Raw genomic sequence first — 56,782 nt, 5'->3', positions numbered from 1 at the left:
GCGCAGGTCGCGCGTCCCCTCGTAGAGCCGGCGCAACGCCTTCTTGTCGAGATCCGCTAACTCCCGGGAGACCGCGCCGCTGGCCGCGAAGGCCGCGACCGGCAGACCCAGCGCCGGGGTATCGGGGTCGCTCAGGATGCGTTTCAGGTCGCCGACGTTCTGCGGCGTGATCCGGCGTGGCGCGCTCATGTCGCGGTCTCCAGACAACGGGGTCAATCTGGAGATGGCGGCGGCGGGTGCGGGCGCAACGCGAGCCGCGCGCCCGGCGGCGGCAGAGCCGTTCAGGTGCCGGGCTGCGTCCGGGCGAGGGCCGCGCCAACCAGCTGAAGGGCGGCCTGTTCGGCCGCCTCTCGGCTGGCAAGCCCGTCGCCGGCGAGGCGGATCAGCCGCGGCAGGCCAGGCGCTGTCCGACGCAGGAGCAGGTCGGCGTGATGCCGGCCGCGCGGGTCCTGGTAGAAATAGAGCGCCTGCAGGTTGTCACGCCGCAGGCAACTGAGCACGTGGCCGGCGATCGGGGTGCGGGCCTTTGGTGCCAGTTCCGATGCTTTGGGGACGCGCTCGATAAGGCCGGCCAGGGCCTGCTGGGCGGCGGCGAAACGCTCGGGCTCGCTGTAGTCGGGCTTCAAGCTGAGCCCCCGGCATGCAGCGCGTGCGCGTTGATCCGGTCGATCAGCTCCACGCTCGGATGGCGGGCCTGCAAGTCGGCCACGACGGTCGCCGGCAACCGCGCGGCGTTGATGCCCGCGGCCCGCTGGCGGAGCGCGAACGAGCCGCCGATCTCGGGGAGGTCTTCGGGGGTGAGCCAGGTCCGGAGCGCGCCCGGGTCCGTGATCTCGGTGACGATCCAGGCATGCAGTTCCGGGCGATGTGTGGCCGTGCCGACCTGCAGCAGGGCAGTCTCGGGCAGCCGGGCGCGGGCAATCGTCGGGTAGCGCGCGACATGCCGGCCGGCCGCATGGATCAGGCGATCCTCGAAGGTGTCGCCGCGGCCCTCGAAGTCGACGCAGATGCCATCGACCCCGGGCGTGCCGGCGACCGCCGAACCCCGATGGATCTGCACCAGCGCGCCCGGGCGCGGAACGTAGAGCGCCACCTCGGACATCGTCACCTCGCATCCCGTGAGCCCGGATGCGGTTCCGAAGGAGCTTCGCGGCATCCGGCCAACCGGAGTGTGCCAAGAACCGGCCGGTGAGTGAAGCGCGCGAGGTCGGCGCGGGACCTAGGCCGCTTCGCTTTGAACCTGGATGCGGGCTGCGGGCAGGTGGAGTTTCACCGTGGTGCCGGCGTCCGCGACGCTGTCGATCGCGAGCGCGCCGTCGTGCAGGTCCATGATCGCCTTGGCTAGGGGCAGTCCGATGCCGCATCCCCCGGCGCTGCGTGCGTGGGCGGACTCGACCTGCCCGAACGGGGCGAGCGCGAGGTCGATGTTCTCCTGGTCGATCCCGATACCGGTGTCGGCGATCTCGATCTCGAGCGCGCCGTCGATGATCCGGCTGACGAAGCGGATCCGCCCGTCAGGGCGCGTGAACTTGCAGGCGTTCGACAGCAGGTTGTTCATGGCCTGCTCGAGCAGCTTGCGGTCGGCGATTATGAGCGTGCCGCGGGCGCCATGGTCGACGTCGAGGTGGAGGCCCTGGGACTCAGCGTGCGGGCGCCAGCGCGCGGCGACGGCCTCGAACAGCCGGTCGACCTGGACCTCATCCTCCTTGATCTGGAGCCGTCCGGCCTGCGCGCGGGACATCTCCAAGATGTCGTTGATGATCTGGAGCAGGGCCTCGCCGCTCTCGTTGATGTGCTCGGCGTAGCCGCGGTTCTGCTCGCCCAACTCGCCGAAGACGCCGTCGCGCAGGATCTGCGAGAAGCCGATCACGGCATTGAGCGGCGTGCGCAGCTCGTGGCTCATCGTGGCGAGGAACTCGCTCTTGGCCTTGCTGGCGGATTCCGCGAGATCGCGCAGGGTCTCGGCGCGCTCCTTCTCCATCTCCAGCTTGATCTCGCCACGGAAGCGGCTACGCAGGGCGTGTTCGATGGCGTAGTTCGCGAACGCGCCGAAACCGATGCCGGTCATCAGGAAGAAGCCGTTGATGACGAGCGTATCCCACGGGATCGGATTGATTAGCGTCGCGACCAGGAGATAGCAGGCCACCGTGGTCAGGGAGGACATCAGGGCGTAGACGTGGTGCAGGCGGATCACGCTCGACCCGAACATGGCAAGCGTGATCAGGCCGGCGTAGTACTTCTCCGCAAGCGCGCCGTCGACGACCGCGCACATCATTACCACGGCGAGGCCGGCGGTCAGGGTGGCGGCGCTGAGAATCAGCTGGGAGCGCTGCCGGAAGATGGGCAGGAAGGTCAGGCCGGCCGCCGCCAGGATCGCCGGGAAGGCAACGCCCAGGCGCAGGGCCAGTACGCTGTCCAGGTTGTTTTCCACCGCGTGCAGGTCGAGCAGCAGGAAGCTCGCGTAGAGGAACGCCGCGGCGACCAGGCAGGCCCGGATGGTCACGACTCCCCGGTCGATCTGCTCGCGCCAGTAACGGGCTTCGAGATCCGGATCGGCGAAGCGCAGCGTCAGCGGATGGAGGCGGTCACGGTTCGCGTCGGTCATGCTCATGCGTGTCGGGCTCGTGCGATGCGGGGCGTCCTGCGCGTTAAATGGGACCGGTTTCGGGATCTGGGGTGTCGGTCGTTTATGCTCCTTTTACCGGACCGAGGCTATCGAATACGCCAGTTCGTCGATCCGATCCCAGTTCCCCGGTACGACGCCACCCAGCCACAGGACGTGACATGCGCCAGACCCTTCGTACCGGCGGCCTTCTGCTCGCCACAGTAAGTCTCTTCACGATTAACATTCCGTCAGCGGACGCCTCCGGCTACCGGCTGCGCAACTACGGCGGCCAGCAGGCCGGGACGGCCCTCGCCGGCAAGAGCGCGCCTGATGGCATCAGCGGCGCGGTCCACAACCCGGCGGCCCTGGGCCAAGCGACGGACGTCGACGGCGTGCTCAGCCTGGGCTACCTGGGTATCCAGTCCGACGCGATTGATGCACATGCGACCACGGCGGCCGGGACGCCGGCCGGCGGCGGCGACAGCCGGGACGCGGCACCCGTCGCGGTGATCCCGGGCCTGGTGATCGCCGGCGAGCTGGACGACGACGTGGTCCTCGGGATCTCGGTCAGCACGCCGTGGGGTCTGCGCACCGAGCACGGCCGGGACTGGGCCGGCCGGTATCACGCCGACGAGACCGAGCTGGTCTCGCTCAACGTGCAGCCGCAGGTGACCTGGCGCGCCAGCGAGCAACTGCATTTCGGGGCCGGACTGCAGGTCCAGCAGGTTGACGGCACCTTCTCCAACGCGATCGACGTCGGCAGCGTCGGTGCGGCTTTAGGCATCCCCGGCGCGAGGCCCGGCATGCAGGACGCGCACGCCCATCTGCAGGGCGACGACTGGGGCGTCGGCTTTACGCTGGGCGCGGCGTACCGGCCGTTCAAGGGCACGACGCTCGGACTGTCCTACCGCTCCAAGATCGATCACGAGCTCTCCGGGACGGCGGACTTCACGGCCGACGGCTCCGGGCTGACGACGGCGATCCGGGGCGCGACCGGCCAGCTGCAGGATACGGGGTTCACCGCAGACCTGACCACGCCCGAGGTCATTGGTTTCGGTCTTCGCCAGGAGATCGGGTCCGGTGTTACGCTGCTGGGCGAGGCGGAGTGGACGCGCTGGAGCCGGCTCGACGAGCTGCGCGCGGACTTCGCCAATCCCCTGCAGGGCGATGACGTCACGTCGAAGAACTGGGAGGACACCTGGTTCGTCGCGGCCGGTGCCGAATGGGCGGTCGACCCAGAGTGGACGCTGCGCGCCGGCGTCGCCTACGACCAGTCGCCGGTTCCGGCCAAGACGCGCAACCCGCGGATCCCGGATACCGACCGGACCTGGCTCGGCCTCGGCGCGGGATGGCAGCCGGTGGGCTGGATCGATCTCGATATCGCCTACGCGCACGTCTGGATGGCGGATGGGAGGATCTCGCTCGACGCCAGCCAGCCGGGCAACGCCCAGCGCGGCAGCCTCGACGCGGACGTCGAGAACAGCTTCGACATCGTCTCCGTCACGCTGCGCATCGCGTTCTAGCCCGCGAGTCTCTGGTCGCCCTGGACGCGAGTCCGCCGCTCCGGGGTGGCCGGGACGCTCTCGCTCAGGCTGGCTTATCGGCGATCAGGAAGACGATTTGGCCGGTCTCGTCGACGGCCGTCCGCCGGCACGCCTCCGGGATATCCCGTCCGATCGCGGTCATGTCGTCCTCGTTCCGCCACACCAGCCGCCAGTCGACCAGGAACTCGGTCGGCCAGTAGGTGGAGTCCGGGCCGCGCCGCAGGTTGGCCACCAGCAGCCGGCCGCCCGGTGCGAGCAGGCCGTAGAGGGAGTTGACCAGAGCGCGGCAGCGCGCCTCGGTCAAGTAGTCGATCAGGCCCAGCGAATACACCATGTCCTGCGGCGGCAGCTTGCCGACCAGCTCGCCCGACCGCAGCAGCTGCCGGAACGAGGCGTGGATCAGGTCGACCTGTGCCGGCTTGTCCTCGCGCAGGGTGCTCGGGAGCGTGTCGCGGTGGACGAACTCGAGGGCGTCGCGGTCCTGATCGAGGAGCGAGAAGGCGAGCTGCCGCGGCAGCGTCTCCTGGACGAGATTGCGAACCTCGCGCGCGCTCCCGCAGCCGATGTTGGTGACCCGTAACGGCGCCGTCGCGCCCGGGCGCCCGGCCATCTCGCGGATCATCTCCTCGGCGAACGCGCGCCGGGTGTCGACGCAGCGCATCAGCGCGAGGCCAAGCCGGTGGCACAGCCGACCGTAGAGCGTGGTGCCCGCATCCGTGCCGGCGTAGCTGTACTCCATGGCAACCCGGTCGCCCGGATAGCCGAGCGGCTTGTGGTATGTGCGCGCCCACAGCGGGCCGTCGAGCAACTCCGGGGTCACGATCGTCTCGGTGAAGGCCTTCATGGCCGCCAGGTTTCGGGGATCGTCGACCCCGGGCGCCACGAGCGCGTTGGCGCGGGAGACAAGAGGCCGCCAGGCGTCGACGACCTGGGGCGTGATCTCGTCGAGCAGCGCGCGGGCGTCCGCCGGCGCCAGCTCGGCGTTGTCGATCTGCGAGAGCGTCGACCGCCAGGCGCGCATCAGATGCACGGCCTCGGCGCACAGCTCCCGGTAAGTCGGCGGCACATCGGAGATCCGGGCCTGCGCGGCACGCATCATTCCGGCGATCGCCATCCGCTCCTGCGCCCGACCCAGGGTCTCGAGGTCGAGATAGCCGCGGGAGAGCGTGAACTCGATGACCGCGCCCTGCGTCTGCGCATCCGCGATATCACTGACGTAGGAGTCGGCCGCCTGCAGAACCCGGCCGTCGATCATCAGCTCCAGATGAACCGTCTGGCCCTGGCGCAACGGCCGCTCGGCGTCCTGGCGAAGCCGTCCGCTCACGCCGCGCCGCCAGATCTCGTGCAATCCGGCCAGCTGACCGTTCACGAAAAGGTCGGGGATCTTCCGGTCGAACACCGCCCGGGCCGGCCGCCGCTCCTCGACATAGAACATCCGTTGCCCGGTTTCACCCGGGAGGTCCTCGTACTCGCGCACCTGATCTCTCCTTGACCGAGTGCCGGCGCCTTGCTCGCCGGCCTCGGAAGGGGAGGTATAGGCTGGGGGTCGGGTCGCTACGCGGATGTCTGGATTTGAGCGGAAATAAACCGGACATTCCTGGACTTGTCTGCACGGACGATTGCCCCGTCTTGGCGGGCCCCGTCCCGGCGCCGCTCCCGGTCCCGGCGTCCGCCGGTGTATGCGCGGATGTCCGACTGGGCGCGGCCAATACGGTCGAGCGATACCCATTTACGGTCCATGACCAGATGAATGGACCCAACCAGATGGACCAGTACCTGCTCGGCGACTGCGTCGCCCGGATGCGCGAGCTGCCCGAGGCAAGCGTCGACCTCGTGTTCGCGGATCCGCCGTACAACCTTCAGCTGGGCGCGGGCCTGAAGCGTCCGGGCGGGGGGTCGGTCGCGGGCGTCGACGCCGACTGGGACCGGTTCGATAGCCACGCGGCCTATGACGATTTCACCCGCGCGTGGCTCTCCGCCGCGCGCCGTGTCCTGCGCCCGGACGGAACTCTGTGGGTGATCGGCAGCTTCCACAACATCTACCAGGTCGGCTATCAGCTGCAGGCCCTCGGGTTCTGGCTGCTCGGTGACGTCCACTGGGCGAAGACCAACCCGATGCCGAACTTCCGGGGCAAGCGCTTCCAGAACGCCACCGAGACGATGATTTGGGCGCAGCCGAACAAGGGCCGCCCCTACACCTTCAACTACCATGCGCTGAAGTCGCTCAACGACGACCGCCAGATGCGCAACTGGTGGGAGCTACCGATCGTGCAGGGCACGGATCGCCTGAAGGATGGCGAGGGCAACAAGCTGCACCCCACTCAGAAGCCCGAAGCCCTGCTCTATCGTGTTCTGCTCGCGAGCTCCAATCCCGGCGACACGGTCTTGGATCCCTTCTTCGGCACCGGCACGACGGGTGCGGTTGCCCACCGGCTCGGGCGGCGCTTCGTCGGCATCGAGCGCGATCCGGGCTACCTGACGGCCGCCCGCAAGCGGATCGAGGCGATCGCCCCGGGCGAGCTGCCCGACAGTCTCGTTCAGGTGCGGCCGCCCCGGGCGGACCGCCGGATCGCGATGGCGACGCTGGTCGAGGAGGGCTGGATCGCCCCGGGCCAGGAGGTGCGCTCGCGCTGCGGGCGCTTCGTCGCGCAGGTGCGGGCCGATGGCAAGCTGGTCAGCGCGGGCTCGGCCGGGAGCATCCACGCCCTGGGCGCCCAACTGCAGGGCCGTGAAAGCTGCAACGGCTGGGACTTCTGGCGGGTCGAGCGGGATGGCTCATGGGCGCCGCTCGACACACTCCGTGCGATGCGCGCCTCCGCGGCGGAAAGCACGATGACGGAAGAAATGTCCCGACACGAAACCCCAGATTAACATAACCGGTCCCAATTACCCTATAGCGACATCCCCTGACCCTGGAGAAGGATACGAGAGATGGCCGACACCCAAGGCATCACCGGCGACCAGCTGAAGTCCTACATCGAGCGGATCGAGAAGCTGGAGGAGGAGAAGGCCAACCTGCAGGCCGACATCCGCGAGGTGTACTCCGAGGCCAAGGCCAACGGCTTCGACACCAAGGTGATGCGTCAGCTGATCGCGCTGCGCAAGAAGGACGAGCAGGACCGGTCCGAGCAGGAAGAGCTCCTGCATGTCTACAAGACGGCGATCGGGATGGAGTAGACGCGCAACGCGCCCGAGAGCGGATGCCCGCCATGACGGAGATATCTCAGCGCACCGGTCGGCTGATCGTAGGTCTGATCGCGATCCTGGTCAGTCTCCAGGTCCTGGTCATGGCGGCCGGGGTTGGTGGAATCGGCCTGATGGACACCGTCCGCGGCTACGTCGACGGCGAGGGCGAGTACACCAAGGCGCAGCAGCGGGCGGCGAGCGCGCTCCGGCGCTACGTGCGCACTGGCGAGGAACTGGCGCTCGCACAGTACCGCAGCCAGATCGCGATCCCGAAGAACATCGCCCTGGCCCACATCATTCTCCGAGCGCCCGAGATCCCGGGCCATCTCGCCCGCGATCTGCTGACAGATGCGCGCGTCCACCCGGCCGACGCCGGCCTGATGATCGCCTTCTACCCGGTGGTCGCGAGCCGCGACACCTTCGCCGATGCGGTCACCGCTTGGCGCAGGGCGGACAACCTGATCGCGGAGATGCAGGCGCTGGCGGCAGAGATCGTAGCCTTCCGGCCAGACGTCGGTGATGGCGCAGGTGCCCGGGCGAGCGCGTGGCTTGACCGGATCGATGCCCTGGACGCGCAGCTGACACGGGAGCAGGACCGCTTCTCCGTGGCGATGGGCGAAGCGGCCCGCATGATCCGGCGCTGGCTGATTGTGGGAATCGTCTCGGGCACCGCCGTACTCGCGGGTCTCGGGGTCTGGCTCGGGCGCCGCACCCTCGCGCAAGCCGCGGCGAGCGAGCAGACCCTCATCGAGCGCCAGCGGCGCTTCCAAGACCTGGCCGAATGCGCGGCCGACTGGTTCTGGGAGACCGATACCGAGCATTGCTTCACCTACATCTCCGAGCGCTTCGAGGTCGTGACCGGCGTTCCGGTCGAGCAGATGCTCGGGATGACGCGCCAGCAGGGGGCCTGGGTGGATCCCGGAACCGGGCGCACCCAAGGCGCGCTGCGACAGCTCGATGCGAAGATGGCGCGGCGCGAGGTGTTCCGTGACGTGGAATACGAGATCCCGCTCGCAGATGCGGTCCGCACCGTGCGGGTTAGCGGCAAGCCGGTGTTCGACCGGTCCGGGGCCTTCCTGGGATATCGCGGCGCCGGAAACGACGTGACCGCTGAGCGCGAGGCGCAGCGGGAACTCAAGCGATCCAAGGAAAAGGCGGTCGAGGCGAACAAGTCGAAGAGCGAGTTCCTGGCCAACATGAGCCACGAACTGCGCACGCCCCTGAACGCGATCATCGGCTTCTCGGACATGATGAAGGGTGAGATCTGGGGCCCGTTGGACCCGCGGTACGCAGAGTACGCCCGCGACATCTCAGCCAGCGGCTCTCACCTCCTCAAGGTGATCAACGACATCCTCGACCTGTCCAAGGTCGAGGCCGGACGCATCGAGCTCGCCATCGAGGAGGTCGATCTCACGGCGGAGGTGCGCAGCTGCTTCCGGTTCATGGAGGCCGCGGCGAACCGCCAGGAAATCCAGCTGGTGAACGCCGTCCCTGCCGACTTCCCGACTGTCCTGGCGGACCCTCAGCGGCTGCGGCAGATCGTGCTCAACCTGGTGGGCAACGCCGTCAAGTTCTCCGATCCGGGTGGCCGGGTCCGGGTGGAGACTGCGCTCGACGGTGACCTGCTCGACCTCAGCGTGTGCGACGAGGGGATCGGGATCGCGGCAAACCAGATCGAGAAGGTCCTGAAGCCATTCGGCCAGGCCGACGGATCGCTCGCCCGTAAGCATGACGGCGTGGGCCTCGGGCTTTCGCTGGTCGATCGCTTCGCGCAGCTGCACGGGGGCGAGGTCCGGATCGAGAGCACCCTCGGTCAGGGCACGCGGGTCCGGGTGCTCCTTCCGGGGCAGGCCGGCGCCGAGCCCACGGCCGCCCCGCCACACCTGAAGCTCGTGGGTTAGGCCAGCGCGTCCGCGGCCAGATGGTCGTCGTCCTGAAGCGGCCGCGGTTCGGCGAGACCGGCGTCCCGGGCCGCGGCTTCCAGCATGCGACGTGCGAGCTGGGAGCCGTAGCGCTCGGCGAGGACGTGGCGGGCGGGTTTCATGCGGTGCGACTGAGAGCTGGTGTGCATCTCGCGGTCTCCAGGTCGGGTTGAGAGCCTGAAGGTCGCACGGTCCGGGGCGGGACGAAGTGACGAGAGTCACGGGGCCGTCGATTTTCCCGACAGCCCGGAGCCGCGATACCGATCCCGACCAATTCGGTCGAAGCGCTCCCATTTTCCTGTCGTTACGGTTATGCAGGAGCACTTAAGTGACGTTCCCGATTCTCGCGGCACTCGCGGCCGGCGCTGCCCTCACGATGGCCGCGCCGGACCTTCCGCGCCCCCTGATCGACGAGTTCGACAGGCTGAGTGTGGCCTCCGCCAACAACGCGGCCCTGACCACGGCCGAGCGCCTGGCGGACGAGGCACGCCCCCAGCAGGACACCCAAGCGCTACGACAGCTCCGAAGGTGGTCAGATGCCGGCAATCTCTGGGCGCGGATCGCGCTCGCGCGCCTGATCGAGGAAGCCCGTGTCGGGGAGCGTAAGGCTGGCGAGTTCCTTCGACTGGTGGAAGGCTTGCCGGTTCCGATGCCGCCGGGAACAGACGAGGTAACCCGCAGCGTCGTCGCCGGTCTGCAAGCGCGTGCCGCGGCGTACCGGGCCTTTGCACGAAAGGGTATGCTTCCCGAGGTCCCCAGTATGACCGGGATCCTTCCGGCAAGCGTGGAGCGCCGGATCGTCAGCCCGTCAGAGCGCCGCGGCGCCCTAGCCGAAATTCCCCAAAGGCCGGTCGACCTCGACAACCCGGGGGCGGCGCCGTCCGCGTCGGTTGGTGCGACGCCGCTCGCGCAACCGGGCGGGGAGGGCCGCTCGCTGATCATCGGTTTTGCCACGACCACGGCCGATCTACTGCGGGCCTTTGCGGCGGCGAGCGGGCGGTCGGGTGCCGCCATGACGCACGTGATCCCCGAGATCCATCCGATCGAGCACCCCAAGGCCGGCCCAGGGTTTTTTCTGGCCCTGACTGGCATAGAGAGCGTGGGGCAGGCTCGAACGATTTGCGCCCTGATGCGCGTGCGCGATTGCGAGGCATCGCTCGCTGCGGGCGCACGCCTGCAGGAGAAGGAGAGCAGGCGCGCCGCGGCGCGTGCGCCGTCACCGGCGGAGGAGAGGGTGATCGCGGGTGAGCCGGTCCCAGCGGATGTCCCGCCGGAGGAGTGGGTCGATGGCACGATTCAAAGCCCTCAGGAGGATGGGCCGGTACAGTCGGGGGAAACGCTGGCCGTGCCCTTGCCGCCGCCGCCGAAGCCCGTTGCGCAGATCGGGCGGGTGGAGCTGCCGGAAGGCATGGTTGTCTGGCGGGTTGTTCCGGCCTGGCAGGAGGTGATCCGGGCCGGGCGCGGCGTCGAGGCCGCGTTGAGCCAGATCGAGGGGCCTTCTCCCCAGGACGACTATGAGCGCACGCTCGCCATCCTGTCTGAGATTGGTATCGAGAGCCGCGGGCTGGAGCGGGTTGAGCCCGCCACAGCCGAGGTGACGCAGACCGCTTCCGCTGGTCAAGAAGCGGCCAGCAGTGCGATCGGGACGGCCGCGTCCAGCGACAAGACGGAGCCTGCGGTGAAGCCAATCCCGGAAAGCACCGTGGCATCCGTGCTCGGTGCGGCAGCCAGCAGAGACCAGCAGTTCGACTTCATCAAGAGCATGCAGATTGTGGGGGAACTCGGCGTCAACGCCTACATTCCCACACAAGCAACGGACCCAGGCGACGGCCTGGCGGCCGACCCCGCGCCAGGCGAAGGGTCGCCCGCGGACGCCCCGCTTGATCCCCCTTCGAGCCTCGGCGTTGAGACAGATGACATGGACACGCGCCAGGGCACGGAACCCCCGGAGCTGGGCGATGCGTGGGTGCCAGAGCCCGCGATCGAGGTTGGGCCCGCGCCGGAACCGCAGCCGCTGATCGTGCACCCATCGACCGACGGCCGGGCGATCGCGCGCTTGGATGCTGAGATGGTCGTTGAGCCCGAGCAGGCGCACGACGTCGAGCCCTTGTTCGGGCCAGCTGAGGCCGGTAGCGAGCCAACCGCCAAGGGGCTAAGACGTTCGGATGCGGTCAGCAAGACTGCGGAAGCGGCGCGTGATGGGGGCTCTGCTGCGCCGGCGGTCAGCGTCAGCGATCCGATCGCACTCACGGCGATCGATCCAGCCCTTGGGTCGTTTACGGCCGCTCCGGAGTCTCCGGCGCCGTCCGAGATCGCGAATGACGCCGACGACCGGGTGATAGCGCGGGTGAGTCGTCATGCGCTCAAGTCGGCCGAACTGGCGCGGTTGCGGGCGGTCGAGCGCGAAGTCCTGGCCGGGCTGGATCAGATGCTGGATACCGAGCGCGGGGAGGGTATCGCCTCTGGCGCACCGGCGGGCGTCTTCGTGCAGCTGGCGTCGTTCCGGGACAGCGCGCCGGCGCAGCTCGAGCGGGATCGCCTGTCCAGCGTGCTGCGGGAGTGGATGGCCGATCGGCCGCTCCTGGAGGTGCGCCGATTGTCCGGCTCGGCCACCTATTTCGCGGTGATCCTGCCCGGGTTCGAGGGGCGAATTGACGCCGAGAACTTCTGTGCCGCCATCCCGTCTCGATTGACGGACTGCTGGGTGCGCGGGAACTAGCTGGCCGCGCGCAGCGGTTGCCCGGTTTCGCCGTCCGAGTCACTCGGAAGTTCGATGCTGAAGTGCAGCGTTCGCGTGCTTCGCTCGAAACCTGCCTGATACCGGCCTCCCTGGAGTTCGACGAGTGCGCGGGCCTGGAACAGGGCTATCGCCTCGGTCTCGCGCCCGGCGAGCTCGCTCGCGTTCGCGCCCACGATCTTCTCCAGCCGGTCGGGCAGGTCGGACATGTCGTCCCGAGCGGGAGAGACCGCGATCGCCAGGGTGCCGGTTCCATCGACTGCCGCACGGGCCGTGATGATCAGGGCCGCGCTTTCTTCCGCCGCGCCGAGCGCGCAGAAGATTGTGTGGAACAGGGCTTCCTCGAGTTTTTCGGCATCGGCGTGAACCGGCTCGGCGCGATCGAGATCGAGCTTAGCGCTCACATCACGCTGCTGCATGTGGTACTGGCAGCGATCGATAACCTCGTTGACTAGCGGGCGTGGAGAGACCGCTTCAGTCTCGACCCGCTGGGCGTCGGTCCGGCCTAGGCGCGCCAGCGTGCCGATCTGCGGGACCCGCTCGAGCAGGTCCCGCGCATTGCGCTGGATCATCTCCAGGTAGGTTCGCTGGGTTGCGTTCTCGATCGGACCGAAGAGGTCCGCGAGCAGGGCTTCCGTGTAGCCGATGATGCCCGTCAGCGGCGTGCGCAGCTGGGACTCGGCGCGCTCGATGAAAGCATCCTCGGATTCTTTCAGATCGCGGATCTGCTGTCGGGCTTCCTCGATCTGAGCATTGTAGGGCGAGGTGATCCGACGCACCTCGCGCAGCCGTGTCTCGATTGTGGCGTAGAAGTGCTCGTAGTTGATTGGCTTGGTGATGTAATCATCGGCGCCGGACTTCTTGCCCGTGATGATCTCCTGGCTGGTGGCGTAGGAGCTCAGGAACACGAACGGCACACTCGAAAGGTGGGGGTGATCCTCGCGTATGCGGCGCTGCAACTCGTAGCCATCCATCTTCGGCATCTTGATGTCCGAGATGATGATGTCCGGATGCTGCTCGTCGAGGAACGCCAGCGCCTGCTCGCCGTCCTCGGACGCGAGGACACGATAGCCCTGATCCTCCATGTCCTCGACCATCTCGTCGAGGAGCTGCCGCTCGTCCTCGACAACAAGGGCGGTCACGGCGCCTGGGGAGGTCGCGTCGGAGGAGTCGGGCTGGGTCATCGTTCAAAACCGATTTGGCGGATGGTCTCCCGTATCGTTTCGCGAAGACAACCGTTTATGTCAAGCCATTTAACGCGCCGAGCAGTCTAAATACAGTAGATCGTCATCAATCTTGAATGGGGATGGCAGAACGGTTCAGGTTCTGTTCCAGCTCGGTCGCCAGAAGCACCGTCCGCCGGGCCTGCTGCTCGAGTGATTCCGTGATATCGACGATCAGACCGCAATCGGCGAGGTTCTCGTTGCGCAGGGCGCGGATCTCGAAGCGGAGTTCTTTCATCTGGCGGTTCGCGGAGCCGAAGGACTCGCGAAGCGGTTCGGCCATCTCTTCCGCCGCGCGCAGGCGCGCGGGGTCGTCGATCCCGGCGATCAGCGGATCGAGCGAGCGCGAGGCACGGGCGATGCGCAGCAGGGCCGCCTCCGCCCGATCGAGCCAGACCAGCGGGGCGCGTTCCACGCGCTCCAGCTTGTCCAGCCGCGTGAGCAGGCGGTCCAGACCCTCGCGTGCGGCCCTGATCGCCGCGCGCTGGTCCTTGGTATCTGCCTCGACAGCGCGCTCGACCAGGGCCTGAGCCCGCGCGTCGAGCGCGGTCAGGCGACCAGTCTCACTGGGCGGGATGCACCGCTTGGCAAGCGGACCGAGCAGGACCTCGTGCAGGAGCGGGGTCGCTTCGGCACTCTCGGCTTTTAGCGCCTCGGCCCTGGCCTGCAGGTCCTGCGCCGTGCGTTCGGCTTCGTCCGGGCCGCAGCCGCTCAGCAAAGCGCCGGAGAAAAGGAGAGCCGGGATCCAGCGTGCGATCATGACGCCTTCCGGTCGGTGAGCAGCGACTGCACCGGCAGCAGGTCGTTCCAGTCCACCAGCGCGTCCCAGTCCTGGCGGGTCATGGCCGAGTTGCAGCGCGTGACGTCGGGACGTGCGCAGACGACCGGGGAAACGTTGCGCCGGCCGGACCAAAAGAGCAGCTGATCGCAACCGACCTTGACGATCCCAAGCGGCTCCTCCTCGGTGAAGTCGTCCGGCTCCGACCAGGGCGTGAAGCTCACCTGGGGCCGGCCGCCCGCGAGCTCGACCATCAGCTCGCAGCCGTGCCCCTTGGGATGCTCCAGAAACAGCAGGTAGCTCTCGCTCATGCGGGTTATCGAGACACCCCAGACCTGCGGCGTCTCAACGTCGGAAGCGGGGCTGGAATCGAGCTGACCCGCGAACACGCCGGCGGGGTAGGTCGGGGCGGCGCAGGCCGGGCATTTGCCGCTCGGCATCCGCTCGCCCGGCTGCAGCGCGAGCGCGACCTGGGCGCGCTCGTCAGCCGCGAAGCTGTCGGGGTCGGAGCCCTGCCAGCGGCAGGTTTCGCAGTAGTGAGTGGACTCGCACATGGTGTACCTTGCTGCGGGTGGCGCACGGCGGCGCTTGACACTACCCGGGAACTGGGATCGGTCGAGCCACCTTGTACGGTCGCCAGAGGCACTTTTTCGCTTGCCGTCGGTTTCTAAAAGGATAAGCCCTTGGGACCGGCCGCCGGCTCGCTCAGATGGTCGGGATCGAGGCGGCCGATCGCCTCGTCCGAGGGCGTGATCCCGAGGTGGGCGATCATCCAGACGATCCGCCGGATCTCTTCCAGGACCTCTGAGGGCAGGTCGTTTCGTTCGCCCTGGCGGATGCCGCGGGCCATCACGATCGCGAGGGCACGCCGCAGCACGGCGGGATCCATCTCGGTCTCGACGGTGCGGTTCGTCAGGTCGGTCGGATCGTGAGAATCGAGCATCAACGGGGCCGTGTTTTGGGACGCTGGGGACGGGGCTGCATGCTTGATATGCGGCTCCGGCTCCAGCTGTAGTGTGATCTTTAGCACACTCAGGCTCCTGGCTCGGCAAGACAGTCGCCTTCCCGCCCCCGCGGCTCCTGGCGCTGGGTGGCCCGATTAAGGAGGTCGAGCGCCTTGGTGTTGACGTAGACGGATTTACCCAGGATGTGTCGCTGCTTGATCGCGCCCGCACGCTCCATGCCAATCAGACCAGCGCGCACGCGCTCGACCTCCACGCCGCTCTGCCGGGTCAGGATCCCGGGCAGGCTGACCGGCATGCCGCAGAAGGCGATGGCGACCAGCCTCCTATCTCGGTCCTCCAGGCGCGTGTGCTTGGCCATCGCGGTCTCCAAGTCGCCCATCACGGTCTTGAGGTCCCGCACGCCGGTGCGCACGTCACGGATGGCCTGGGTCGCGCGGTCGAACAGGAAGCGGGCGAAGGGTGCGTGGTCTCCGGTCTTGATCGTATCGGTCAGGGCGGCGTGATAGGCCGGGTGCTGCCGCTCGATCGCGGCTGAGATCGGCAGCGCCGGCATTCCGTCCTCGGCCAGCATCGAATCGATCAGTAGGCGGCCGACCCGGCCGTTGCCGTCCCGGTAGGGGTGGATCTGCTCGAAACTCGCATGGGCGGCGGCGGCCCGTAGAACCGGGTGGCGGCTTACCCAGGCCTTAGCATCGTAGGCCTGCGACCACTGCTGCATCCACGGCCCGATCTCCTCGGGCAGGGCGACGCGGTTGGCCGGCCGGCCGATCCGGTGGTCGTTGACCTGGGCGGGATGGCTCCGGTAGCGCCCCAGGTCGTCGGCCGGCAGGAGGCCATCCGACATCGCGACGTGATGCAGGTTGGAGACGAAGGCGGGATCGCTCGCGCGCTCGGCCAGCGGCAGCGCCGGTCGGTACATGCTGGAGATGTAGTTGCTCGCCCGGCCGAGGTTCGAGGCCGCCTTGATGGCCTGGGGCACGTTGCCGTAGCGCGATACGCTCGCGCGGGCGAGCTCGTCGATCTCGACATCGTGGCCTTCGATCCGTGCGTTGGCGACGGCCTCGGCCCAGAAGGAGAGCTGCTGATATGCGCGCTCCAGGCCCCGGATCGCTGTGCCTGCCTGGTGATTCTGGAACTCGTTATAGAAGCGCTGGATCTCGGATGTGAGGGTCGCCTCAAACCCGTCCGGTGGCGGCGCAATGAATGACATGGCCGGTGCTCCCCGCATGCCCCCCAGCCGGGGCGTCTCGTTGTTCGATGATCTGGCGGTCCCCAGAATCATCCACGTACCGGGTGGGATATGGAGGCGACGCCAAGCGTTCGCGTTTGCGCATTCGGTACAAAATCTAGATATCTCGGTCACGACGGCGTACAGATTCACCAAAAAAGAGTGGATGTGCGACCGCTTGTTACCACGAATTCGGTTACATTCGAAGAGCCGGAATGTCAAAAGTAATCGCTCGTGGGTTCACTCAGGAGCGCGGGGAGCTTTAGCGCTCACGGACTCGGGACTCGCGTTTTTTACCGTAGGAGCTGGGCCGCAGAGCGCATGAAGCGCTCCGGATGTGCGGGGTCCAGCCCGGGCTGCACCTTCGCGACCGCCGTCATGATGTCCGTGTCACAGCCGGCCTGATGCGGGGGCGCTGTTTTCGGCTGCGCATTGAGCGCGGCGCGCAGCAGCCGACGCCCGGCCGCGTGGATCCCGGCCTGCTTCAGCAAGCGGTTGGCCGAGTCTTCGCCCTTGGCCATCTGATGGCGGAACTCGGCCCGAGGCATGCCGGCACACGCCGCCAGCACGTCGAGGCAGAGCTGGCGATCGCCTGACAGGAGCGCCCGGAGCGCGAGCGCCGGGGAGGTCCGTCCCCGCGCGACGAGCTTCTCCAGCATGAGGCCGCATTGACGGGCGCTGAGCGCCTGCAGCAGGCTGACGAGGCCACGGTCGCTCGAGCGGACGATGATGTCGTCGATGACGGATGCGGGGAGATCGCAGTTCTGCACCAGCAAGCTGGCGCAATGATCGACCGCCTGGCTCAGCAGGTCGGCGACGGCCGCATCGCTGAGATCTGAGCGGATGGCCGCGCTGCGCGCGACCGCCGGGTTGCTGGCGTGTCGGCGGATGGCTTCACGGCAGTCCCGGGCGTCGATGTCGGCGCTCGCGTTCGAGAGCAGGGCGGCGATCGCGGGCGGGGCGCCGTGTTGCAGGATCTGGTGGATCAGGGCGACGGTGAGATCCGGTCGACGCGCGACCGCGGCCTGTCGGGTGCCGCCCGCGTCGATCAGGTCCCGCAGCTCCGCGGAGTCGAGGTTATTGGCACGCTCGATGAACGGAATCGCGACCGGGTCGACGTCGGCAAGGATTTGTCGTTTGATGGGCTCCGGGAGGTCGGGGGCATCACACAGCGCCAGCGCCAGCGTGCTTCGGACGAGGATCTCGACGTCATCCAGGAGTGCGGCGATCGAGGCGAGTGCAAGGTCGCGCGAGCCGGTTGCGATCTGCGCCTGGGACAGGCGCCGCGCAGCAGCCTTGGCGAGCTGCACGCGGGCGTCGAGGTCGCCGCGCTGGCGCAGGGTGTGGACGGCTGCGGCGATCTCGTGGCCGGTGAAGTCGGATGCGCTCACATCATTACCTCAAATCACCCCGCGCCTCGTGGGGCATGGCTCCGGGTCAGTCACAGGAGCTTACCACGAGAGGCGAGACGGGGGCGTGAGCGATGTCACGCGGCCCGAGGCCGAAACCGCGGTCGCCAGGTGGGTTGGGCGCCCCTCCTCGGTGCCGCCTACGTCGTGGAGATCGACGGGCAGGTACAGGTTGTCGAGGCTGAGCGGGATCAGCCAGTGCAGGTTCGGAATGGTATCCGGCGGCACGGGGAGCACGGCGTGCACCTCGACGCGTTCGCTCTCCATGGAGCGGAGGGCGCTGAGCTCCACGGCGAAGCTCCGGAAGAAGGCGACCTCGAACTCGCTGCCTTTCAGCATGACCACCGGAGACCAGTCGGCTGGCCGGGTCATGGCGCCGGTCTCCTCGGCGAACTCCCGAACCATCGCGTCTATCTCTCGTTCGCCGGGCTCGACCTTGCCTCCGATGGCGTTCAGCAGACCCGCTTGCCAGGCGGGCTTGGATTTCCGGATCAGGGCGACCTTCCGGGCATCCGGTGAGAAGGCGAAACCGGCGACGTAGAGCATACTTCAACTCCTGGAGGGCATGTTCATGTGCTAATGGATGGGTTCCGATGCCGGGCAGGCGGTCATCGGAAGCTTGTAGATGTAGCCGCTGGTTTCGTAGGCTTGGCTTGCCAGTATGCGCGCATGCTTGGCGCGGTCGGCGGCGGCAGCGCGTACCGCCGCTGGATCGGCGACCCGCTCTATCCAGGAGGGTTCAGGCATCGCCAGTACGCGTGTGAGCGCGTAATGCTGCACCCGTGTGTGATAGTCGATCGGGTACAGTGCATGACGGACCTGAACTTCGTCGACGGCGCGCAGCAGCTCGCGGGCGAGATCTGGGTGACCGCGGCCGTGCAGGGCGGTGGCGATTTCGACAACCTGACTCACCATGTCGGGCAGCGGGGTCAGGCTGCGAGCAAGTCGCGCGAGCCACATGTCGGGGATGCAGCGGCGCTGCTGCAGCGCCTCCATGCACGGGCTGTTCCAAGAAAGCAGGCTTTGCGCATAGCAGGCTTCCAGTTCGTCAGGTCGCGGCCGGCTGAACAGCTGGCGTTGACGTACATGCCAGCTGGGCTGGCTGAAGTCGTCATCAGCGCCTGGACGCCCCATCAAGAAGTCCAGTTCCGGATTATCCAGGGTGCTGACGGGGGTGCCTTCCGGCGGCTTGCCGAGCGGGTGACGCACCGCGATCCGGTAACCGAGAAAAACCTCGGCCCGCTGATCGACCCCGAGACTGCGAAGCTGGTTGCGCAGGCGATCGCTGAACGGGACGTCGCTCGCCGGGGCCCCGAGATGGCTGTTACCGCAGATCGCAAGCGAATAGCCGCTGTTCACCATCAGATAGCTGCAGTCGGCGAACGCGGTCTTCAGGCCAAGAATGAGCGAATGCCGGGCCTCAAGCGGCATCGAGGAATCGAACCAAGTCGCATAGACGCCGCCGGGCGTGAGATGACGGCTCGCCAGGCGGAGAAAATCCAGGGAATAGAGTTTTGCCGCGGCCATGTGGGCTGGGCTGTCGACGGTGTTGACGATGGCATCGTAGGAAGAGCCGCTTTGCAACAGGTGGACGAAGCCATCCTGGGTGCGGACATCGAGGTCGGTCTGCTCGGCGAGCCCCATGTTGCCGGCATCGAAGCGCGGCAGCATCTCGGCCGCAAGCGGGTTGGAGTCGACGATCGTGACCTTCGTATAGGTCTCAGAGACGGCGCTCGCCGTAATGCCGGTGCCGAGCCCGAGCACCAGCGCGTGCTCGTGGCTGTCCGAGAACAGGGCGGGGGCCATGCCGACCATGGTCTCTTCGGGGTCCCGCCCGTCGACGCCCAGGCCGAGCGCGCCATGGCCGTTGATCACCATCCGAATGAACCCATGCTTGTGGGTCACGAGGCTGACAGTGTTGTCGAAGCTGCGGAGGGTTTTCACATCGACGATGTGCGTCATCCTCTGTTCGAGGTCCCTGCGCGCTAGTTCGCTCGCGCCCATCGCTAGATACGTGTGCGGCCAACTGGTCAGCAGAAGGGCGGCCATGCCACCGGCGATGGCCGTGGCTGCGACAGGCCAGATGAGGTGGCCTCGGCGCAGAGTCAGCGGCCAAGTGGCGGTAACAAGCAGAAGGACGGTCAGGACTGCCAGACCCGCGGCCCCAAGCCATGCGTGCAGCAGCAGTGCTGTTGCGAGGAAACCAATGCCGTTGCCCAGGCTTGCGATCGCCAGGCCGCGTCCCGGGGTCGCGTCGGTCCCGGGGTAACAGCGCAGGATCACCGGAACGGTCGCGCCCAAGAGAATGAAGCCGGGCAGGGTTACGACGAGCAGAACCAGAAACTGGCCGCCCAGCAATGCGGCTTCCGGCATATCCAGGCTGGCGAACTCGCTCCACAGTTCGATCGCCGGGCGCAGGGTCAGTAGACCAAGCGGCAAGATCAGTACCGCGCTCGCTAACAGGGCGGAGAAGGATAGCCGGCGCCAGCGGGACAGCCAGCTGCCCGCGGCCAGACCGAGCAGGGCGATAGCGACGACCAGCGCGAGATTCTGGCCGGCGGGACCAAACACCAGCGCGGTAAGCTTGAGGACGAGCATCTGGTACACGCCGCTTGCCAGGGCCGCCGTGAACAGGGCAAGGCGGGCGTAGCCGTCAGGTCGAGTGCCGGCCGACGCGAGCTGAGCGAGCGTGTCGCGATTGGGTCCGAGGTACCAGAGGGCGGCGCCGACGGCCACGTTGGTAACCGCCAACGCGATCATCGCGCCTGACAGTCCGATAGTCCTTACCACTAGGAACTCGAGCGCCAGCGCGCCCGCCGCGGCGGCGAGATTGTATGTGATGTAGATGTTCTGGAAGGCCCGCGCTCTTGGCGATCCCGCCGTGTCGGGCATCTGTCGCTCAAGATGGAGAGCGAACAGAGGCACCGCGAGGCCGATCAGAAGCGCGGGCACGCTCACCATCACCAGCGCCATCGCGACCAGTCCCGGCCCCGCCGCGCTCGCCGGGAGCAGTCCGACGACCTCCTCGAAACCGTGACGGAATAGGACGGCGGCGGAGATGCCGTAGGCGCCGATACCGATCTCGACCAGTGGCAGCCACCGCAGAGCGCGGTGCGCCAGCAGGTTGCCCAGGGCCAGGCCGATCATGAACCCGGCCAGGACGGCCGCACTGACCAGGTAGGTGTGCCCGAGGTAGCTGGAGATCATCCGGCCAAGCAGGACCTCGTAGGCGATCCCGCAGATGCCGGAGACGGCGGCGAGGAGAAGGAGTGAGCGGCGCATGGGACATCCGATCGGTGTTGGATGTCCCGGAAATGGGAGCGGTGACCGTAAACTGTCCGGCCTTGATCGTATTCGCTTTGTAGCCGACGGTCGCTCAGGACCCCTGCGTGTTGAAGGCGCGCGCCTGGGCGATGGCGATGTTGAGCTCGGTCATCTTCGCGTGCGACCCACCGAGGTCGGGATGGTGGCGCTTGACGAGCGCACGGTACGCGGCCTCGATCTCGGCGAGGCTGGCGTCGGGCTTGACCTCGAGCACCCGAGACCAGGGCGGAGCGCTCGAAGCCGGTTTCGCGCGGCCGTAAGTCTCGCCCGACGTGCCCGGCGTGTCGGCGAACAGGTGGTCGATCGGGGTGGCGAAGCTGTCGCTGTGGTCGAGCAGGCTCTCGACCTCGAACAGGTACTCGCTCGGGTCCTGCGGGCGCCCCATGCGGTCGATCTGCGCCCAGGAGATCCAGAGCTTGGTGCGGGCGCGCGTCACCGCGACGTAGGCCAGACGGCGTTCTTCCTCGCGCTCACGCATCGATTGCGCGAGGCCGTGCGGCATCTGACCCTGCTGACAGGCGACCAGGAACACCCAAGGCCACTCCAGGCCCTTCGCCCGGTGCACGGTGGAGAGCACCACCGCGTCGGGGCTCTGGCTCTGCTTGCCCACGCAAGCGCGGGCATGCAGAAGCAGCTGGGCGGGCGAGTCGTACTCGTCCACCGCCTCGCAGACCTCGATGACGTTCTCCGTGCGCTCCTTCACCGTCTCCGGGTCGCCCTTGAGGTGGCGGTGATACTTCACGGCTTCCAAGAGGTTCGTGAGCGCGGCTGATGGCGGCGAGCCGTGCTGCATCGCCTTCCGCGCCGCGGCGAGATGGGTCAGCAGGTGCTCGAAGCCCTGGGCGCCCGGTTTCGGGAGCGCGTCGATCAGGGCGAGGCTCTGCAGCGGCCGCCCCTGGGCGCGTGCCTTGGCCTCGAGCTTCTTCATCGCCGTGCGGCCCAGGTTGCGGGCGGGCGCGTTGGCGATGCGCCGGAACGCGTCGTCGGCCGCGGGATCCAGCGCCGCCTCCAGATAGGCGAGCACGTCCTTGACCTCGGCGCGGTCCCAGAACGAGCCACCGCGCACGACATAGGGGATGCCGAGATAGACCAGGCGGTCCTCGACGGCGCGCAAGGTGCGGTTGACCCGCGCCAGGACCGCGATGTCGCGCCAGGCGCCGCCATCTTCGCCGTGCGCGGCGATCCGCCGGGTGACCTCCGCGATCTCCGCCCGGGCGGTGGCGAAGCGCCCGCACTGTGGCTTGCCGCCGGGCTCCTTGGTGGCCTGGAGGTGCGCGTTCGCCACGCGCTGGCGCAGGTTGCCGGCGATCACGTTGGCGACGTCGAGGACTTCCGGGGGACAGCGGTAGTTTCGGGTAAGAGAGACCAGGGTCGCGTCGGGGTACTGCGACTTGAAGTTGAGAATGTGCTCTACTTTCGCGTCGCGCCAGCCATATATGGCCTGCGCGTCGTCGCCGCAGACGTAGAGCTGGGCTCCCGCGCTCGCGAGGTGCTGGATAAAGGCGTACTGGCAGGTGTTTATGTCCTGGTATTCGTCGACCAGGATCTGATCGAACCGCTGCGCCATCCGCACCCGCAGGCCGGGGTCCTCCCGCATCGCAACGGTCGGCAGCAGCAGCATGTCGCCGAAGTCGATCTTCCGGGCCTCGGCTTTCCGGGTCTCGTATGTCTCGTAGACCGCATGGATCATCTGATTGGCGCGCAGGGCAAAGGCCGCCGGATCGTCGTCCCGCAACGGCCCGCGCGCGAGCAGGCGGCGCTCCGTCGCAGCCAAATCGGCGGCCACGTCGGCGGGCGTGCATTCGCGGTTCTTCCAGCTGGAGATCGCCGTGCGCAGGGTGGTGAGGTCGGCGATGTCGCTGCGGATCGAAAGGTCGAAGGAGATCTGCCTCAGAAGACCCGTTATGTCGCTGTCGGACAGCACCTTGATCTTGTCCGGGAGATCGAAAAGGTCACGCAACTCGTTGAGAAGGCGGAAACCCAGGCCGTGAAAGGTGCCGTTCCAGGACGGCTTTCGGCCGGATGCCTGCTGCAGGCGCTGAGCCAGCTCGTCCGCGGCCGTCTTGTTGAAGGCGACGGTCATGATGCGCTGCGCAGGCACCTTCTGCGCGAGCAGGAACAGATAGCGGGCAACGAGAGTCTTGGTCTTACCGGTGCCAGCGCCCGCGAGCACAAGGCAAGGCCGGTTGATCGGCGCCTGAGCGGCGGCGAGCTGCTCCGGGTTCAGGCCGTGGTCATCAACGACCTGCGGGAGGGCGTTCGGGGCCGAACCGCAGGGCTTTCGCGGTTTTCTGGGCTTGCTCGACTTCCCCTGCTTTACAGGCGCACCCACCTTGGGCGCGATATCGTCGAAGCCCGGAAAGAGAGGGGGGCTGCTCGGCAACGGTCTGGTCCCATCTGCTGCTCACGAGAAGATGGGACCGGAACGCGCGAACGGGCCGCGATCGCCGTGATCGTGCCCACTCGCGGGTCGTGGTCGCCCGGCTAGCCGGCTTGTTCGGCCGGCGTGGCGGCGAGAGCGTCGAGCGCACGCAGCGCACGGTCGAGTGTGGTCCGGCCGTCCAGGTTCCGGACCTCGGCCTCCTCGCCAAGCCGCCGCACGTCCGTCCAGGCCGAGACACTCGCGCTCAGGCGTGCGTGGCGCGCGATCGCCTGCAGGAACTTGTCCTCGCCCTCCATCGCGGCCGCTGGCGGCTCGCCGCAGGCAAGCGTCTCGCTCAGGCGGGCTGCCAGGCGCTCGATCAGGTTGACGGCCGTGGGCCAGGACTTGCCGGCGCGCTGGGTGAGCGCGATCAGTAGCGGCCGGTCGACCCTGCCGCCCGGCCGGATCAGCGGCTTGGCCGCGCGGCAGATGTCGAGGTAGAGTTCGATTCCGCCTGCGGCCGCGTAGTCCGCGGCCAGGCCGGCGCGGCCCTGAGCCAACTCCAGCAGTCCTCGTCCCTCCTCGACGCTCAGGTCGGGGCAGGTCTCGCGCAGCTGGGCGAGGGCGGCATCGCGGGCCGGGGCGGCGACGCGCTCCAAACGGCAGCGGCTTCGTATCGTCGCCGGCAGCCGCCCCACCGCATCCACCGTCAGGATCACGGTCGCGCGCGCGGGCGGTTCCTCCAGCGTTTTCAGCAGCGCGTTTGCGGCGTTGACCGTCATGGTGTCGGCCTGCGGCACCAGCATCACGCGATGCCCGCCGTCGGCCGGCGCCAGCCGGATGCGCTGACAGGCGTCGCGAACCTGCTCCACGTCGATCGCCTTCTTGTCCTCGGCCGCCCGGACGATGTGGAGATCGGGGTGTGCGAAGTCCGGCGCGCAGCCGAGCAGCCGAGCCGCGATCTCCCGGGCGAACGCGGCCTTGCCGATGCCGGCGGGGCCGCAGAGTATCAGGCCGCCCGGCGGTGCGGCTTCGATCTGATCCTGCAAAGTCAGGTTGTTGGCCGTCATCGACGACGTCCTTTCTGAAGCTGACGGGCCTGCATGGCGATCGTCCAGAAGAGGTGGGCGACGAGGGTGCCATCGGGATAGCCGGTCATCTTGGCCTGTCGCTCGGTCGCGTGCAGCCGATCCAGGGCGCGCTCGATCGCCGGCAGGGGCCAGCGGGTCGCCTGTGCCTGCAAGCGTGCGCGATCCTTCCAGAACACCGGCGGGCGCAGCTTGCCGATCGCGTCCGCGGCGGACACGCCGGTGTCGATCGCGACTCGGGTGTCGTGCAGCTGATGGAAGTGGCGTAGGGCGATCCGGATCAGGCCGACCGGGCTCTCGCCGTCGGTGAGCAGGCGTTGGACCGCGCGTTCGCAGCCCCGCTGGTCCCCCTCGCCGGCGGCGAGGATGGCGTCGCCAAGCCCGCTGTCGCCCCCGTCGGCAATGACGCTGTCGACCAGCTCCTGAGCGATCTCGGAGTCGTCGCCGGCGCAGAGGACAAGCTTCTCCAGCTCCCGCCGGGCGGCCGCGCGGTCATCGGGAAGGCGTGCGGCGATGAGATCGGTCACACCGGCGGCCGCTCGCTTCCCGGCATCCCGCAGGTTCGCGTCGACGAACTTCACGCGCTCCTGCGCGTCGAACGGGTAGCACGCGATCGCGGCCGCGCCGGCCTCCTTCTCGAACAGTTTGCGCAGGCTCGACTTCGCGGTCAGCTCGCCGGCTTCGACGATGATCCGCGCCTCGGGCGGCGCGGCCAGCACCTCTTTCAGCAGTCTGGTCGCCTTGTCGCCGGCGCCGCGCAGGCGGATCACAGGCGTGCCGGTGGCGAACAGTCCGCGCGAGCTCGCGGCCTCGTGGAGGCGTCCCGGGGCCTTGATGGCGACGTCGGCGTGCAGACGGGTGACCTCCGCGTCCGGCAGGCGTGTGAGTCGCTCCGCGTACTCCTGGATCTGGCCGGCATCGGGGCCGTGCAGCAGGATGAGCGAGGCGGAGGGCTTTTTAAGGAAGCCCTCGATCTTGGCGGGCGTGACTTTCACCAGTTACTCCCGGTTGGCGAGCCGGCAACGCGCAGCACCGCGATCTCGATGACCTGCTCGGGCGCGGGTGCTGCCTGCACGTCCGGGACCGCCTGCATCAGCTGCCCCCAGGTGTGCTCGCAGGTGCGCGCGCCGAGCTTGCGGCCGAGCGCACTGACCGCCTCGACCTCGCCTGGGGTGAGGCCGGCATCGCCCAGCGTCTCGGGCGCGGTGGCACCCAGGCAGAGCTGATGGGCGTAAGACAGCATGTCCTTGAGCAGAGCGGCGACGTCGGCGCCGCCGGCCAGGACGCCGCGCAGGGTTTTGAGCGCCTCGCCGGGCTGACCCGCCAGGGCCGCGTCGAGGATCGCACAGGCCTGCTGCCGCTCGACCAGGCCCAGGCTCTGGCGCAGTTCGTGACCGCTCACACGCCCGCCGCCCATCGAGATTGCCTGGTCCAGGATCGACAGGGTGTCGCGGACCGAGCCGTCGCCGGCGCGGGCCACGACCTCGACCGCATCCTGGTCGATTCCCACCCCTTCGCGCGCGGCGATCTCGCGGACGTGCCCGGCGAGTTGCTCCTCGCTGACGCGCCGCAGATCGAAACGCTGGCAGCGCGACAGGATTGTGGGTGGCAGCTTACGGACCTCGGTCGTGGCGAAGATGAAGACGATGTGTTCGGGCGGCTCCTCGAGGGTCTTCAGGAGCGCGTTGAAGGCGTTGCGCGAGAGCATGTGGACCTCGTCGAGGACGAGGATCTTGTAGCGCCCCATCACGGGGCGATAGGGGAGTTGATCGATCAATTCCCGGATGTTGTCGACCTGGGTCCGGGAGGCGGCGTCCATCTCCAACACGTCCATGTGGCGCTCGGCCGCGATCGCGGTGCACTGCTGGCAGGTGCCACACGGCGTGGCCGTCGGGCCCTGCTCGCAGTTCAGGGCGCGGGCGAGGATGCGGGCCGTGGTTGTCTTACCCACCCCACGGGTGCCGGTGAAGAGATAGGCCTGGGCGATCCGCCCTTGCTCGAACGCGTTGGTGAGCGTGCGCGTAAGCCCGGGCTGTCCGATCAGTTCGGAGAGCAGTGCGGGGCGGTACGTGCGCGCGAGCGGCAAGGCGCGATTGGCAGTGGACATGATCGCTCCAGCTTGGGTCTTGAGACGGTTAAGCGCGGCTAGCGCGCCTCTTCTGCGTAGATGGGGTCGCTCCGCCGGGGGCGGTTTGGACGAGGCTGAGGCCCTGACCTCGTCCGAACCGCCGGCGTAGGTAGCGTATTTTCCGACTATAAAGGACTGGTTTTCGAAATCGCGAACCGGTGCCGGCATCGCGCAAGCGAATCAGCGGCACGCGGCTCGCGAAACTTCCATCTCCCCGAACGTCGCGACTTGGTTCGCGAATAACCCGTTGTGCGTCCGCCTGAGAGGAGATGGGCCGTGAAGATCCTGAACGTCGATGGCTCCCAGGTTCTGTTCGAGGATCCGAACTGCCATGCCATGAAGGAGATGATCCGCCGGGCCATAGTGGCCGGCGTCTCGCTCGATGGCGCAGACCTCAGCGGATGCGATCTGACCGGCCTGGAGCTCACGGGCGCGAGCCTGCGCGGGGCCAGCCTCGATGACGCGACGCTCGACCGCTGCCGGCTGAGCACCTGCGATCTCTCCGGCGCCTCGCTGAAGTCGACCAGCCTCAAGGGGGCGATGCTCGACCATCTGCAGCTGGAGGAGGCCCGCCTGCGGCGTACCGACCTGCGCAGCGCGCAGCTGTTCGGCTGCGCCATGACCGGTGCAGACCTGGTCGGCATGCGTGCCAACGACGCCTTCATCAAGGACAGCGCGCTCGTGGATGTCCGCGGTGGTGATTGCGACTTCCGGGACGCGGTGATCGAGGACTGCGACCTGCACCACGTCTCCCTCGGGGAGAGCGACTTCACCGGTGCGACACTGAACTTCGTCGCGCTGTCGAACAGCCACATGCGCGGCAGCATTTTCTCCGGCGCGCACGTCGCGCGCAGCGACATGTCGAACTCGGATCTGCGCGGATGCGAGTTCGTGGGCACGACAGTGCTCAAGGGGCGGATCGACGACAGCGTGCTGACCAAGGCGCGCGTGGAGGGGTGCCGCTTCAAGGAGGTCGAGATGACCGGTGTGCGCGCCCGGGACGCGCGGGTGCAGATGAACAGCTACATCGACTGCACGGACCTGCCGAAGGAGATGTGGGCCGACGAGAAGGCGCGGCATTTCACGGCCGGGCTGTCGCGCTTCGGGACCTGGGCGGTGGCGGGCGCGATCGGGGCCGGGGCGGCCTATGCGATCCCGCCCGAGGCCACCAAGTACTGGACCGAGAGCGTGATGCGCGGAACCGTCGGTATCGCCGTCATGGCAGGTGCGAACCTGGCGCTGCGCTCGGTCGCCCCGTGGATCAAGCGGGAAGTGATCGACCGAGCCCAGAAGGCATTGTTCAACCGCTCGGCGCCGAAGGTGTCCGATCTCGCCGGCAAGGTGCCGCTGGCGGAGTGGAACCACCGGCTGGACGACATGCGATTCGTCTTTACGACCGGCCTCAGCGAGAAGCGGATCAACAGCATCGTCGCCGAGGCCAACGGCAAGCAGGGAGACCGGAAGGCAGGTCGGGTGGCGGCTTTATTCGGACCCAAGCATCACGTCATCGTCGCGGAGGATGGACGGGCGATGGAGCGGGTCAACGAGGCGCTTGCGGCCACCGACAAGTCCGTTCTCGTGCTTCGGCTGGACGACGAGGGGCGCGTCCGGGAGACCGGTCCGGGCTTCTATCAGTTCAACCAGGACGGCTCGATGCAGGCAATCTGGTACAACCTCGGGAAGCCCGATTTCGGCACGTCCTTCGGGGCTGACCACAAGGCGGTTGCTCACCGCGCCTACTCGGGCCGAGTCGAGCTCGTGAACGGGGACAAGCCGCTCCCGACGCGCTTGCTGGAGCGTCGGGAGACGCGCCATGACCAGGCGGTTTCGTGGCTGAAGTCGGACCAGGGTGATGGCCTCAGCCGACTGACCAGCCATGACCTGATCGTCAACCTCCGGCGGGCCGGCCACTATCTGCGGACCTCCTCGCGGTTCCTGGGCCGCGATCAGGAGGAGGCGCGCAAGCTCGCGATCGGCGCGGCAAACGTGCTGGAGAAGGTGGGCGCCGGCAAGGCGGACAAGGTCGCCCCGCAGCAGATGTCGGGCACGATCGGGCGTACCCGCGAAGCGATGGGGACCATTCTGGCCGCGATGGAGAAGGAGGGGGTGCCGCGGCTGTCTGCGGTTGGTCGCGACCTCGAAGGCCGGCTGGCGAAGATGCAAGAGCAGATCCGGGACATGCGCCCGCAGCGCGCGGTCCAGGGCGACGAGGCCCGGTAACGATCGCGAGGCTACGGGGCGTCGGCGCCGAGGGCGGCCGGCGAGATGAAGGCGAGCACCGCCTTGGGGAGGGCGAGAAATGCGGGCAGTCGGGCAGTGCGCGCAGCGAAGGGGAAGGGCCCCGAGCTTGACACTCTTGGGGGTGTCAACGTCGGTACATCGTGTTGCGAAAACGGTCACGATCGATACCTCCCCATCTAGGGCAGGCAACCTGCCCACACCGTTGCAGGGGGAGGTCGGTCATGCAGGGCGTCGACGAGAAGGCGCAGCGCCGGGCAGAATCGCTCATTCACAACCATGCCGTCGAACAGGACCGGCTCGATCGCGCGCTCGCGGGCGTGCTGGGCGGCGGCCGGTTTGGCGAGCGCGTCACCCTGTCGGCCGACCGGCTGGATGATCCCGAGCACATCCACGCGGCCAAGCGCAGCAACCCGAACCGCGCCGAGGAGATCCAGCGCCTCCACGATGTCGCCACCGATCGGGGCGAGGCTGCCCTGGAGATCTACTGCGACGAGACGGCGAGCCGCATGCTTGCCGATCAGAATCCCAAGGCCCTGTTCGAGATCGGCAAGCAGGCCGAGCGGCACGTCGATCACGTGGTCGTGCCCGAGTGGGCCCGTCAGCGCGTCCTGGCCTATCAGCAGGTTCGCGAGGACGTAGATGCCACCGGTCGGGCCGGGGATCAGGCGAGCGCGGCCCTCCGTCGGACGGAACGCCTTGCGCAGATGATCCAGGAGAACACGCCGCTGCGCCGTCTCGTCGAGGGTAGTGCCCGGCATCGCCACCTGGCGGGCCTGATCGCGCGCGACGCCGAGAAGGTTGCTCCAGTGCGGCATGAAACCGCCGAGCAGCAGCTTGCGATCGCGGGCAGTTACCTGAGCGAGGCAGCCTCGCTGTTCGGGCGCCAGGATGCCGACATGGCTCAGCAGGCGCGGGCGGTCAGTTCGGTGATCCGTGAGCGCCAGGACAGTGGCCCGGAGCCCCGCAACACCGCGCAGTTCCTGGTCCAGGTCGAGGCGGCCGTCACGAAGGTGGGCGAGGCCCTGAAGGCGCGTGGCTTCACCGCTCAGGCCTCGCTCGGCCGGGCGGTGGAGAACGACCTGCGCGAGATTCGGGGCAGCCTGAAGGTGGTTGAGATGCCGCAGCGTCGTAGCGAGGCGGCGCTCGAGGAACGGTAACGCGCCGACGACGGCCATAAATCGTCGGGCGATCACATTTCCTGGACATGATGACCGAGGCAACAACCACCATGCCGGACGGCGCCGCCGTCGCGTCGCCCGCGGCGGCGCGTGCAGCGTCAGCCGCGCCGCAGGGACCGGGGAAGGGCAGATTGGTCCTGGTCGACGGTTCAGGGTATCTCTGGCGCGCTTTCAGCGTCGTGCCGCCGCGTCATCTCGCGGATGGCACGCCGGTCAACGCGGTAACCGGGTTCATACAGCACCTGCTGGTGCCGATCGTGCGCCGGGCGCGCGCCAGCCATATCGCGGTGGTGTTCGACCCTGAGGGCGAGACCTTCCGGCACGCCATCTACCCGGCCTACAAGGCGAATCGCTCCGAGAAGCCAGCGGACTTGGTGGCGCAGCAACCGCTGATCCGGCAGGCCAGCGAGGCGTTCGGGGTAAGCTGGGTCGAGGCCCCCGGTTACGAGGCGGATGACGTGATCGCCACCTACGCCCGGCAGGCGGTCGAGGCGGGCCTGAAGGTGACGATCGTCTCCAGCGACAAGGACCTGATGCAGCTGGTCGGGCCGGAGGTCTCCATCTACCACCCCCAGACCAAACGCGTGATCCGGGCGGCCGAGGTCGAGGCGAAGCTGGGCGTGGGGCCGGAAAAGGTGGTCGATCTCCAGGCGCTGGCCGGCGATCCGACCGATGGAGTCCCTGGTGTGCGCGGGATCGGGGTAAAGGGCGCCGCCAAGCTGATCCGGCAGTTCGGCGACCTGGATGCGATCCTCGCCAACCTGGAGACTTTGCCACCGTCGGCGCTGCGCGCGCGACTTCAGGACGGGGTCGAGGCTGCGCGGATATCCCGCGATCTGGTGCGCCTGGAAGCCGATGCGGTCGTGCCCGTCGAGCTCGAGAGCCTTCGAGCCAGGCCGGCGGCACCTGGCGCGGTCGCAGCTTTCCTTAACCGGGTCGAGATGCAGGTACGCGGTCTTTCGGATTAGATTGACCGTACTGTCGCCACATTTTCGGTCTCTTCCGCTCAGAAATAGACACGAAAGTCTTGCTTCACATGGGTGAGGGGACTTATTCGTGTTCCGGTCCCGACCCTGCTGGCAGCGAGGCGGAATGCGCATCCTCATCGCCGACGATGACTCGTCGGTTATCCATGCCCTCAAGCTTGTCCTGAAGCGTGACCAATGGGTTGTCGAGACCGTGGAGACCGGTCAGGACGCAGCTGACCTGGGCCGCCAGGAGCAGTATGAGGCGATCATCCTGGATGTGCGCTTTCCCGACCGCTCCGGGATCGACGTGGTGCGTGAAATCCGGCGGTCCGGCAAGACCACGCCGATCCTGGTGATCTCTGAGCTCGGCGAGGTCGAGGAGCGCGTACGGGCGCTGCACGCGGGCGCCGATGACTTCCTGCCCAAGCCATTTAACCGGCAGGAACTGCGGGCGCGGCTGCTGACGCTGATCCGGCGGCGGCACGGACATGCAGCACCGGTGCTGGAGTGCGGGCGCTTGCGGATCGACCTCGAGCGGCGGGACGTGCGGGTCGACGACAAGGATGTCGGCCTCAGCCAGCGGGAATATCAGGTCCTGCGAGCGCTGGCGATGCGGGCAAACGCGGTGGTCGACCGGGAGACCCTGCTGGACTCGCTCTACCCGCTTGAGGAAAGCCCGGACATCAAGGTGATCGATATCTTCGTGCACAAGGTCCGGCGGAAGCTCGAGGCGGCGCTTCAGGGGGAGAGCGGAATCGAGACCAGCTGGGGCAAGGGTTACATGCTGCGAACGGCTGTTCCGGGTACGCTGAAAGATCGCCGCGAGGCGTGCTAGGCCCCGGCCGTCGTGCCGTGCTGACCCAGCGATCGAGAGGGCAGCGTTCGGAGCACACACGCCCCAGGCAGGCATGCGTTGAGGGTCTCACCCCAGGGGCATCCGACAACGCACGGGTGCAGCTCGGTCGGTTTCAGCCCGATCACGCAAGGCCAATCGCAGGCGTCGGCCCGGACCCGAGATCCGGGCCGACCGTGAGTTGGGATCGGTGAGTGGCGGCAGCGGCTAATCCGTCGCTTCGTCGTGCTCTGTGTCGCTGGAAGCGACCGGGGCGATGGAGACGATCTGCTCGCCCTTGGAGAGCTTGATCAGCCTTACGCCGACGGCCGCTCGGCCGGTGATCCGCACGCTATCGACGTCGGTGCGGATCAGCTGACCCTTGTCGGTGATCAGGACCATTTCCTGACCTGGTTCGACCACGAAGCTGGAGACGATGTCGCCGACCTTCTTCCCCTTTGGCAGGTCGATCGTCCCGATCCCGCCCCGGTTCGCCACGCGATAGGCGTAGGCGCTGGTCCGGCGACCGTAGCCGTTCGAGGTCACGGTCAGCACCAGCTGTTCCTTGGTCTGAAGCTCCGCGAAGCGGTCATCGTCGAGCACCACCGCACCATCGTCGTCGGCCTCGCCGGTTTCCTGGCGACGGACCTTGGCCGCGCGGGTCAGGAAGGCCGGCGCCTCCGCGGCCTCGGTCCCGGCGTCCTCCAGCACCATTGCCGAGACGACCTTGTCATCGCCGCGCAGCCGGATGCCGCGAACCCCGAGCGAGGAGCGGCCGGCGAAAACGCGAACCTGGCTCGCGGGGAAGCGCAGCACCTGGCCCATCCGGGTGCTGACCGCGAAATGCTGGTCGTCGGCGCACAGCAGGACGTTGACCAGGCTGTCGGTCGCCTTGCCGGCGGCGTCCTCGAGCTTCATCGCGATCTTGCCATTGGACGGGACGTTGGCGAAGTCCGCCAGCGTGTTGCGCCGGACGTAGCCGCCAGCGGTGAAGAAGGCGACCTGGGTATCGGCGAAGGCCTCGGGATCCTCGGGCAGCGCGAGCAGCGCGGCGATCCGCTCGCCCTTACCGAGGTTCGGTAGCAGATTGACGATCGGCCGACCGCGCCCCTGCGGCGTACCCAGCGGCAGCTGATAGACCTTCAGCTTGTAGGCGATCCCGCGGTCGGTGAAGATCATCAGCGGGGTGTGCGTGGAGGTCTGGACGACGCGCGTGACGAAGTCGTCGTCCTTGGTGTTCATGCCCGCACGACCCTTGCCGTTACGCGCCTGGCAGCGGTAATCGCTCAGCGGCACCCGCTTGACGTAGCCGCCATGCGTCAGCGTGACGATCATCTCCTCGCGCGGAATCAGGTCCTCTTCGTCGTACTCCGCGTAGTTCTGCTCGATGTCGGTGCGCCGCGGCGCGGTCATCCGCCTGGCCGTGGCCTCCAGCTCCTCGCGCATGACGCGCGTCAGGGCGGACTGATCGTTGAGGACGTCGAGGAAATGGGATATCTGGTCGCACAGCTCCTTGCTCTCGGCCTCGAGCTTGTCGCGCTCAAGGCCGGTCAGGCGATGCAGGCGCAACTCCAGGATCGCCTTCGCCTGCTCCTCGGTCAGTTGGCAGACGGTGCCGTCGACCTGCGCCTTCGGATCGACGCGCGAGAGCATCGCCGACATCTCGCCGATCTCCAGGGGCTCGGCCATCAGCGCAGCGCGGGCGCTGGCGCTATCCGGCGCCTGCCGGATCAGGGCGATCACGCGGTCGATGTTGGCGATCGCGACCAGGAGGCCGGTGACGACGTGGGCGCGCTTCCGGGCCTCCCGGAGGTCGTGCAGGGTGCGCCGGCGGATCACTTGGCGGCGGAAGTCGATCCATGCCTGCAGGATCTCGCGCAGGTTCATCTGCCGGGGCTGGTTGTGGTCGAGGGCAAGCATGTTGGCCGGAAAGCTGACCTGCAGCTCGGTGCGCTTGTGCAGCTGCGCGAGAACCACGTCCTCGTTGGCCTCGCGCTTGAGCTCGACGACCAGCCGGATGCCGTGCCGGTCGCTCTCATCGCGGACCTCGTGGATGCCTTCGATCTGCCGCTCCTTGGCAAGCTCGTTGATCTGGACGACCAGGCGCGCCTTGTTGACCTGATAGGGAAGTTCGGTGAACGCGATCGCAGCACGTCCCTTGGCGACCTTCTCGAAGGTGTGGCGGGCGCGCACGATGATTGATCCGCGGCCAGTTTCGTAGGCCTGCCGGATACCCTCGTGACCGAGGATGGTGCCGCCGGTCGGGAAGTCCGGACCGGGGCAATACTCCAGCAGCTGCGCCAGGCTGGCCGAGGGGTTGTCGATCAGGGCCAGGGTGGCCGCCAGGACCTCACCCGGGTTGTGCGGCGGGATGCGGGTCGCCATGCCGACAGCGATGCCGCCGGCGCCGTTGACCAGAATGTGGGGGAAGCCGGCCGGCAGAACCTCCGGCTCCATCTCGCTGCCGTCGTAGTTCGGCGTCCAGGTGACGGTGTCGCGGTCGATCTCGTCCAGCAGCAGCGGCGCGTAGCGCGAGAGACGGCTCTCGGTGTAGCGCATCGCCGCGGGCGGGTCGCCGTCGATCGAGCCGAAGTTGCCCTGACCATCGACCAGCGGCACCGACATCGAGAAGTCCTGGGCCAAACGCACCATCGCATCGTATATGGCAGAGTCGCCGTGCGGGTGGTACATACCCATGACGTCGCCAACGATGCGCGCGGACTTGCGGTGCGGCTTGTCGTGGGTGTAGCCGCCGCGCTTCATGGCGTAGAGGATGCGCCGGTGGACCGGCTTCAGGCCGTCACGCACGTCCGGCAGCGCCCGGCTGACAATGACGCTCATCGCGTAGGCGAGATAGGAATCCCCCAACTCGTGCGTGATCTCTGTGGTCGGGGCGACCAGGGCGCCATCGGGCATGTCGATCTCCGGGATTGTCGGTTCCTGTACCGGGGAAATGGGGTCGCTTCAGCGCCGAGGGCCGTCCGCGCGGCCCGCAATCTACTGGGGTCAGGCCCGTTCAGCCGCAGTCCAGACCTCAAGCACGTTCGCCGGGTCGCCGGGGCCGCGCGTACGATGCACAAGGCCCTCGGGTAGGCGCGCGCGGAGCTCGCCTAGTGTCTGGGCGCAGATCAGCTCGTCTGTGCGCTGCAGGCGCCCGTCGCGAGCCCGCCAACGGCGGGCTGCGTAGGCGCTCGACAGGTCGCTGGGGTGCTCGTAGACGGTCCAGAACGACCCGCTGGCGACGCCTGATAGGGCAGGTGTCGAAGAGGGCGCGCCGCTGTCGGCGAGATCCATCTCGAGCTGGGTGAGGCCCCGGCCCGTGGCGATGGCATCCTTCGGGTCCAGTCCTTCCTTCTCCAGATAACGTGCCAGCCAGCGCTCGGCGTTTTGCTGGGTCTGTCGGAGCGCGCGGTCGTAGCCGGCCCCATGGTTGGCGCCAAAGCAGACGCACTTGCAGCTGTGGGACTTGGCTTCGTAACAACGGGCGTCGCAGCGGCCGATCAACCGACTTCCGGCGTAGACGGCGAGCAGGGTAGCCATGACGTTTTCTCCTGCGGGGCAACGGGGCGCACTGCGGCGCGCACCGATGTAGGTGGTGGCCCGTCTCGCGCCGTGATCCGGGAACCTCTCAGGCGACCAGGCGGTCGACGTCGCTGGCGGGATCGGTGTTGCTCGGCTGAGGACCGGACCGTGTGCCGAGGCTGGAGTCCATCGCGGCCCTAACCCAGAGCGGGGGCTCGCTGGCTGGCGCGGGGCGCGCCGGGCCGCCGATCGGGTCGGGACCGAAAATTCTGGCAAGCATGCCGAGCGCGATCGCCCAGCCGTCCTCGTTCCGGGTGGCGTTGTCGAGGCCGGCGGTGAACAGCTTGCGGATCAGACGATCGCGCCGGACGGCCTCGGGCAGGTAGAAGCGCAATCCGAGCCGGTCCGCGCCGGCGCGCACTACCTCCGCTGGGACCTCGCCGACGTCAGCGATCTCAAGCCACAGCCACGCGCCCTTTGCGTGATCGTCGGCGGTCTCCAGGGCGACCTGCGCGCCAGACAGGGAGAGATCGAGTAGCGTCGCGGTCCGCGCTCCTTCTCCCTGCGCCCGAACCTGGGCCGGTTCGTAGAGATAGAATCGCTCCTCGGCCCGGCGGGCGGGTGCCGAGAAAGCAGTCATGGCGATCAGCAGCAGCACCAGAAGATTGAAGGAGCTCCAGAACGCGACGATCGGGATTAGCGCGCCGCTCTCCACGATGCGTGTACCGGGATGCGCGTTGAGCAGCAGGCCGGTCAGGGTCAAGCCGCCGAGGATGATGGCCATCATGACGGTTATCCGGTCGTAGCCGGCCTGTCGGGCGGCCGCACCTTTCGGCGTCACTTTGAACAGGTGGCCATGTGGACGCACCAGGGTCTGTAAAACTGTCGGGAGCAAGCGGAAGGCCTGCAGGCCACCCAGGACACTGGAGGCCAGGGGGAAGTACTGGCCCGGAGCGAAGAAGCGCATGGCCGCCATCATCGCGACGATCGCCGGCATCTGGTAAAGAATCACCGAGTCGACGTCCGCGTTGACCAGCGGGAGCAGGCCGGTCAGCAGAAAGACGGCTGGCACGATCAGGGCCGAGACGTGGCAAAGCGACTGCGTCACCCAGTGGGTCGGCAGGAACAGAAGACGCTTCATCAGCGGCAGTCCGGGGCCGAACGGGCCCTTCTTCAGGTACAGGATCTGCAGGGCGCCACGCGCCCAGCGGGCCCGCTGCACGAAGAACGCGTCCAGGCTCTCGGGCGCCAGACCAGTCGCCAGCTTTTCGTTCAGGTAGCGGGTGATGTAGCCGGCGCGCAGCATCGCCAGGGTCAGCAGCATGTCCTCTGTGATGCTGTCGGTCGGCAGTGCGCCGCCGACGGCATCCAGGGCCGCACGTCGGGTGATCGAGTTGGAGCCGCAGCAGAAGGCGGTGTCCCAGCCGTCGCGCCCGGCCATGATCTGGTCGAAGAACAGCCGCTGGTCGTCGGGCAGGGTCCGGCGCAGGGCGAGGTTCGCCTGCATCGGGTCGTTGTTGAAGAAGTTGTGCGGCGCCTGGACGATCCCGATCTTCGGGTCGGCAAAGAATCCCATCATCCGGTAGAGGAAGGTGCGCTTGGGGATGAAGTCGGCGTCGAAGATCGCAACGAATTCGCCGTCGGTACGCTTCAGGGCGGCGTTGATGTTGCCGGCCTTCGCGTGCGCGTTGTCCGGGCGCGTGAGGTAGCCGGCACCCTTGCGCGCGCAGAACTCGCGCAGCCAGGGCCGGCGCTTATCGTCGAGCACCCAGACGCGCAGCTTGTTTGCCGGCCAGTCGATCCCGAGGGCGCCCACGATCGTCTTCTCCAGGACGTCCAGGCCCTCGTCGTAGGTCGGGATGTAGACGTCGACGGTCGGCAGGGCCGCGACCGGCAGGCGCCGCAGCCGCGCCTCGTGCTGGTCGGCCTCGGCCGAGCGGTCGGTCCGCCGCAGCAGGGTGGCGTAGAGCAGCGCGCCGTCGAGGATCGCCAGCATCTCGATGCCGAAGACCAGCCACACCCAGAACCCCTCGAGGGTCGCCAGGTCCGCCGGAAGGACGGTCACAGGAAAGCGCCAGCCGAGATAGAAGGCCAGCACGCCGGCTAGGGCGGAGACGACGATGTACCGGCAGGTGGTGTTGTCCCGGGGAAACGCGGGAGCGAGGATCACGAAGAAGGTGACCGCCAGCACGAGCGGCAGGAAGGACTCCGGCGCGGGCCACATCGTGCTATCGGGCCTCAATACCGAACCACGCCAGCGCCCGGGCCGGCAGCAGTGCGGCGGCCCCGGTCTGCAGGGCCCGCGTCAGCGGGACCTCACGCGGGAACATGACCTCGGCGGTACGACCGACATGGCAGAATGCCTTCGGATCGCGCGACAACCCAGTGCCTTCCAGGTCGACGATCACCCGGAGTTGACCCTCGTTTGCCGAGGGCACCTGCGCGGCCATCGCCGCGTGCGGGGTCCGCGCACCGGCGCCGCGCACGGCGGCAACCTTTGCTTGGAGCTCGCGAGCGCTACCCTTTAGCCGGATCCGCGCGACGTCGCCGGGTTGGATGGTCTCGAAGTGGCGTTCCGACACCAGCACCTCGATGATGCGGGACTCGCAGGAGACGACCTGCAGGACCTCGTCGCCGGCGGCGAGGCTCTCCCCGGAACGCGGGCTCTCTTTCCAGACCACGCCCTCGGACCCGGCAACGGGCACGATCGTATCGATAGCGGCCATGCGCTGGGCCTCCGCATCGATCTGCTGGTCCAGCGCGGCGAGCTCGCTCGCAAGGATGTTGATCCGCGAGCGGGTCTCCGCCATGCGCAGCGTGACCTCGTCAAGGCGCTGCTGGCTGTAGGGGACGTCGTTCCAGCCGTTGCGTGCGAAGGTGCCGTTGTCGATCCCGCGAAGCTCGATGTCGATGCGCTCCAGGCGCGCCTCGAGCGCCACGACGTCCGCTCTCGCCTTCTCCAGGTCGGCCGTTGCCCGCTCCCGCTGGGCGTCCGGCACGAGATCCTTCGCCGCCAGCGTATCCATCCGGGTGTGCGCCTGTTCGGCGGCCTTCATCTCGGCACGGGCGGATCGCAGCAGCGCGACCAGCTGGTCGCGCTCGGCCGCCAGGCTCGCACGCGTGGTCCTCCGGTAAGTGTCGAGCCGCTCGCGGAGCCGGTCAGCGGTAGCTGACAGATCCCCCAGCAGCCGCCGAGCCGATCGCAAGGTCTCTGCCTTGCCGTCGCGTCGGGCCTCAAGCTCGCTCAGGTACCGATGGTCAGTCCGTTCGGCGGCAAGCTTGAACAGGCGCTGACCCGGGTTGACGGGGGCGCCGACCGGCGGCGAGGCGGCGTCGATCCGCCCAGCGACCGGGGTCGTCACCGAACTAAGCGGGGCGTTCACGACCGCCTCGGTCGAGACGTGATGGACCGTGTAGGGGTAGACGGTGTATCCCACCGCGCCGAACACGGCGGCGGCGATCATGATCCTGGCCAGACGGTTGCGATTCATTGGGCTGTCTTTCGACGACCGTACCGAAGATTACGAATACGGTCTACACGTCCGCACTTACCGGCGGATTAACGCTTGGCGACCGGTGTTACAGCGTGCATTGAGCACGGCAAGGTGCCGTGACCCGGCCATTCGACGTAGATCGTCTCGCCGGACAGCTTGGCCCGCGGCGGCGACTGCACGGTGCCGACGATGTCCTGGGGCATGATCCGCGGTGCTCGCCCGGTTTTCCAGCTCACCTTGTCGCCGACCTTGAAGTCGGGGGTCTTCTTGTCGCTCATGTCGTGTCTCCGATCAGGCGGCGTCACACGCCGCAGTGTTTCCTGATCCGAAACTGGGTACGCATGACCGAAAAGGGCCTACCCACCCCCGAGAATTACGGTTGATACGCTTCGGCGAGGATCGAGGATCCAGCGCTGGAAGGCGTGGGGAGGGTGGGTGCCGCACCGGCGGGCCATGTGTGCTCGCCCGCGATTGGGCTGGAGAAGGTCGAAGCGAATGAGTACGTCTGCGATGAACAACCGGATCTCCCTCTGCCCGGTTTTTGCCTGAGTCTATCCGCAGGGTTAGCGTTAACTATAATGAGGTAGACTTTCTGCCTTGAGGGATGTCCGTCCGGACGCGTGTATTTGGCGCAGTTTTGTCGTTCTTTCAGGGGCGTAAGAACACCTCATTCGGGAGAGTCCCATGGGACTGGTGATTTCTGTTGAGTTCAGTAAACAACGTAAGGTGACCGTGTCCGGAGATCAGCGGCAGCAAGATTTGTCGGGTCGCGAGTGTGTCGAGCAAGACCTGGATGGGTGCGCGGCCCCGACGAATGGTCCGGGTGCGGTCGGCTACGCCTTGCCCGTAAAGGTCGATGCCGTGCCGTCCGTCCCGGCGCAAGTGACCGCGAGCAATCCGGAGCCAGTGGTGAGCCTACCCGAACGCTGCCGGCAGATGCGTGAAGACAGCGCACGGTTACAAGATGCCGTGGCTGAGCTGCGCCGCGCCGTCGCGGATCTGCAGCGGCTGCCCGAATTGGCGCGTGCGATGTGCGAGGCGGCGATTTAGCCGCCAGGCAGCCGAGGCCCTTCGACCGAAGTCCAGCAATTGTTGGTGCGTGGCCAGGTGCGGCCGCGCCGTCTCTTCAGGATGAAAAAAGAACGATGGCACTCCGATCCAACAAGCTCAAGCTGCGCGGGCAGATCCTGGCCGGCTTTGCGGTGGTTATCCTGGTCGCCGGCGTGATCGCCGCCCAAGGCGTCTGGGGAATGCGCGACATCGAGCGCAACTTCGACGCCTATGCCAAGCTGGGCGAGGACGCCACGCTGGTAAGCGACCTGCGCGGCGACGTCGTCGCGACCATACTGAAGGTCCGCACTTGGCTGCGGACGGAAGACCCGGCCGTGCGTGAGGCGGTTGTCAGCCTCAAGGCCAACGTCGAAGAGAAGATCGCCCGCGCCCAACAGGTCATCACCGACCCCGAGCGGGCCCAGAAGATCGTTGAGATCGACCGCGCGATGCAGCGCTTCCATGCCGGCTTCGACGAGGTCGTCGATCTCATGGAGCAGCGCAACGCCTTCGTTTACGCAGGCATGGACGCGATCGGTCCGGAAGCCCGTAAGCGCCTGTCAGAGATCGGCGGGCGCGCGTACGCCGAAAGCGATTACGCCAGCGCCAGCGAAGCCGCGCTCGCCAACCAGCATCTGCTGCTGGCGCGCCTCTACGCGACTAAGTTCCTGGTCGACAACGAGCCGGCCGATGCAGCCCGCGTCGCGGACGAGTTCCAGAAGCTCGATCAGGGGCTGCAGACCCTGCAGGCCGGGCTCGGAAACTCTGAGCGCCAGGCGCTTTTGTCGGAGGTGCGCGAGCTCCTGCCGCGCTACCGCGCGGCGTTCGACGGCGCCCGCGAGGCGATCCTGACGCGCAACGACGTGATCAAGCGCACGATCGTTACGGATGGCGAGAAGGTCGAAGAACTCGCCGAGGCCATCCAAACGAGCGTGATCGCCGACGAGCGAGCGCTCAAGAGCAAGGCGTCGCAGGCGTCCAGTAGCATGCAGATGATGATGCTGCTGGTGGCGCTGGGGGGCATCGCCCTGGCCACGGTCGCGGCGTGGCTGATCGGAGGGCGGATCGCCGCTGGTGTGCGCGGCATCACTGACGCAATGAGCGCCCTCGCTCAGGGTACGGGGGACACCGAGGTGCCGGGCCGCGGCCGGGCCGATGAGATCGGCGAAATGGCTGACGCACTGGAGGTGTTCAAGAATAACTCCCAGAAGCAGCTGGAAATGGCGCAGCAGCAGCAGGCGGACGCCGAGCGCAAGGCCGCCGAGGCAGAGCGGGTCAGCAAGGCGACGGAGCGTTTCCGCGCGGACGTCGACCAGATCCTGAACACGTTGGGCAGCTCTGCGACCGAGCTGGAGGCTACTGCCAGCACTCTGTCAGCGACAGCGACTGAGACGTCGCACCAGACCAACAACGTGGCGTCCGCCTCGGAGCAGGCGTCGGCCAACACGCAGACCGTGGCCGCCAGCACCGAGGAGTTGGCCGCGTCGATCCACGAGGTGTCTGCCCAGGTGGAGAAGACCGCCGGCATCGCCGAGCGCGCGGACGAGCAGGCCCGCGGCGCCATGGCCAAGGTCGAGGAGGTTCAGGCCGGCGCCGATGCGGTGACGCGGGTGATCCAGCTGATCAGCGATATCGCCGAGCAGACCAATCTGCTGGCGCTGAATGCCACGATCGAGGCTGCCCGTGCGGGCGAGGCCGGCAAGGGCTTCGCGGTGGTTGCCAACGAGGTCAAGAACCTTGCCACCCAGACGGCCAGGGCAACCCAGGAGGTCTCAGGCGACATCGAGCGGATGCGCGGCTCTGTCCGGCAGGCGGTGCCGGCGATGGAGCAGGTCGCCGGGATCGTGCGGGAGATGAACGAGATCTCCGGCGTCGTCGCCTCTACGGCGACCGAGCAGGCTGCGGCGACCGAGGAGATCACCCGCAATGTGCAGCAGGCCGCGCAGGGCGCCCAGGAGGTCGCTGGCAACGTCCAGGGGCTGCGGGAGGGTGCCCAGGCAAGCTCCGCCGGCTCCGAGCAAGTGCTTTCCGCCGCGTCGTCGCTGGCGCAGCAAGCGAACGAGCTGCGTACTGCCGTCGACGCCTACGTGCGAGAGGTCGCGGCTTGAGGGAAGGGATCCGTCGCCCGGTCGCGGAACGCACCGGGCGACGTCCTGTTGTGGCGACGTGACGATCGCCCGTGAAACGTCTCGATTGAGGTCTTTGCCATGGTGACGATGAGCTACCCGGCCGGGGTGCTGGACACGCAGCAGTACGCAGCTTTCTTCGAGAAGTCGCCGAATGCCGTTCTGATTACAGCGCCCGAGATGGACGGTGAACAGCAGCGCATCCACTACGTCAATCCGGCCTTCGAGCGTATGACCGGCTGGTCGATCGAGGATGTTCGCGGTCTCACCCCTGCCATTCTGCAGGGGCCCGAGACGGACCGGGGAATTTTCCCGGCTCTGCGCGTCGCCCTTGAGCGCGGCGAGGCTTGGGAGGGCGAAACGGTGAATTACCGGCGGGACGGCTCGCCGTTCCGTATGGCCTGGTCGATCTCGCCGATACTTGGGGCGGACGGTGGCATCGTCGCCTTTCTGGCGATCCAGGAGGACGTTACCGAGCATCGGCGGATGGAGCGCGCTCTCGCGAAGAGCGAGCAGCGGTACCGGGCAATCTTTGAGCAGTCATTCCAGCTGATCGGGGTCGTGGACCCGGGCGGGACCCTGCTGGAAGCCAACGAGACGGCATTACGGTTCGCGGACGTCACCGAGTCCGAGGTCTTGGGGCTGCCGTTCTGGGAAACTCCCTGGTGGGAAGCCTGCGAGGCAAGCCGGACGCGGCTGCGGGAAGCCGTAGCCGACGCCGCAAACGGAACCCTGGTGCAGTTCCTGGGACGGTGCCGGGGCCGCAAAGGTGCGGTCCATGAGGTCGAGGTTTCGATCAAGCCGGTCGTGGATCAGTCCGGCCGGGTTATCATGCTGATCCCAGAGGGGCGCGACATCACGCAGCTGGCCGAACAAAGGCGTCGTTTGCGGCGGGAGACCGCGCGGCTTCGCAACGCTCAGCGGATCGGCCGGATGGGCGGGTGGGACTATGACATCGCCACTGCCTCTTTCCATAACCAGCCGGAAACGATGGAGTTGTTTGGCCTCCCGCACGAGGTTTCCGCGATGAGTCGGGCCGAGCTCGAGGCAATCATTCACCCCGAGGATATCCCGCACCAGCGCGCCGGGTTCGACCGTGCTTGCGCAACGGGTGCGCGCTACGACGTCAGTTTCCGTATTGCCACGCCTGCCGGGGAATATGTCGTCAACGCCGTCGGTGAGCCGGTGTGTGACTCAAGCGGTCGGATCACGGGCCTGGTTGGGATCGTGCAGGATGTCACCGAGCGCGACCGTGTCCAGCGCGAGTTGGAGGCCGCTCGTAAGGCGGCCGTGGCAGCCAGCGAGGCCAAGTCGCGCTTTCTGGCGACCATGGGGCATGAACTGCGGACGCCGCTCAACGCCATCAACGGGTTCTCCGAACTTTTGGCCCGGGAGGCTTTCGGGCCTCTTGGCCATTCGAGCTATCGCGATTACAGCGCACACATCCACGATAGCGGGCGCCACCTGCTGGACCTGATCAACAGCATTCTCGATGCGACGCGGCTTGAGGTGGGCCAGTTCGAAGTGGCAGCGGAACCGTTTGAGCTGGCGCCAGTGGTGCGCAGCGCCGTCGAGCAGATGCAGCCTGCGGCCACCGCCGCGGGAATCGAGCTGGCGCATCAATGCCCGAGCGACATGCTGCTGACCGCGGACCAGCGACTTCTGCGGCAGGTCTTGTTCAACCTGATCGGTAATGCGATCAAGTTCTCGCCAACCGGCACGGCCGTCGAAGTGAACGGCCACACGGATGCGGAGGGTCGCTGTGTCCTGAGGGTCTCGGATGCCGGCCCCGGTATCCCGGAGAAGGATCGGGCGCGTGTTCTGAAACCGTTTCAGCAGATAGACGACCGTCTTTCGCGTCGTCATGAAGGCGTGGGCCTGGGACTTTATATCGTCCAACAGATCGTCGAGGCGCATGGCGCCACGATGGAGATCGGGACCTCGGCCGCAGGCGGGGCGGAGATGACCATCGTTTTCCCGTCCGACACCGGGCCCTTCGCGGCGGAGGTAAGAACCTAGCTCTACGAAGAAGCGGCCGCACCCGACTTGGGCGCGGCCGCTAGCTCGCAGAACGAGCTACGCAAGCGTGTGTCAGGCGGCGTTAGCGGCCGCCTGCTCGGTAGCGCCGACGCGGATGTCGATCCGGCGTGCGCGGCGCGCTTCCGGGACCTCTCGGATCAGATCGATCTGCAGCAGGCCGTTCTCCAGGTGTGCGTCCTGGACGCGGACGTGCTCGGCCAGCTGGAACACGCGGGAGAAGTTGCGCTGGGCGATGCCCTTGTGCACAATCTCGGCACCCTCGGGGATCTGGTGCCCACCGGTGCCGGAGATCTTTAGCTTGCCGTCATGCTCGGTGATCTCGATCGAGCTGGCGTCGCAGCCGGCGACGGCGAGGCAGATGGCGTAGGTATCCTCGCCGGTCTTCAGGATGTCGTAGGGCGGATAGCCGGCACCCGCGGCCTGCGGGGCGGTGTCGAGCGCGTTCAGCAGGCGCTCGAAGCCGATGCCGGCCTGGAACAGCGGCGAGATGTCCAGGGAGCGGGAATGGCGATGCATGACGTATCCTCCTTCTAAGAGCGATACCCGGCACGTTGCAGCGGCCCCACGATGAGCTGTGGCGACCCTGGTGTCCGCTAACGCACCGGTCGGGGTTGCGGATGCGCCGGCCCCTTCAGTAGGCAACCGGCACAGGGAAATATGGTGTCGCTGGCCGCGGTTTGTCCTCCGCTGGTTTGACAGGCCGGACACGCTGCTTTAGCCCCAATCGCGTTATATGAGGGGGCAACAACAAGCAGGGGGTGTTATGCGAAAGCTTGTTCACGGACTGACCCTGGGCGCCGCCGTGCTGCTTCTGGGCGGCTGCTCCGGCACCATCCCGGTTGAGTACGAGACGCAATCCTACGTCCAGATCAATGAGGGCGCGGCCGAGCTCGGCGAGTTCGTCTACGAGCCCGCCGACGCCGGCGAGGTGGAGACCAACCAGCTTCAGAACACCGCCGTCGGCTCGATCTACATCGCCGAGGACGTCTCCCGGTACGTGCAGCGCGCAACGGCGCTCGAGATGCAGAGCGCCGGCGTGGAGATCGAGGACGGCGCGCCTGTGCGCGTCGTCGGGCGGATCAACAAGCTCGAACTCGACGACCTGGGCTACAGCGTCGACTGGAGCTACTCGGTCACCTATACAGCGCGCGACACGCGCTCAAACGAGCAGATCTTCCAGAAGACCTACACGCCCGACAAGCGCACGACAGGCAAGTTCGGGCAGCCGTCGGACTACACTTCGTCGATCAACCTGATCATCCTGGCCGGGATCGAGGCGTTCCTCGAGGACGCCAAGGCGCGCGACCTGTTCGTGACCGGTGGCTGGGCAGGGGAGACCGATGACGGAGAAGACGGCGACGCGGGCGCGCCCGTGTCGTAGGTCGGCCGTCGGCCGGCGCCCGTGATGGACGCCGGCCGACCTCAGGCCGCGGGCGTGCTGAACAGATCGCTCTGGGCGTGGGCGAACTCTGGCATCTCGCGCACCCGCAGGTCGTCAGGGAACTCCGCGGGGGCGTCGCCCTTGGGGGCCCGCACGCCGGGGCCGATCGGACGTGCGCCCAGCTGCTTGAAGTGGAAAGCGATCCCGCGCGCCCGGCACTGGCGCAGAAGCACACGCGCCCAGTCCGGATCGAAGACCCTTGCCAGCTCGCCGCGATCACGCTGCTCGCGATCGAGCGATTCCCCGCCCACGATCAGCCATTCGACCGAGGGCAGGCCATCGAGCGAGAGTGGCCCGATCATGGGCTCGGCCGAGATGAAGCGCACGGGAGCCGGGATGTCGGCCAGGATCGGCAGGCGCGCGTCCAGGCTACGCTGGTCCTCCGCGGAGACGCCGAAGGCGATGTTCTCGAACGGCTCGGAGATGCCCCGCGCCCGGCGGTAGGCCGTCAGCCGGTCACGCATGACCAGCGGGCGCTTGGTGAGCACCAGGAAGATGTGCCGGGACGCCCGGCGCATCACGTCCAGGATCTGGAAAACTCGCGCCTCCGGCAGCTTCTCGTAGAACAGATCGGACATGCTGTCGACGAAGGCGATCGTCGGGTCGCGCCAGGAGAAGGGGGCGTCCAGACGGCTTTCGACGACCTTGACCTCGCCGGTCCAGACGGGCTTGCCGTTCACCCGGCGCACCAGGCCCTCGTAGAGCCCGCTCGCCCTGGTGTTCTGCTCCAGGATCGCCTGGGCGCGGTACATGGCGTAGCAGTTCGTGCAGCCTGCGGAGACCAGCGCGCACCCGACGGTCGGGTTCCAGCTGCGCTCCGCCCAGGAGATCCGGGTCTTGGCCATCGCGGCCTCCTCGCGTTCCGTTACCGCCGGCGGCGCGCCGGCGGTTAAGATGGTTGCCCTCCAAGGGTTCGAACCTCGGCTACCTGGTCCAGAGCCAGGCGTGCTACCGCTACACCAGAGGGCATCGGTGCCGACCACAGCGCGGATGGCCGGCGGTGTTGATTGGGGCGACTGACGGGTACTGCCCCCGCGTCTCCAGGGCCACAACCTGGCGCTCTGCTTTTGAGCTACAGCCGCCGTCGATCTTTCAGGCCCGGGCGCGGCGCCACGCCTGGTGGCGGTCGCCGCCGGCCCGGGCGTCTCCGGCTGGCGCGGGATGCACGACTTGAACGTGCGACCTTCGGTCTCGGAAACCGACGCTCTATCCGGCTGAGCTAATCCCGCATTCCGGTGTTTGGTGTCCGCGGCATGGTTCGAACATGCGACCTTCGGTTTCGTAGACCGACGCTCTATCCAGCTGAGCTACGCGGACTTGGTATTGCTTCTATGATCGTCCGTTGTTCCTATCGTCTTTTCGTCGGTTTGGAGGCCCGGGCCGGAATCGAACCGACGTCGCGGGAGTTGCAGTCCCGAGCATGCGCCACTCTGCCACCGGGCCTCGGTTCACCTCTCCTCGTCTCCGTCTCACGCGGGAACCGCGTCGTGGTCTGGTACTCCCTGCCGGGGTCGAACCGGCGTTTCTGGCTTGAGAGGCCAGTGTCCTGGGCCGCTAGACGAAGGGAGCTCTGGTGCCGGAGCCTGACGCGGACATGAAAAAACCGCCGCGTGAGGCTCACGGGCGGTTGGTCTGTTCGTTCGTGCCTGTGGGGCGTGTCGACTTAGATGTCGTACTCTTCCCCCCGCACGTGTGCAGACGCGTCCGCCCACCGAACCTGTCGGTGTTCGCCCCGTTGGCGGCAGCGCCGGGTATGGTTGAGTGCGGTCATCATGATCATGATATGGGTCCGAGTGACGCACCTTGGAACCATGCGGATGAAAAATCCAGAGATTTTTTCGGTCGGAACTCCCCTCCGGGCTAGCCGTCCGTCAGGAATCCGAGGTCGCGAGCCTTCTGCAGTGCTTCGGTCTTGTCCTCCGGCAGCCACCAGCAGCGGTCCTTGCGGGACCAGCGCGCGCCGATTTGCTTGGCCTCGTCCTTGCGCTCGAAGGGCACGTTCAGCCAGATCGGCGCGGGCGGCATGGCAGACGCCTTGCCGCGCGGCTGCTTGCGGGTGTCGTGGCGTTTGAGCTCCGCGTCGATCTCTGGGTCGTCGAGCGGCCGCAGGCTGATCCGGTCGGCCCAGTCGGGCGGCTGGATCTGGCGCCAGCTCTTGTAGGTTCCTGGGACCGGAACGGGGGCCATGGCATCCTTGAGCTCGCCCTCGAGTGAGTAGACGTCCATCAGGACGGGCGGATTACCGTAATAGGGCGGCCGGCCCGTCAGGTCGCCGACGGCAACGACGCGGGCGCAGGTTTTTCCCCAGGATGTTCGGTGGATCCAGAAGCCGGGGCCGCCGTGCTCCACGGCCATCTCGTAGATGTTGCGATCACCCATGACGCGATCCTACCGATGCCGCATGTAGACGTTGCGTGACTGGCTCTCATTTACCGCAGAAGCACCGGGGGTGTGCAAGCCGGCGTCAGCCGGGTGGGCGGATCTCGATCGTCGCGCCGCGGCCGATGATCGCCGCAGCGATGCTGATCCCCGCGTGATCCAGCAGATAGGTCGGAAAGTCGACCCATCCGCCCGCCCGAAGGGCACAGACCTCACTGTTTGCGAAAAGGCTCATGATTGGTTCCGGCTCCCCGTCCTCGGCGAGATCCTCCAGATCGCCAGCGATCTGCCAGGGGAACGACTCGTTGGCGCCGATCAGTGCGGGCCGGGCGTGGTGAAGCCAGACCAGCAGCATCCCTTCGAGGCGATCTGCGACCTCCACGGGGAGCTGCAGTCCGCCGCCGCGCACCGGGACCTCGTGGTTCCCACTGAAGGGACCCGGGCGCTCGTAGAGGTCCTCGGACATGGGTATCAGTCGTGAAGGCTGTGGTCCTGGCTGTTATCATCGAAACCGGTATAGGACAGAAACCCCCAGATGCTGCTGTCGCCGGCCTCGGAGGTGTCGGCTGCTCCCTGGTCTTGGGTTGCGGTGTAGCCGACCATGGCGATGATGGCGCCCGCGATCGGTGCCAGCAGAAAAATCAGCGGCCAGGCTTCCATGGCTTGCTCCTGGGTTCTCACCAAGAGTGTCAGCCTATCCGACCCGGGCGACCCTCGCCATAGGCCGCCACTGCACCGGGTCGGATTCGGGCCCCGGTCAGCAAGGGACGGGTGAGCCTGGGGTCAGCCGGGGGCGCGTTACCGCGGACAGGCGCGGCGGATCAGGGAGGCCATATCGTCCGGGTCGGGTAGTGGTGTCAGGGTCCCGTGAACCGCCAGGTAACCGCTGAACATGGCCTGGGTAAACCTCGGGTTCAGTCTCAGCCGTTGGCCGGCGGCCACGCCCCGGACCATGCTGCCTTCGAGTTCGGCCAGGATGATGAGCATGCCGTCCTTTCGGACCACGCGGGCGCGATCTCCCGACAGCTGTCGGGTTACGTCACCCACTGCCAGGTTCGGCTTGAACTCGTCGTTCAACTCGGCCTGGCTGAATCCGTGGCGGCGAAATGGCGTCATCATCGTCAGCCAGAACTCGCCGCCATCGCGGCAGGTCAGGCTTGCGCGGATTTTCCGGCGACCGTACTCGAAAGTCTGCGCGTAGACCAGGCGATCATCAATGCGCTCGAGCCGCCACGCACTCCATCCGGGCTGCGGGGTGATCGCGTTCATCTCTCGGAGTTCGGCGCGTTCTGGCAGGTAGATCTCGCCTGATGGCGTCGTCGAGGCCTGCAGCAGAAGCCTAGGGTCGACATCCATTTTGCTCATGTACCAAGCGATCACGCCGGTCAGCAGCTGGTCGGACGAGAGATCGCTGCGCGCCTCGAAACGTTGCTCGGCCGCCTTGGCCTCGGCGCTTGGAATGAAGTGCTGGTGGACGCCGAGCTGTGATCTTTCCGGCAGATGGCGGTTCGCGCCGCCCAGGAAGGCATAGGCGCAGGCCGAGTAGCACATGCCCGGCGTGCTCTGCTGGTAGGGCATGTCCGCGAGATCGTTTGTGGCTTCTACGGTTGTGGTCATGCCATGCGCCCGGAACCGTTCGCCAAGGGTCAGTGCCGGGAGTATCAGGCCGCCGCGGCTGTTGAGACGAACGGTATCTGGTAGTGGTCGCTTGAGCTCGCGCAGGTAACGCTCGAACCGCTCGACCGTGTCTTCGGTGATGCGGCCCTCTGCAGCGATCCAGACGCAGTCCGCGCAGTTGCCGCCGGTTCCCGCGGTCCGGAAGGTCATTGGCGCATCGGGTGCGTCCTGGGCGAGCGCGGCGGTGGCCACGAGAGACCCGAACATCCCCAGCAGCAGGGCGATCGGCCGGAAACGCGGGAAAGCTGAACGGAGCAAACGGTTTCTCCTCGGGTACGGACGCCGAGGAGGCTAATTGCCGGATACAACTGGGTCGAGGGGGCTTGCGAACGCCGGGTTCAGGCGGCGGCGTGCAACTCGTAGACCAGCCAGGCGAGCATCGCCGCAGTCCCTGAGCAGGCCAGCATGACCCGCCAGGACACGCCGCCGTCGCCGATCAGCATCGACTTCACCGCCAGCACAAAGACCAGCGTTGCCAGGATCACCATCAGCGCCTGGGATCCGTCGATGATCCGGTAGATGTAGCTCAGGAGGTAATTGGCCGGGACCGCGGCCAGGATCATGATGATCGCCACACGCGCCGTCTCCCCAAGGTGGGCATAGGCAGGGGCCAACAGCCGCGGCAGGAGCTGCTGGTTGACGAAGGCGATCCCGGCATAGACCAGGCCCTGCGACACCAGGCCCGCGAGGATCGCCAGCGTGTAGGCGAGGGAGGTAGACATCACGCGGCCCTGTCGTGGATCGGGTGGATCGGCTCCAGGTAGAGCATGGTGACTTCCCCGCCGGTCTCCGCGATCAGGCTCGCCCCCGGGAGCGCGCGCTCCGGTGCTTTCAGGGTCTCGGCATGGGTGTGGCGCACCAAGCGGACCCGGCAGGCGGCGATCATCTGGTCGCATGCAGCGACCAGCGGGCCCGGGTTGAGCTCGCTGCGGCCGGGGACGAGCACCTGGCTGGCCCGGTCCGCGATCGCCTTGACGAGCGCGCTTGGTAGCTCGATGCGCTGGCGGTTCTTCATCACACGTCCAGTTCGATGGCTTCGGCCGCGCGTTCGGCGATGTAACTGCGCCGCTGCTCGACCTGGTCCCCCATGCAGATGGTGAAGAGCTCGTCCGCCTGCTGCACGTCGCTCACCTTCACCTGCATCAGCACGCGGTTCTCGGGATCCAGGGTCGTCTCCCAGAGCTGGTCCGGGTTCATCTCGCCCAGGCCCTTGTAGCGGGCGATCTCGAGGCCACGGCGCCCGGCTTTCTCGATGGCCTGCCAGACGGCCGTCGGCCCGGAGGCCGGGGCGCGCTTCTCGCCCTGCACGATCTCGAGGTCGGGCACATAGAGTTCCGAGAGTGCCTCGGCGCGGCCGGTCAGGTAGCCGACCTGCTCGTCCTGGGCCAGCTGCGGGGGCAGGGGGTAGGTGTCGTTGATACCCTCGTGCGCGTGAATGAAGGCGCTCTGGTCGGTGTCGAAGGACCAGCTGCCATCCTCGAAGGTATGGGAGCGCGCGTTCAGGATCTCGATGGCGCGCCCGGCGCGCTTGGCCAGTACGCTGGCATCGGCGAGCGCGTCGTTGTCCAGGCAGCCGGCGATCGCCAGGGCCTCGGCGAGCGGCTGGTAGCCGACGATCCGGGTTGCCTGCTCGATTGCCGCCATGTCGCGGCGCGCGCGGTTAGCAACCGTCTCGAGCTCCGTACCCGTGATCGTGCCGGCGCCGCTCTCCAGGGTGATCTGCTGGCAGGCGCGGGCGATCAGGTAGGCGTCGAGGGCGCTCTCGTTGGGCAGGTACTTCTCCTCCTTGCCGTGCTTCACGCGATAGAGCGGAGGCTGGGCGATGTAGAGGTAGCCGCGCTCGATCAGCTCGGGCATCTGCCGGTAGAAGAAGGTCAGCAGCAGGGTGCGGATGTGGCTGCCGTCGACGTCGGCGTCTGTCATGATGACGATCTTGTGGTAGCGGCACTTGTCTGCGTCGAATTCCTCGCGGCCGATGCCGCAGCCCAGCGCCTGGATCAGCGTGCCGACTTCCTGGCTGCCGAGGATCTTGTCCAGGCGCGCGCGCTCGACGTTCAGGATCTTGCCCTTGAGCGGCAGGATCGCCTGGAAGCGGCGGTCGCGGCCCTGCTTGGCCGAGCCGCCGGCGGAATCACCCTCGACCAGGAAAAGCTCGCGCTCCTTCGGGTCCTTGCTCTGGCAGTCGGCGAGCTTGCCAGGCAGCGAGGCGACCTCGGTCGCGGCCTGCTTGCGGGTCAGCTCGCGCGCCCGGCGCGCCGCGTCGCGGGCGGCGGCGGCCTGCATGGCCTTGCCGACGATCGCTTTGAGCTCGTTGGGGTGCTCCTCGAACCAGGTGGTGAGCTGCTCGGAGACGATGTTCTCGACCGCGGGCCGGGCCTCGGCGGAGACCAGCTTGTCCTTGGTCTGGCTGGCGAACTTGGGGTCGGGCAACTTGACCGACAGGATCACGGTCATGCCCTCGCGGACGTCGTCGCCGCTCAGGGTGGTCTTGTTGCGCTTGCCGGCGAGCTGCTGGGCGTACTTGCCGACCACGCGTGTCATCGCGCCCCGGAAGCCTGCCAGGTGGGTCCCGCCGTCACGCTGGGGGATGTTGTTGGTGTAGGCGTGGACACGCTCGTCGTAGCCGTCGTTCCACTGCAGGGCCAGCTCGACGCCGACCCCGTCGCGCTCGCCGCGGATGTGGATCGGCTCCGGGATTACGCCGGACCGGTTGCGGTCGATCCAGGAGACGAACTCCTTGAGGCCGCCGGCGTAGCAGAAGGTAACGCGCTGCTCCTCCTGGCGTCGGTCGATCAGCTCGATCCCCAGGCCAGAGTTGAGGAACGCGATCTCGCGCAGGCGCTTCTGCAGGGTCGGGAAGCTGAACTCGGTGATCGTGAAGATCTCCGGGTCGGGCAGGAACCGCACGCGCGTCCCGGTGCGGTTCTTGGCGCAGGTCTTCACCACGCCGAGTGCCTGGGTGGTCTCGCCCCGGGCGAACGCGACCTCGTGCTCCTTGCCGTCGCGCCAGATCGTGCAGACCAGCCACTCGGAGAGCGCGTTGACGCAGGAGACGCCGACGCCGTGCAGACCGCCGGAGACCTTGTAGCTGTTCTGGTCGAACTTCCCGCCGGCGTGCAGCTTGGTCATGATGACCTCGGCCGCCGAGACGCCCTCTTCCGGGTGGATGTCGACCGGGATGCCGCGGCCGTTGTCGGTCACGCTGCAGGAACCGTCCGACTCCAGGGTGACCTCGATGCGCGTGCAATGGCCCGCCAGGGCCTCGTCGACGGCGTTGTCGACCGTCTCGTAAACGAGGTGATGAAGGCCGGAGCCGTCACTGCAGTCGCCGACATACATGCCCGGGCGTACCCGGACGGCCGTGAGGCCCTTGAGGACGCGGATGGAATTGGAGGTGTAGTCCCCGCCGCCGGCGTCCACGTTGCCGGCCGCGCTGGGGGCCGGATCAGGCTGGTTGCTTGTCGAGGCTTGCTGCAAGGTGGGGGCGCTGGTCATCGGGGTCTTGCCTTCGGCGCTTGTTCGGTGGTGCTTGGAAAATGGGCACGCTGGCTGGGTATGGCTCCAGGATCGCGGATGAACGGTAAAAAAACTTCGGGCAACCCAATAAAAAGCGCCCAATTCCGTCACTGAGGGTGCGTCAGCGGTTTTTAGACGCATTTTAACGAAACTGGGCTAGACAGGCCCGGACCCAGCCCGACCGAGGTAAGCAGATGTCGATGGATGCTGTCGTAGCGAAGCTGTCGCCCGGGCGTTTCCGCTGGCGCGACCGCGCCCTGGTCGCGATGTCGCTCGCGCTCGTGGGCGCCGCGTATCTGCTATCGCAGGCCGTGCTCGGCATGCAGGCCTTCCTTCAGGTCGTCTATATCGGTTTGGCGCTCTCTGGCCTCGTCGCGGGTACACGCGGAAGCGTCCTGATCGCACTGGTCGGCAGCCTTCTGCTGGGTGTGTTCCTGCTAGGCGACGGAGGTGGCTTGGGCCAGGGCGAGTCGGTGCAGTGGGCGATGTATGCATCGCTCCTGGGTGTCCTGGGCTGGATTGCGGGGACTGGCATGCAGGGCGCGCACCGTCTGCTCGCGTACTGGCAGCAGGAGTCGACACGCGATCGGGCGACCGGACTGCTCGATAGCCGGGCGGCGTGCCAGGCGATCGATGCCCGTCTCGCCGCTGGCGACACCTTCAATCTGCTGTGCTTCGAGGTCATTGACCACGACTTGCTCGATGCACGGCTGGGCGCGCGAGGGGCCGACCATCTCATGGCCGCGGTCAGCGCACGCGCGAGCAGCGCTCTGCCAGAGGGCGCGCGTCTCTACCGGCTACGCGCGGCGCGTATCGTGGCCCTGATCGATTCTCACGCCCTTGCAGAGTTGAGCCTGGACGGCGTGATCACGGAGCTGCGTGAGCCGGTCGAGATCAATGGGCTACAGATGACCCCTCGGGTTTCCTGTGGCGTGGTTGAGGCGCCGCGGCACGGCCAGAGTGGCGCGACCCTGACGCGCGTGGCGCTGGCGGCGGTGCAGCAGGCATGTGAGTCTGAATCGCTCTGGTCGCTTTACGATCCGGATTGGGACGCCCGCAAGGCCGAGGACTTTGCCCTTCTGGCCGATCTTCGCGCGGCGCTGGGCGCCGGTGGCGTCGGCCTATCGGTGAACTACCAGCCGAGAGTTCGCCTCGATGGTGCTGGTTGTACGGGCGTAGAGGCGTTGCTGCGCTGGACGCACGCGGCCCGTGGGCCGATCTCGCCGGGCCGGTTCATCCCGCTCGCCGAGGCTCATGGGTTGATGCGGGAGATCACGGCGTTCGTGCTTCGACGCTCCCTGGAGGAGGGGCTTCGGGTGGTGCGGTGCGGAACCGTGTCGGTGAACCTGAGCGCGGGGGAACTGCTGGACACGGATCTCCCGGATCGGGTGGCCGGAATCCTGGCTGAGCTTGGGGTCGAGGGCAGCGCGCTCGAGATCGAGGTCACCGAGACGGCCGTGATGGGGCATCCCGAGATCGCGATCCGGACACTGGAGCAGTTGCGTCAGCTGGGCGTCCGGCTGGCGATCGACGACTTCGGGACCGGCCACTCCTCGCTCGCTTACCTGCAGCGGCTGCCGGTGGACGTCGTGAAGCTGGACCGTTCGTTCATCATGCGCCAGGGGCCGCGTGAGCAGGCGATCACGCGTGCGGCGATCGCGCTCAGTCACGAGCTGGGTCTGGAGATCGTGGCCGAAGGCGTGGAGGACGCGGAGACTGCGGCGCGCCTTCGTGACTGGGGATGTGACGAGGCGCAGGGTTTTCACTTCGCCCGTCCGATGCCGGCGGTGATGCTCGCCGGCTGGCTGGGTCAGTCGACGGTCACGCGGGTGGCGCCTGGCGTGGCCGGAACGGCGGCCGCCCAGTGACCCATGCGCGGAGGTCGCAGAGAGCACAGCGAACGTGGGAAGATGCCCGGAAACGGGCGCATGGGATGGCAGGGGAGGAGGGACTTGAACCCCCGCCGCCGGTTTTGGAGACCGGTGCTCTGCCAGTTGAGCTACTCCCCTTCAGCCGCGGCGGTGACGCGGCGTGACAGAAACTCTGGTGGGCGCTGATGGGATCGAACCACCGGCTTCCGAGGTGTAAACTCGGCGCTCTACCGCTGAGCTAAGCGCCCGTTGTCGCACACGGCGACGTTTGGCCGGGAGATCCGGCGATTGGCGTGGCGGATGCTGCGAGATTCGAACTCGCGGTGCCCCGAGAGGCACGCCGGTTTAGCAAACCGGTGGTTTCGACCGCTCACCCAAGCATCCGCGTGAGGCCCCAGGCGGGGTGATTTTGATCGGTCGATGTGTTGGCTCCAGGAGCAGGGCTTGAACCTGCAACCATCCCGTTAACAGCGGGGCGCTCTACCGATTGAGCTATCCTGGAATAAAGCAGCCATAAGCAGCTATATTTCCGAAATTTTGGAGCCGGCAGCCGGAATTGAACCGACAACCTGCGGTTTACAAGACCGCTGCTCTACCAATTGAGCTATACCGGCGCGGGTATGCGGGCACACCCGAAAAGGATCGCCGGACGCGCGGCCATTCGAAGGCGGCGCTGCGATCGACGGCGTGACTGGCGCATCCGACCGGACTTGAACCGGCGGCCTTCCGCGTGACGGGCGGACGCTCTGACCTGCTGAGCTACGGATGCATTCTGGCGGGCGGCGCGCCGCCCGATAGCGGTGGTGGGGCAGGCAAGACTTGAACTTGCACGTCTGTCGACAGCGGTTTCTGAGACCGCCGCGTCTGCCATTCCGCCACTGGCCCGGTGAGTGTCAGCCCGGCGCCGCCGGGCGGTGAGGATGGAGCGGACGGTGGGGCATGATCCCACGACCTTCTCGTTGGCAACGAGACGCTCTGCCGCTGAGCTACGTCCGCAAGGCGCGCCGGCATTGCGGCCGGCGCCGGTGAAAGGGTGGTGGAGCGCATCGGACTCGAACCGATAGCCCCCTGCTTGCAAAGCAGGTGCTCTCCCAATTGAGCTAGCGCCCCAGATCCACCCGCTTTCGCGGGCGGACAGTCGATCGACGCCCTGAAAGGGTCGAGGCTTTCGAGTGCGGCGGGGAGCGAACCCCCGCAGGCACGGCCGGCGAAACGCGGCCGCGCCCCGCTTTGAAAGGGCCGCCGGCAGTCGGCGGTCTCCTGACGCTGCGGTGGCGGCGACCTGCGCGCATGGTCCGCGATCGCCTCGGCGACGGGGCAATCCGTCGCGTTGCCGGCGCAATCCGAAGGCCGGCCTTGGGCGACCCCGTCGCGGACGCTGTCGCGCCCGTCGCTGCGTGTTGGCGGAGGAGGTAGGATTCGAACCCACGGAGGACATCTCTGCCCTCTCCCGTTTTCGAAACGGGCGCATTCGGCCGCTCTGCCACTCCTCCAGAAGACCCGCGGGTGCGGGCATGAACTCGGGTTCGCGGGATCGGCGGGATCCCGGCACGCGGTCCGGGAGCGCTGGGCGGAAGGGAGGCGCCGCGCTCGACCGGACCGCTCGGACATCCCCGCAACCAGGGCGGGGTCAGGCGCGCCTTTACGGGGCGCGCCATCGGTGGTGCCGCGAGGATGGATCGAACATCCGACACCAGGTTCTTCAGGACATGCGCCGGGAGCCCCCGCCTTCAGGCATGGGGAGGGATAGGCGCTCTTGCGAATTATATGGCGTGCGCCCATATAATTCCTATGCGATCGAACAACAACATTGTCCACGAGTGCAAGTACCACGTCGTCTGGTGCCCGAAGTACCGCCGTCCGGTTCTGACGGATGGCGTCGACGCGCGCCTGAAGGCGATCATCGCCGAGGTTGCCGCGGAGCGGGGTGCGATCGTGGACGAGCTCG

Annotated in this window: 47 protein-coding genes and 16 tRNA genes (1 of these 63 cut by a window edge); 15 read left to right on the top strand and 48 right to left on the bottom strand. The window is 67.3% G+C overall.

What is annotated here, in order from left to right:
* The 4 genes from CKO28_RS04945 to CKO28_RS04930 form a co-directional block, all read right to left on the bottom strand.
* Positions 1-189: the beginning of a thermonuclease family protein gene (locus CKO28_RS04945; RefSeq protein ID WP_200339423.1), read on the bottom strand. It extends 687 nt beyond the left edge of the window; the window shows 189 of its 876 coding nt (coding positions 1-189); the start codon lies at positions 187-189; its stop codon lies off the left edge, out of view.
* A gap of 92 nt (positions 190-281) precedes the next feature.
* Positions 282-626, bottom strand: coding sequence for a hypothetical protein (locus CKO28_RS04940; protein WP_200339422.1), 345 nt, complete (start codon positions 624-626; stop codon positions 282-284).
* Entirely contained in the window at positions 623-1,102 is a 480-nt protein-coding gene (locus tag CKO28_RS04935; protein ID WP_200339421.1) for a hypothetical protein, read from the bottom strand. The genes CKO28_RS04940 and CKO28_RS04935 overlap by 4 nt, the downstream gene beginning before the upstream one ends.
* 117 nt (positions 1,103-1,219) lie before the next feature.
* Positions 1,220-2,611: a sensor histidine kinase gene (locus CKO28_RS04930; protein ID WP_200339420.1), complete on the bottom strand. Its 1,392-nt coding sequence runs from the start codon at positions 2,609-2,611 to the stop codon at positions 1,220-1,222.
* Between the two features lie 173 nt (positions 2,612-2,784).
* Here CKO28_RS04930 and CKO28_RS04925 point away from each other — a divergent pair, with 173 nt between their 5' ends.
* Positions 2,785-4,128 (top strand): OmpP1/FadL family transporter, encoded by a 1,344-nt coding sequence (locus CKO28_RS04925; RefSeq protein ID WP_200339419.1) that lies wholly within the window; start codon positions 2,785-2,787, stop codon positions 4,126-4,128.
* Positions 4,129-4,192: 64 nt separating this feature from the next.
* Here CKO28_RS04925 and CKO28_RS04920 read toward each other — a convergent pair whose 3' ends face one another.
* Positions 4,193-5,626: a class I SAM-dependent methyltransferase gene (locus CKO28_RS04920; protein ID WP_200339418.1), complete on the bottom strand. Its 1,434-nt coding sequence runs from the start codon at positions 5,624-5,626 to the stop codon at positions 4,193-4,195.
* Positions 5,627-5,913: 287 nt separating this feature from the next.
* Between CKO28_RS04920 and CKO28_RS04915 the strand changes: the two genes are divergently transcribed.
* The 3 genes from CKO28_RS04915 to CKO28_RS04905 are packed head-to-tail and all read left to right on the top strand — an operon-like array spanning position 5,914 to position 9,236.
* Positions 5,914-7,020, top strand: a complete 1,107-nt coding sequence (locus CKO28_RS04915; RefSeq protein WP_200339417.1) for a site-specific DNA-methyltransferase — start codon at positions 5,914-5,916, stop codon at positions 7,018-7,020.
* Between the two features lie 60 nt (positions 7,021-7,080).
* Positions 7,081-7,326: a DUF2312 domain-containing protein gene (locus tag CKO28_RS04910; protein WP_200339416.1), complete on the top strand. Its 246-nt coding sequence runs from the start codon at positions 7,081-7,083 to the stop codon at positions 7,324-7,326.
* A 32-nt stretch (positions 7,327-7,358) separates the two neighbouring features.
* Positions 7,359-9,236, top strand: a complete 1,878-nt coding sequence (locus CKO28_RS04905; RefSeq protein WP_200339415.1) for a PAS domain-containing sensor histidine kinase — start codon at positions 7,359-7,361, stop codon at positions 9,234-9,236.
* On the opposite strand, the gene CKO28_RS04900 is transcribed toward CKO28_RS04905, so the two are convergent.
* The gene (locus CKO28_RS04900; protein WP_200339414.1) at positions 9,233-9,406 is read right to left on the bottom strand and encodes a hypothetical protein; all 174 of its coding nucleotides are present in this window, start codon (positions 9,404-9,406) and stop codon (positions 9,233-9,235) included. The genes CKO28_RS04905 and CKO28_RS04900 overlap by 4 nt on opposite strands.
* Before the next feature lie 179 nt (positions 9,407-9,585).
* On the opposite strand from CKO28_RS04900, the gene CKO28_RS29075 reads away from it, so the two are divergent.
* The gene (locus CKO28_RS29075; RefSeq protein WP_200339413.1) at positions 9,586-11,976 is read left to right on the top strand and encodes an SPOR domain-containing protein; all 2,391 of its coding nucleotides are present in this window, start codon (positions 9,586-9,588) and stop codon (positions 11,974-11,976) included.
* On the opposite strand, the gene CKO28_RS04890 is transcribed toward CKO28_RS29075, so the two are convergent.
* The 12 genes from CKO28_RS04890 to dnaX all read right to left on the bottom strand — a co-directional run bounded on the left by CKO28_RS04890 (position 11,973) and on the right by dnaX (position 26,478).
* Entirely contained in the window at positions 11,973-13,178 is a 1,206-nt protein-coding gene (locus tag CKO28_RS04890) for a hybrid sensor histidine kinase/response regulator (protein WP_200339412.1), read from the bottom strand. The genes CKO28_RS29075 and CKO28_RS04890 overlap by 4 nt on opposite strands.
* A gap of 106 nt (positions 13,179-13,284) precedes the next feature.
* Positions 13,285-13,977, bottom strand: coding sequence for a hypothetical protein (locus tag CKO28_RS04885; protein ID WP_200339411.1), 693 nt, complete (start codon positions 13,975-13,977; stop codon positions 13,285-13,287).
* Complete coding sequence (locus CKO28_RS04880; protein ID WP_200339410.1) at positions 13,974-14,549, bottom strand: hypothetical protein; 576 nt, start codon at positions 14,547-14,549, stop codon at positions 13,974-13,976. Before CKO28_RS04880 ends, CKO28_RS04885 begins: the two co-directional genes overlap by 4 nt.
* 113 nt (positions 14,550-14,662) lie before the next feature.
* The gene (locus CKO28_RS04875; protein WP_200339409.1) at positions 14,663-14,938 is read right to left on the bottom strand and encodes a hypothetical protein; all 276 of its coding nucleotides are present in this window, start codon (positions 14,936-14,938) and stop codon (positions 14,663-14,665) included.
* 89 nt (positions 14,939-15,027) lie between these two features.
* The gene (locus tag CKO28_RS04870; protein ID WP_200339408.1) at positions 15,028-16,170 is read right to left on the bottom strand and encodes a Fic family protein; all 1,143 of its coding nucleotides are present in this window, start codon (positions 16,168-16,170) and stop codon (positions 15,028-15,030) included.
* Between the two features lie 311 nt (positions 16,171-16,481).
* Positions 16,482-17,579, bottom strand: a complete 1,098-nt coding sequence (locus CKO28_RS04865) for a DUF2336 domain-containing protein (RefSeq protein ID WP_200339407.1) — start codon at positions 17,577-17,579, stop codon at positions 16,482-16,484.
* A 60-nt stretch (positions 17,580-17,639) separates the two neighbouring features.
* Positions 17,640-18,143 carry an NUDIX hydrolase gene (locus CKO28_RS04860; protein WP_200339406.1) on the bottom strand — a complete coding sequence of 168 codons (504 nt, stop codon included), beginning with the start codon at positions 18,141-18,143 and terminating at the stop codon, positions 17,640-17,642.
* A gap of 30 nt (positions 18,144-18,173) precedes the next feature.
* Positions 18,174-20,879, bottom strand: coding sequence for a spermine/spermidine synthase domain-containing protein (locus tag CKO28_RS04855; RefSeq protein WP_200339405.1), 2,706 nt, complete (start codon positions 20,877-20,879; stop codon positions 18,174-18,176).
* Between the two features lie 94 nt (positions 20,880-20,973).
* The gene (locus CKO28_RS04850) at positions 20,974-23,253 is read right to left on the bottom strand and encodes an ATP-dependent helicase (RefSeq protein ID WP_338050052.1); all 2,280 of its coding nucleotides are present in this window, start codon (positions 23,251-23,253) and stop codon (positions 20,974-20,976) included.
* A gap of 152 nt (positions 23,254-23,405) precedes the next feature.
* Positions 23,406-24,353 (bottom strand): DNA polymerase III delta subunit-related protein, encoded by a 948-nt coding sequence (locus CKO28_RS04845; RefSeq protein WP_200339403.1) that lies wholly within the window; start codon positions 24,351-24,353, stop codon positions 23,406-23,408.
* Positions 24,350-25,366, bottom strand: coding sequence for a DNA polymerase III subunit delta (gene holA, locus CKO28_RS04840; RefSeq protein ID WP_200339402.1), 1,017 nt, complete (start codon positions 25,364-25,366; stop codon positions 24,350-24,352). Before holA ends, CKO28_RS04845 begins: the two co-directional genes overlap by 4 nt.
* Complete coding sequence (gene dnaX, locus CKO28_RS04835; RefSeq protein ID WP_200339401.1) at positions 25,363-26,478, bottom strand: DNA polymerase III subunit gamma/tau; 1,116 nt, start codon at positions 26,476-26,478, stop codon at positions 25,363-25,365. Before dnaX ends, holA begins: the two co-directional genes overlap by 4 nt.
* Positions 26,479-26,775: 297 nt before the next feature.
* On the opposite strand from dnaX, the gene CKO28_RS04830 reads away from it, so the two are divergent.
* The 4 genes from CKO28_RS04830 (at position 26,776) to CKO28_RS04815 (ending at position 31,721) form a co-directional block, all read left to right on the top strand.
* On the top strand, positions 26,776-28,719 hold the full coding sequence (locus CKO28_RS04830; RefSeq protein ID WP_200339400.1) for a pentapeptide repeat-containing protein: 1,944 nt from the start codon (positions 26,776-26,778) through the stop codon (positions 28,717-28,719).
* A gap of 242 nt (positions 28,720-28,961) precedes the next feature.
* Positions 28,962-29,897, top strand: coding sequence for a hypothetical protein (locus CKO28_RS04825; RefSeq protein ID WP_200339399.1), 936 nt, complete (start codon positions 28,962-28,964; stop codon positions 29,895-29,897).
* A 152-nt stretch (positions 29,898-30,049) separates the two neighbouring features.
* The gene (locus CKO28_RS04820; protein ID WP_200339398.1) at positions 30,050-30,886 is read left to right on the top strand and encodes a 5'-3' exonuclease; all 837 of its coding nucleotides are present in this window, start codon (positions 30,050-30,052) and stop codon (positions 30,884-30,886) included.
* Between the two features lie 124 nt (positions 30,887-31,010).
* Positions 31,011-31,721, top strand: coding sequence for a response regulator transcription factor (locus CKO28_RS04815; protein WP_200339397.1), 711 nt, complete (start codon positions 31,011-31,013; stop codon positions 31,719-31,721).
* A gap of 225 nt (positions 31,722-31,946) precedes the next feature.
* Here CKO28_RS04815 and gyrA read toward each other — a convergent pair whose 3' ends face one another.
* The 5 genes from gyrA to CKO28_RS04790 form a co-directional block, all read right to left on the bottom strand.
* Complete coding sequence (gene gyrA / locus CKO28_RS04810) at positions 31,947-34,634, bottom strand: DNA gyrase subunit A (RefSeq protein WP_200339396.1); 2,688 nt, start codon at positions 34,632-34,634, stop codon at positions 31,947-31,949.
* Positions 34,635-34,724: 90 nt separating this feature from the next.
* A complete protein-coding gene (locus tag CKO28_RS04805) occupies positions 34,725-35,258 on the bottom strand; it encodes a hypothetical protein (protein ID WP_200339395.1) in 534 nt (177 codons plus the stop codon).
* An 88-nt stretch (positions 35,259-35,346) separates the two neighbouring features.
* Positions 35,347-37,464, bottom strand: coding sequence for a glycosyltransferase family 2 protein (locus tag CKO28_RS04800; RefSeq protein ID WP_200339394.1), 2,118 nt, complete (start codon positions 37,462-37,464; stop codon positions 35,347-35,349).
* A 4-nt stretch (positions 37,465-37,468) separates the two neighbouring features.
* Positions 37,469-38,704 (bottom strand): HlyD family secretion protein, encoded by a 1,236-nt coding sequence (locus CKO28_RS04795; protein WP_200339393.1) that lies wholly within the window; start codon positions 38,702-38,704, stop codon positions 37,469-37,471.
* Positions 38,705-38,799: 95 nt separating this feature from the next.
* Complete coding sequence (locus CKO28_RS04790) at positions 38,800-39,012, bottom strand: hypothetical protein (protein WP_200339392.1); 213 nt, start codon at positions 39,010-39,012, stop codon at positions 38,800-38,802.
* A 406-nt stretch (positions 39,013-39,418) separates the two neighbouring features.
* Between CKO28_RS04790 and CKO28_RS04785 the strand changes: the two genes are divergently transcribed.
* The 3 genes from CKO28_RS04785 (at position 39,419) to CKO28_RS04775 (ending at position 43,929) form a co-directional block, all read left to right on the top strand.
* Positions 39,419-39,784, top strand: a complete 366-nt coding sequence (locus tag CKO28_RS04785) for a hypothetical protein (RefSeq protein ID WP_200339391.1) — start codon at positions 39,419-39,421, stop codon at positions 39,782-39,784.
* A gap of 95 nt (positions 39,785-39,879) precedes the next feature.
* Positions 39,880-41,892, top strand: coding sequence for a HAMP domain-containing methyl-accepting chemotaxis protein (locus tag CKO28_RS04780; protein WP_200339390.1), 2,013 nt, complete (start codon positions 39,880-39,882; stop codon positions 41,890-41,892).
* Between the two features lie 99 nt (positions 41,893-41,991).
* Entirely contained in the window at positions 41,992-43,929 is a 1,938-nt protein-coding gene (locus tag CKO28_RS04775) for a PAS domain-containing sensor histidine kinase (RefSeq protein WP_200339389.1), read from the top strand.
* 72 nt (positions 43,930-44,001) lie between these two features.
* On the opposite strand, the gene CKO28_RS04770 is transcribed toward CKO28_RS04775, so the two are convergent.
* Positions 44,002-44,466 carry an Hsp20 family protein gene (locus CKO28_RS04770; RefSeq protein ID WP_200339388.1) on the bottom strand — a complete coding sequence of 155 codons (465 nt, stop codon included), beginning with the start codon at positions 44,464-44,466 and terminating at the stop codon, positions 44,002-44,004.
* Positions 44,467-44,713: 247 nt separating this feature from the next.
* Between CKO28_RS04770 and CKO28_RS04765 the strand changes: the two genes are divergently transcribed.
* Entirely contained in the window at positions 44,714-45,331 is a 618-nt protein-coding gene (locus CKO28_RS04765; protein WP_200339387.1) for a hypothetical protein, read from the top strand.
* 41 nt (positions 45,332-45,372) lie between these two features.
* Here the strand turns inward: CKO28_RS04765 and CKO28_RS04760 are convergent, their stop codons facing one another.
* The 14 genes from CKO28_RS04760 to gyrB all read right to left on the bottom strand — a co-directional run bounded on the left by CKO28_RS04760 (position 45,373) and on the right by gyrB (position 52,942).
* A complete protein-coding gene (locus CKO28_RS04760; protein WP_200339386.1) occupies positions 45,373-46,236 on the bottom strand; it encodes a DUF5131 family protein in 864 nt (287 codons plus the stop codon).
* A gap of 50 nt (positions 46,237-46,286) precedes the next feature.
* Positions 46,287-46,360 (bottom strand) — tRNA-Gln (locus tag CKO28_RS04755).
* A 39-nt stretch (positions 46,361-46,399) separates the two neighbouring features.
* Positions 46,400-46,473, bottom strand: a tRNA-His gene (locus CKO28_RS04750).
* 70 nt (positions 46,474-46,543) lie between these two features.
* Positions 46,544-46,620 (bottom strand) — tRNA-Arg (locus tag CKO28_RS04745).
* Between the two features lie 11 nt (positions 46,621-46,631).
* A tRNA-Arg gene (locus tag CKO28_RS04740) sits at positions 46,632-46,708 on the bottom strand.
* A gap of 51 nt (positions 46,709-46,759) precedes the next feature.
* Positions 46,760-46,834: transfer RNA gene (locus tag CKO28_RS04735), tRNA-Cys, on the bottom strand.
* Between the two features lie 50 nt (positions 46,835-46,884).
* Positions 46,885-46,960, bottom strand: a tRNA-Glu gene (locus CKO28_RS04730).
* Positions 46,961-47,251: 291 nt separating this feature from the next.
* On the bottom strand, positions 47,252-47,770 hold the full coding sequence (locus tag CKO28_RS04725) for a DUF5710 domain-containing protein (RefSeq protein WP_200339385.1): 519 nt from the start codon (positions 47,768-47,770) through the stop codon (positions 47,252-47,254).
* A gap of 85 nt (positions 47,771-47,855) precedes the next feature.
* Positions 47,856-48,236 (bottom strand): hypothetical protein, encoded by a 381-nt coding sequence (locus tag CKO28_RS04720; protein ID WP_200339384.1) that lies wholly within the window; start codon positions 48,234-48,236, stop codon positions 47,856-47,858.
* A gap of 5 nt (positions 48,237-48,241) precedes the next feature.
* Entirely contained in the window at positions 48,242-48,430 is a 189-nt protein-coding gene (locus CKO28_RS04715) for a hypothetical protein (RefSeq protein ID WP_200339383.1), read from the bottom strand.
* A 138-nt stretch (positions 48,431-48,568) separates the two neighbouring features.
* Positions 48,569-49,705 (bottom strand): COG3904 family protein, encoded by a 1,137-nt coding sequence (locus tag CKO28_RS04710; RefSeq protein WP_200339382.1) that lies wholly within the window; start codon positions 49,703-49,705, stop codon positions 48,569-48,571.
* 80 nt (positions 49,706-49,785) lie between these two features.
* On the bottom strand, positions 49,786-50,172 hold the full coding sequence (locus CKO28_RS04705; protein WP_200339381.1) for a hypothetical protein: 387 nt from the start codon (positions 50,170-50,172) through the stop codon (positions 49,786-49,788).
* Positions 50,169-50,462: a hypothetical protein gene (locus CKO28_RS04700; protein ID WP_200339380.1), complete on the bottom strand. Its 294-nt coding sequence runs from the start codon at positions 50,460-50,462 to the stop codon at positions 50,169-50,171. Before CKO28_RS04700 ends, CKO28_RS04705 begins: the two co-directional genes overlap by 4 nt.
* Complete coding sequence (gyrB, locus tag CKO28_RS04695; RefSeq protein ID WP_200339379.1) at positions 50,462-52,942, bottom strand: DNA topoisomerase (ATP-hydrolyzing) subunit B; 2,481 nt, start codon at positions 52,940-52,942, stop codon at positions 50,462-50,464. Before gyrB ends, CKO28_RS04700 begins: the two co-directional genes overlap by 1 nt.
* 215 nt (positions 52,943-53,157) lie before the next feature.
* Here gyrB and CKO28_RS04690 point away from each other — a divergent pair, with 215 nt between their 5' ends.
* Entirely contained in the window at positions 53,158-54,831 is a 1,674-nt protein-coding gene (locus tag CKO28_RS04690; protein WP_200339378.1) for a bifunctional diguanylate cyclase/phosphodiesterase, read from the top strand.
* Positions 54,832-54,897: 66 nt separating this feature from the next.
* On the opposite strand, the gene CKO28_RS04685 is transcribed toward CKO28_RS04690, so the two are convergent.
* From CKO28_RS04685 to CKO28_RS04640, 10 genes are all read right to left on the bottom strand, one after another.
* Positions 54,898-54,972, bottom strand: a tRNA-Trp gene (locus tag CKO28_RS04685).
* A gap of 35 nt (positions 54,973-55,007) precedes the next feature.
* A tRNA-Val gene (locus tag CKO28_RS04680) sits at positions 55,008-55,082 on the bottom strand.
* 46 nt (positions 55,083-55,128) lie between these two features.
* Positions 55,129-55,218 (bottom strand) — tRNA-Ser (locus CKO28_RS04675).
* Between the two features lie 42 nt (positions 55,219-55,260).
* Positions 55,261-55,336: transfer RNA gene (locus CKO28_RS04670), tRNA-Asn, on the bottom strand.
* A gap of 36 nt (positions 55,337-55,372) precedes the next feature.
* Positions 55,373-55,448: transfer RNA gene (locus CKO28_RS04665), tRNA-Thr, on the bottom strand.
* 78 nt (positions 55,449-55,526) lie between these two features.
* A tRNA-Asp gene (locus tag CKO28_RS04660) sits at positions 55,527-55,603 on the bottom strand.
* A 32-nt stretch (positions 55,604-55,635) separates the two neighbouring features.
* Positions 55,636-55,719 (bottom strand) — tRNA-Leu (locus CKO28_RS04655).
* A gap of 36 nt (positions 55,720-55,755) precedes the next feature.
* A tRNA-Gly gene (locus CKO28_RS04650) sits at positions 55,756-55,830 on the bottom strand.
* A 38-nt stretch (positions 55,831-55,868) separates the two neighbouring features.
* Positions 55,869-55,944, bottom strand: a tRNA-Ala gene (locus tag CKO28_RS04645).
* A gap of 291 nt (positions 55,945-56,235) precedes the next feature.
* Positions 56,236-56,327 (bottom strand) — tRNA-Ser (locus tag CKO28_RS04640).
* A gap of 274 nt (positions 56,328-56,601) precedes the next feature.
* Here CKO28_RS04640 and CKO28_RS28045 point away from each other — a divergent pair.
* Positions 56,602-56,782: transposase (locus CKO28_RS28045; protein WP_242480341.1), on the top strand; the 181-nt coding region annotated here is incomplete at its 3' end.

Source organism: Rhodovibrio sodomensis (assembly GCF_016583645.1).
GTDB lineage: Bacteria > Pseudomonadota > Alphaproteobacteria > Kiloniellales > Rhodovibrionaceae > Rhodovibrio > Rhodovibrio sodomensis.
Note: the sequence above shows the minus strand (reverse complement) of the source record. Positions and strands in the feature narration are given on the sequence as shown.

Bases quoted from the DNA above. Each gene is read 5' to 3' on its own strand.
- CKO28_RS04815 (WP_200339397.1), top strand. From the start codon at position 31,011: ATGCGCATCCTCATCGCCGACGATGACTCGTCGGTTATCCATGCCCTC.
- CKO28_RS04925 (WP_200339419.1), top strand. From the start codon at position 2,785: ATGCGCCAGACCCTTCGTACCGGCGGCCTTCTGCTCGCCACAGTAAGT.
- CKO28_RS04785 (WP_200339391.1), top strand. From the start codon at position 39,419: ATGGGACTGGTGATTTCTGTTGAGTTCAGTAAACAACGTAAGGTGACC.
- CKO28_RS04930 (WP_200339420.1), bottom strand. From the start codon at position 2,611: ATGAGCATGACCGACGCGAACCGTGACCGCCTCCATCCGCTGACGCTG.
- CKO28_RS04780 (WP_200339390.1), top strand. From the start codon at position 39,880: ATGGCACTCCGATCCAACAAGCTCAAGCTGCGCGGGCAGATCCTGGCC.
- CKO28_RS04885 (WP_200339411.1), bottom strand. From the start codon at position 13,977: ATGATCGCACGCTGGATCCCGGCTCTCCTTTTCTCCGGCGCTTTGCTG.
- CKO28_RS04905 (WP_200339415.1), top strand. From the start codon at position 7,359: ATGACGGAGATATCTCAGCGCACCGGTCGGCTGATCGTAGGTCTGATC.
- CKO28_RS04845 (WP_200339403.1), bottom strand. From the start codon at position 24,353: ATGACGGCCAACAACCTGACTTTGCAGGATCAGATCGAAGCCGCACCG.
- CKO28_RS04860 (WP_200339406.1), bottom strand. From the start codon at position 18,143: ATGCTCTACGTCGCCGGTTTCGCCTTCTCACCGGATGCCCGGAAGGTC.
- CKO28_RS04790 (WP_200339392.1), bottom strand. From the start codon at position 39,012: ATGAGCGACAAGAAGACCCCCGACTTCAAGGTCGGCGACAAGGTGAGC.
- dnaX (WP_200339401.1), bottom strand. From the start codon at position 26,478: ATGTCCACTGCCAATCGCGCCTTGCCGCTCGCGCGCACGTACCGCCCC.
- CKO28_RS04770 (WP_200339388.1), bottom strand. From the start codon at position 44,466: ATGCATCGCCATTCCCGCTCCCTGGACATCTCGCCGCTGTTCCAGGCC.
- CKO28_RS04890 (WP_200339412.1), bottom strand. From the start codon at position 13,178: ATGACCCAGCCCGACTCCTCCGACGCGACCTCCCCAGGCGCCGTGACC.
- gyrA (WP_200339396.1), bottom strand. From the start codon at position 34,634: ATGCCCGATGGCGCCCTGGTCGCCCCGACCACAGAGATCACGCACGAG.
- CKO28_RS04935 (WP_200339421.1), bottom strand. From the start codon at position 1,102: ATGTCCGAGGTGGCGCTCTACGTTCCGCGCCCGGGCGCGCTGGTGCAG.
- CKO28_RS04690 (WP_200339378.1), top strand. From the start codon at position 53,158: ATGTCGATGGATGCTGTCGTAGCGAAGCTGTCGCCCGGGCGTTTCCGC.
- CKO28_RS04775 (WP_200339389.1), top strand. From the start codon at position 41,992: ATGGTGACGATGAGCTACCCGGCCGGGGTGCTGGACACGCAGCAGTAC.
- CKO28_RS04870 (WP_200339408.1), bottom strand. From the start codon at position 16,170: ATGTCATTCATTGCGCCGCCACCGGACGGGTTTGAGGCGACCCTCACA.
- CKO28_RS04855 (WP_200339405.1), bottom strand. From the start codon at position 20,879: ATGCGCCGCTCACTCCTTCTCCTCGCCGCCGTCTCCGGCATCTGCGGG.
- CKO28_RS04795 (WP_200339393.1), bottom strand. From the start codon at position 38,704: ATGATCGCCGCCGCCGTGTTCGGCGCGGTGGGATACACCGTCTACCCC.
- CKO28_RS04900 (WP_200339414.1), bottom strand. From the start codon at position 9,406: ATGCACACCAGCTCTCAGTCGCACCGCATGAAACCCGCCCGCCACGTC.
- CKO28_RS04910 (WP_200339416.1), top strand. From the start codon at position 7,081: ATGGCCGACACCCAAGGCATCACCGGCGACCAGCTGAAGTCCTACATC.
- CKO28_RS04760 (WP_200339386.1), bottom strand. From the start codon at position 46,236: ATGGCCAAGACCCGGATCTCCTGGGCGGAGCGCAGCTGGAACCCGACC.
- CKO28_RS04825 (WP_200339399.1), top strand. From the start codon at position 28,962: ATGCAGGGCGTCGACGAGAAGGCGCAGCGCCGGGCAGAATCGCTCATT.
- CKO28_RS04725 (WP_200339385.1), bottom strand. From the start codon at position 47,770: ATGGGTGATCGCAACATCTACGAGATGGCCGTGGAGCACGGCGGCCCC.
- CKO28_RS04880 (WP_200339410.1), bottom strand. From the start codon at position 14,549: ATGTGCGAGTCCACTCACTACTGCGAAACCTGCCGCTGGCAGGGCTCC.
- CKO28_RS04805 (WP_200339395.1), bottom strand. From the start codon at position 35,258: ATGGCTACCCTGCTCGCCGTCTACGCCGGAAGTCGGTTGATCGGCCGC.
- gyrB (WP_200339379.1), bottom strand. From the start codon at position 52,942: ATGACCAGCGCCCCCACCTTGCAGCAAGCCTCGACAAGCAACCAGCCT.
- CKO28_RS04875 (WP_200339409.1), bottom strand. From the start codon at position 14,938: ATGCTCGATTCTCACGATCCGACCGACCTGACGAACCGCACCGTCGAG.
- CKO28_RS04800 (WP_200339394.1), bottom strand. From the start codon at position 37,464: ATGTGGCCCGCGCCGGAGTCCTTCCTGCCGCTCGTGCTGGCGGTCACC.
- CKO28_RS04915 (WP_200339417.1), top strand. From the start codon at position 5,914: ATGGACCAGTACCTGCTCGGCGACTGCGTCGCCCGGATGCGCGAGCTG.
- CKO28_RS04765 (WP_200339387.1), top strand. From the start codon at position 44,714: ATGCGAAAGCTTGTTCACGGACTGACCCTGGGCGCCGCCGTGCTGCTT.
- CKO28_RS04700 (WP_200339380.1), bottom strand. From the start codon at position 50,462: ATGAAGAACCGCCAGCGCATCGAGCTACCAAGCGCGCTCGTCAAGGCG.
- CKO28_RS04720 (WP_200339384.1), bottom strand. From the start codon at position 48,236: ATGTCCGAGGACCTCTACGAGCGCCCGGGTCCCTTCAGTGGGAACCAC.
- CKO28_RS04715 (WP_200339383.1), bottom strand. From the start codon at position 48,430: ATGGAAGCCTGGCCGCTGATTTTTCTGCTGGCACCGATCGCGGGCGCC.